The sequence below is a fragment of the Halorhodospira sp. 9628 genome (assembly GCF_022228075.1).
In the GTDB taxonomy this organism is placed as follows: Bacteria; Pseudomonadota; Gammaproteobacteria; order Nitrococcales; family Halorhodospiraceae; genus Halorhodospira; species Halorhodospira halophila_A.
The window spans coordinates 57,672-113,513 of sequence record NZ_JAJNRF010000009.1 but is presented as its reverse complement, the minus strand read 5'-3'; the positions used below and the strand labels follow the sequence as shown (position 1 = coordinate 113,513).

At 67.7% G+C, this 55,842-nt stretch carries 49 protein-coding genes and 1 pseudogene (2 of these 50 running past the window's edge); 31 read left to right on the top strand and 19 right to left on the bottom strand.

All coding sequences use genetic code 11. The features are described from left to right. Nucleotides 1–1,805, bottom strand: the 5' portion of a protein-coding gene (locus LRG10_RS10060) for an MrcB family domain-containing protein (protein ID WP_201173722.1). It extends 49 nt beyond the left edge of the window; the window shows 1,805 of its 1,854 coding nt (coding positions 1–1,805); the start codon lies at nucleotides 1,803–1,805; the stop codon falls past the left edge of the window. A 282-nt stretch (nucleotides 1,806–2,087) separates the two neighbouring features. Between LRG10_RS10060 and LRG10_RS10055 the strand changes: the two genes are divergently transcribed. From LRG10_RS10055 to LRG10_RS10020, 8 genes are all read left to right on the top strand, one after another. Next, nucleotides 2,088–3,311, top strand: coding sequence for a DUF6361 family protein (locus LRG10_RS10055; RefSeq protein WP_238635494.1), 1,224 nt, complete (start codon nucleotides 2,088–2,090; stop codon nucleotides 3,309–3,311). Next, nucleotides 3,311–5,101, top strand: a complete 1,791-nt coding sequence (locus LRG10_RS10050) for a phospholipase D family protein (RefSeq protein WP_201173580.1) — start codon at nucleotides 3,311–3,313, stop codon at nucleotides 5,099–5,101. The genes LRG10_RS10055 and LRG10_RS10050 overlap by 1 nt, the downstream gene beginning before the upstream one ends. Then, nucleotides 5,098–8,238: a helicase-related protein gene (locus tag LRG10_RS10045; protein WP_238635493.1), complete on the top strand. Its 3,141-nt coding sequence runs from the start codon at nucleotides 5,098–5,100 to the stop codon at nucleotides 8,236–8,238. Before LRG10_RS10050 ends, LRG10_RS10045 begins: the two co-directional genes overlap by 4 nt. 261 nt (nucleotides 8,239–8,499) lie before the next feature. Then, nucleotides 8,500–9,261, top strand: a complete 762-nt coding sequence (locus LRG10_RS13270) for a DUF2726 domain-containing protein (RefSeq protein ID WP_338018480.1) — start codon at nucleotides 8,500–8,502, stop codon at nucleotides 9,259–9,261. A gap of 694 nt (nucleotides 9,262–9,955) precedes the next feature. Further along, nucleotides 9,956–10,483: a type 1 glutamine amidotransferase domain-containing protein gene (locus LRG10_RS10035; protein ID WP_201173588.1), complete on the top strand. Its 528-nt coding sequence runs from the start codon at nucleotides 9,956–9,958 to the stop codon at nucleotides 10,481–10,483. Between the two features lie 432 nt (nucleotides 10,484–10,915). Next, entirely contained in the window at nucleotides 10,916–12,103 is a 1,188-nt protein-coding gene (locus tag LRG10_RS10030; protein ID WP_238633115.1) for a GGDEF domain-containing protein, read from the top strand. Between the two features lie 44 nt (nucleotides 12,104–12,147). After that, nucleotides 12,148–12,300: a hypothetical protein gene (locus LRG10_RS10025; RefSeq protein WP_238635492.1), complete on the top strand. Its 153-nt coding sequence runs from the start codon at nucleotides 12,148–12,150 to the stop codon at nucleotides 12,298–12,300. Nucleotides 12,301–12,591: 291 nt separating this feature from the next. Beyond that, nucleotides 12,592–13,560, top strand: coding sequence for an SDR family NAD(P)-dependent oxidoreductase (locus tag LRG10_RS10020; protein WP_238635491.1), 969 nt, complete (start codon nucleotides 12,592–12,594; stop codon nucleotides 13,558–13,560). A gap of 261 nt (nucleotides 13,561–13,821) precedes the next feature. On the opposite strand, the gene LRG10_RS10015 is transcribed toward LRG10_RS10020, so the two are convergent. The 5 genes from LRG10_RS10015 to LRG10_RS09995 all read right to left on the bottom strand — a co-directional run bounded on the left by LRG10_RS10015 (nucleotide 13,822) and on the right by LRG10_RS09995 (nucleotide 17,403). After that, entirely contained in the window at nucleotides 13,822–15,093 is a 1,272-nt protein-coding gene (locus tag LRG10_RS10015; protein WP_238635490.1) for a helix-hairpin-helix domain-containing protein, read from the bottom strand. Nucleotides 15,094–15,211: 118 nt separating this feature from the next. Then, on the bottom strand, nucleotides 15,212–15,880 hold the full coding sequence (locus tag LRG10_RS10010; RefSeq protein ID WP_238635489.1) for an SOS response-associated peptidase: 669 nt from the start codon (nucleotides 15,878–15,880) through the stop codon (nucleotides 15,212–15,214). A gap of 27 nt (nucleotides 15,881–15,907) precedes the next feature. Further along, complete coding sequence (locus LRG10_RS10005) at nucleotides 15,908–16,192, bottom strand: hypothetical protein (RefSeq protein ID WP_201169398.1); 285 nt, start codon at nucleotides 16,190–16,192, stop codon at nucleotides 15,908–15,910. Nucleotides 16,193–16,260: 68 nt separating this feature from the next. Beyond that, a complete protein-coding gene (locus tag LRG10_RS10000) occupies nucleotides 16,261–16,926 on the bottom strand; it encodes a hypothetical protein (RefSeq protein ID WP_238635488.1) in 666 nt (221 codons plus the stop codon). Between the two features lie 72 nt (nucleotides 16,927–16,998). Next, nucleotides 16,999–17,403: an SRPBCC family protein gene (locus tag LRG10_RS09995; RefSeq protein ID WP_201169395.1), complete on the bottom strand. Its 405-nt coding sequence runs from the start codon at nucleotides 17,401–17,403 to the stop codon at nucleotides 16,999–17,001. A gap of 234 nt (nucleotides 17,404–17,637) precedes the next feature. Here LRG10_RS09995 and LRG10_RS09990 point away from each other — a divergent pair, with 234 nt between their 5' ends. The 6 genes and pseudogenes from LRG10_RS09990 (at nucleotide 17,638) to LRG10_RS09965 (ending at nucleotide 23,496) form a co-directional block, all read left to right on the top strand. Continuing rightward, nucleotides 17,638–17,838 (top strand): hypothetical protein, encoded by a 201-nt coding sequence (locus tag LRG10_RS09990; protein WP_201169393.1) that lies wholly within the window; start codon nucleotides 17,638–17,640, stop codon nucleotides 17,836–17,838. 475 nt (nucleotides 17,839–18,313) lie between these two features. Further along, nucleotides 18,314–18,727, top strand: coding sequence for a nucleoside diphosphate kinase regulator (gene rnk / locus LRG10_RS09985; protein ID WP_201169390.1), 414 nt, complete (start codon nucleotides 18,314–18,316; stop codon nucleotides 18,725–18,727). Between the two features lie 308 nt (nucleotides 18,728–19,035). Next, a pseudogene (locus LRG10_RS09980) lies at nucleotides 19,036–20,625 on the top strand (BCCT family transporter); the annotation flags it as partial. Between the two features lie 335 nt (nucleotides 20,626–20,960). Beyond that, nucleotides 20,961–21,941, top strand: a complete 981-nt coding sequence (locus LRG10_RS09975) for a PH domain-containing protein (RefSeq protein ID WP_201169384.1) — start codon at nucleotides 20,961–20,963, stop codon at nucleotides 21,939–21,941. 23 nt (nucleotides 21,942–21,964) lie between these two features. Next, nucleotides 21,965–22,792 carry a universal stress protein gene (locus LRG10_RS09970; protein ID WP_201169382.1) on the top strand — a complete coding sequence of 276 codons (828 nt, stop codon included), beginning with the start codon at nucleotides 21,965–21,967 and terminating at the stop codon, nucleotides 22,790–22,792. 89 nt (nucleotides 22,793–22,881) lie between these two features. Then, the gene (locus LRG10_RS09965; protein WP_201169380.1) at nucleotides 22,882–23,496 is read left to right on the top strand and encodes a heme-binding protein; all 615 of its coding nucleotides are present in this window, start codon (nucleotides 22,882–22,884) and stop codon (nucleotides 23,494–23,496) included. A gap of 7 nt (nucleotides 23,497–23,503) precedes the next feature. Here the strand turns inward: LRG10_RS09965 and LRG10_RS09960 are convergent, their stop codons facing one another. The 4 genes from LRG10_RS09960 to LRG10_RS09945 form a co-directional block, all read right to left on the bottom strand. After that, the gene (locus LRG10_RS09960; protein ID WP_201169378.1) at nucleotides 23,504–23,977 is read right to left on the bottom strand and encodes a hypothetical protein; all 474 of its coding nucleotides are present in this window, start codon (nucleotides 23,975–23,977) and stop codon (nucleotides 23,504–23,506) included. 3 nt (nucleotides 23,978–23,980) lie between these two features. Beyond that, nucleotides 23,981–24,229: a hypothetical protein gene (locus LRG10_RS09955; protein WP_201169376.1), complete on the bottom strand. Its 249-nt coding sequence runs from the start codon at nucleotides 24,227–24,229 to the stop codon at nucleotides 23,981–23,983. 151 nt (nucleotides 24,230–24,380) lie between these two features. After that, entirely contained in the window at nucleotides 24,381–26,477 is a 2,097-nt protein-coding gene (locus LRG10_RS09950; RefSeq protein ID WP_238635487.1) for a TonB-dependent receptor domain-containing protein, read from the bottom strand. Nucleotides 26,478–26,646: 169 nt separating this feature from the next. Beyond that, nucleotides 26,647–26,856: a hemin uptake protein HemP gene (locus tag LRG10_RS09945; RefSeq protein WP_201169372.1), complete on the bottom strand. Its 210-nt coding sequence runs from the start codon at nucleotides 26,854–26,856 to the stop codon at nucleotides 26,647–26,649. Between the two features lie 294 nt (nucleotides 26,857–27,150). Between LRG10_RS09945 and LRG10_RS09940 the strand changes: the two genes are divergently transcribed. The 8 genes from LRG10_RS09940 to LRG10_RS09905 all read left to right on the top strand — a co-directional run bounded on the left by LRG10_RS09940 (nucleotide 27,151) and on the right by LRG10_RS09905 (nucleotide 34,855). Beyond that, nucleotides 27,151–29,313, top strand: a complete 2,163-nt coding sequence (locus tag LRG10_RS09940; RefSeq protein WP_238635486.1) for a TonB-dependent siderophore receptor — start codon at nucleotides 27,151–27,153, stop codon at nucleotides 29,311–29,313. 11 nt (nucleotides 29,314–29,324) lie between these two features. After that, nucleotides 29,325–30,686 carry a heme anaerobic degradation radical SAM methyltransferase ChuW/HutW gene (hutW, locus tag LRG10_RS09935; protein ID WP_238635485.1) on the top strand — a complete coding sequence of 454 codons (1,362 nt, stop codon included), beginning with the start codon at nucleotides 29,325–29,327 and terminating at the stop codon, nucleotides 30,684–30,686. Next, nucleotides 30,673–31,227, top strand: a complete 555-nt coding sequence (gene hutX, locus LRG10_RS09930) for a heme utilization cystosolic carrier protein HutX (protein WP_238635484.1) — start codon at nucleotides 30,673–30,675, stop codon at nucleotides 31,225–31,227. The genes hutW and hutX overlap by 14 nt, the downstream gene beginning before the upstream one ends. After that, nucleotides 31,224–31,907 (top strand): SDR family oxidoreductase, encoded by a 684-nt coding sequence (locus LRG10_RS09925; RefSeq protein WP_238635483.1) that lies wholly within the window; start codon nucleotides 31,224–31,226, stop codon nucleotides 31,905–31,907. Before hutX ends, LRG10_RS09925 begins: the two co-directional genes overlap by 4 nt. Then, nucleotides 31,904–32,503, top strand: coding sequence for an MptD family putative ECF transporter S component (locus LRG10_RS09920; RefSeq protein WP_238635482.1), 600 nt, complete (start codon nucleotides 31,904–31,906; stop codon nucleotides 32,501–32,503). The genes LRG10_RS09925 and LRG10_RS09920 overlap by 4 nt, the downstream gene beginning before the upstream one ends. Continuing rightward, nucleotides 32,481–33,245, top strand: coding sequence for an energy-coupling factor transporter transmembrane protein EcfT (locus LRG10_RS09915; protein WP_238635481.1), 765 nt, complete (start codon nucleotides 32,481–32,483; stop codon nucleotides 33,243–33,245). The genes LRG10_RS09920 and LRG10_RS09915 overlap by 23 nt, the downstream gene beginning before the upstream one ends. Further along, a complete protein-coding gene (locus LRG10_RS09910; protein ID WP_238635480.1) occupies nucleotides 33,242–34,636 on the top strand; it encodes an ABC transporter ATP-binding protein in 1,395 nt (464 codons plus the stop codon). The genes LRG10_RS09915 and LRG10_RS09910 overlap by 4 nt, the downstream gene beginning before the upstream one ends. Before the next feature lie 81 nt (nucleotides 34,637–34,717). Then, nucleotides 34,718–34,855: a hypothetical protein gene (locus LRG10_RS09905; RefSeq protein ID WP_201169367.1), complete on the top strand. Its 138-nt coding sequence runs from the start codon at nucleotides 34,718–34,720 to the stop codon at nucleotides 34,853–34,855. Between the two features lie 190 nt (nucleotides 34,856–35,045). On the opposite strand, the gene LRG10_RS09900 is transcribed toward LRG10_RS09905, so the two are convergent. From LRG10_RS09900 to LRG10_RS09885, 4 genes are all read right to left on the bottom strand, one after another. Beyond that, nucleotides 35,046–35,603 carry a hypothetical protein gene (locus tag LRG10_RS09900; RefSeq protein WP_238635479.1) on the bottom strand — a complete coding sequence of 186 codons (558 nt, stop codon included), beginning with the start codon at nucleotides 35,601–35,603 and terminating at the stop codon, nucleotides 35,046–35,048. Between the two features lie 298 nt (nucleotides 35,604–35,901). After that, entirely contained in the window at nucleotides 35,902–36,402 is a 501-nt protein-coding gene (locus tag LRG10_RS09895; RefSeq protein WP_238635478.1) for a hypothetical protein, read from the bottom strand. Next, entirely contained in the window at nucleotides 36,396–36,923 is a 528-nt protein-coding gene (locus LRG10_RS09890; RefSeq protein ID WP_238633123.1) for a permease, read from the bottom strand. The genes LRG10_RS09895 and LRG10_RS09890 overlap by 7 nt, the downstream gene beginning before the upstream one ends. Nucleotides 36,924–36,958: 35 nt before the next feature. Continuing rightward, a complete protein-coding gene (locus tag LRG10_RS09885) occupies nucleotides 36,959–40,504 on the bottom strand; it encodes an SNF2-related protein (protein WP_238635477.1) in 3,546 nt (1,181 codons plus the stop codon). Nucleotides 40,505–40,690: 186 nt separating this feature from the next. Between LRG10_RS09885 and LRG10_RS09880 the strand changes: the two genes are divergently transcribed. Then, entirely contained in the window at nucleotides 40,691–41,923 is a 1,233-nt protein-coding gene (locus LRG10_RS09880) for an HD-GYP domain-containing protein (RefSeq protein ID WP_238635475.1), read from the top strand. Between the two features lie 29 nt (nucleotides 41,924–41,952). Here the strand turns inward: LRG10_RS09880 and LRG10_RS09875 are convergent, their stop codons facing one another. After that, nucleotides 41,953–42,597 (bottom strand): LysE family translocator, encoded by a 645-nt coding sequence (locus tag LRG10_RS09875; RefSeq protein WP_238635474.1) that lies wholly within the window; start codon nucleotides 42,595–42,597, stop codon nucleotides 41,953–41,955. A 269-nt stretch (nucleotides 42,598–42,866) separates the two neighbouring features. On the opposite strand from LRG10_RS09875, the gene LRG10_RS09870 reads away from it, so the two are divergent. After that, nucleotides 42,867–43,178, top strand: a complete 312-nt coding sequence (locus LRG10_RS09870) for a circadian clock KaiB family protein (protein WP_201169351.1) — start codon at nucleotides 42,867–42,869, stop codon at nucleotides 43,176–43,178. Beyond that, nucleotides 43,175–44,701, top strand: a complete 1,527-nt coding sequence (gene kaiC, locus LRG10_RS09865) for a circadian clock protein KaiC (protein ID WP_238635472.1) — start codon at nucleotides 43,175–43,177, stop codon at nucleotides 44,699–44,701. Before LRG10_RS09870 ends, kaiC begins: the two co-directional genes overlap by 4 nt. Before the next feature lie 239 nt (nucleotides 44,702–44,940). On the opposite strand, the gene LRG10_RS09860 is transcribed toward kaiC, so the two are convergent. Then, nucleotides 44,941–45,345, bottom strand: coding sequence for a hypothetical protein (locus LRG10_RS09860; RefSeq protein ID WP_201242722.1), 405 nt, complete (start codon nucleotides 45,343–45,345; stop codon nucleotides 44,941–44,943). Nucleotides 45,346–45,531: 186 nt separating this feature from the next. Here LRG10_RS09860 and LRG10_RS09855 point away from each other — a divergent pair, with 186 nt between their 5' ends. Continuing rightward, nucleotides 45,532–47,103, top strand: coding sequence for a hybrid sensor histidine kinase/response regulator (locus LRG10_RS09855; RefSeq protein WP_238635470.1), 1,572 nt, complete (start codon nucleotides 45,532–45,534; stop codon nucleotides 47,101–47,103). Nucleotides 47,104–47,140: 37 nt separating this feature from the next. Here LRG10_RS09855 and LRG10_RS09850 read toward each other — a convergent pair whose 3' ends face one another. Together LRG10_RS09850 and LRG10_RS09845 are read right to left on the bottom strand one after the other, a co-directional pair. Next, nucleotides 47,141–50,935: a PAS domain S-box protein gene (locus LRG10_RS09850; RefSeq protein ID WP_238635468.1), complete on the bottom strand. Its 3,795-nt coding sequence runs from the start codon at nucleotides 50,933–50,935 to the stop codon at nucleotides 47,141–47,143. Nucleotides 50,936–51,065: 130 nt separating this feature from the next. Next, complete coding sequence (locus LRG10_RS09845) at nucleotides 51,066–52,013, bottom strand: diguanylate cyclase (RefSeq protein WP_238635467.1); 948 nt, start codon at nucleotides 52,011–52,013, stop codon at nucleotides 51,066–51,068. Between LRG10_RS09845 and LRG10_RS09840 the strand changes: the two genes are divergently transcribed. From LRG10_RS09840 to LRG10_RS09825, 4 genes are all read left to right on the top strand, one after another. After that, entirely contained in the window at nucleotides 51,928–52,170 is a 243-nt protein-coding gene (locus tag LRG10_RS09840; RefSeq protein ID WP_338018479.1) for a Wadjet anti-phage system protein JetD domain-containing protein, read from the top strand. The two genes, LRG10_RS09845 and LRG10_RS09840, sit on opposite strands and share 86 nt — an antisense overlap. Nucleotides 52,171–52,262: 92 nt before the next feature. Then, the gene (locus LRG10_RS09835; protein ID WP_238635463.1) at nucleotides 52,263–53,612 is read left to right on the top strand and encodes an MFS transporter; all 1,350 of its coding nucleotides are present in this window, start codon (nucleotides 52,263–52,265) and stop codon (nucleotides 53,610–53,612) included. Between the two features lie 46 nt (nucleotides 53,613–53,658). Next, complete coding sequence (locus LRG10_RS09830; protein WP_238635456.1) at nucleotides 53,659–54,156, top strand: hypothetical protein; 498 nt, start codon at nucleotides 53,659–53,661, stop codon at nucleotides 54,154–54,156. A 55-nt stretch (nucleotides 54,157–54,211) separates the two neighbouring features. Then, on the top strand, nucleotides 54,212–54,412 hold the full coding sequence (locus LRG10_RS09825) for a CPXCG motif-containing cysteine-rich protein (RefSeq protein ID WP_201242735.1): 201 nt from the start codon (nucleotides 54,212–54,214) through the stop codon (nucleotides 54,410–54,412). Nucleotides 54,413–54,434: 22 nt separating this feature from the next. On the opposite strand, the gene LRG10_RS09820 is transcribed toward LRG10_RS09825, so the two are convergent. Further along, a complete protein-coding gene (locus tag LRG10_RS09820; RefSeq protein ID WP_201242737.1) occupies nucleotides 54,435–54,992 on the bottom strand; it encodes an SRPBCC family protein in 558 nt (185 codons plus the stop codon). Between the two features lie 129 nt (nucleotides 54,993–55,121). Here LRG10_RS09820 and LRG10_RS09815 point away from each other — a divergent pair, with 129 nt between their 5' ends. Then, nucleotides 55,122–55,842, top strand: partial view of a class I SAM-dependent methyltransferase gene (locus tag LRG10_RS09815; RefSeq protein ID WP_238635450.1) — the 5' end (the start) only. The gene runs 836 nt beyond the window's last position; only the first 721 of its 1,557 coding nucleotides appear in the window; its start codon is at nucleotides 55,122–55,124; its stop codon lies beyond the right edge, outside the window.

Here is a 55,842-nt window from a genome sequence, read left to right as displayed (position 1 = left end):
AGGCACGCCCGCGCCGCGAGCCCCGGGTAGCGGGCGCCGGCGATCCGGCCGGGCCGGCCGGTCTCCGCCCAACGCTCCAGGAGGTCGCGGGCGTCCTCCTCCTCGGTCCATGGCGTGCCACGATAAGCCCAGCCGAGGATGCCAATCAGGACCCGCTGGATGCTGGCGCTGCCGCCAACGATGCGCGGCAGGATCTTCATCTGTAGGGCCAAGTCGAGAGGCTCCACCGGCTCGTCCTCTCCGTTGCGGAAGAAGGAGCGGAGGGCCTCGGCGTGCAGGACGAAGAGCGCGAGCTCGTCGCGGGTGCGGTAGCCGACCTGGAGCTGGGCCTGGGCGAGGATGCGGTTGAGCGCGACCAGCTCGTCGATGGCCTCCTGGATCCGGTGCCGCTCCGCCGCGGTCAGGCCATCCAGATCGGCGAGGCGGGCGGCCCGCGGCTGCCAGGCGCTGACCGGCCACGGCTGGGGGTGCGGGGCCTCGCCCTGGGCCTCAGGCGCCCAGCGCTCGAGCGCCACCTCGGAGAGCTCCAGGGTGAAGGCGCGGTCCAGGACTTTGCGGGAGAAGCCGTGCGCGCTCTCGTCCATGTTGACCGTCCCCACCAGGGCCAGGTTGGCCGGCAGGTGGACTTGCTGCCACTCGGCATCGTGTGCCGGAAGCGTCCCCTGAAGGAGCGGGGTGCTGGCGTAGCCACCCCCGGCGGCGGGGCGGCGGTCCTCGATGCGGCTGAGGACCTCCGCGAAGTAGTGCTCCACGCGTGCAAGGTTCATCTCGTCGAGGATCGCGACCTCGTGGGCGTCGTCGGCCCCCATGGCACGGTGGGCGACCTCCAGCAGCGCCCCCGGCCGGAAGGTGCCCTGCAGGTCGGTGTAGCCGAGGACGTCGGCGCTGTCGGTCCAGTCCGGCCGGACGGGGATGAGTTCGGCGCTGCCGCCGGTGTACTCCGCTACCAGGCGGGGCAGCCTGGATTTGCCGGTGCCGGTGATGCCGGCGAGGATGACGAACGGCTTGGTGCGCAGGGCCGTCACGTACTGCGCCAGCTGCCAGTCGGGGAAGATGAAGCCTTCGGCCTGGATCCGGTCGCGCAGCTCCTGGAAACCGGTGGCTAGCTCGAAGTGGGTGCTTGGCTGAGGTGGAGGGTCTGGATCCTCCGTCGTGGCAGGCTCCGCCGGGCTCTCCACCAGGGTGCGGCGCAGGTCGGAGCTCATGTAGGCCTCGTAGGCGTCCAAGAGCGCCTCCAAGTCGGCGAAGAGGACCTCGTCGTCCGGCAGGTCGCCCGCCTCGTAGAGCCTATAGGCGATGGTGGAGTGCTCGTAGGCCTTGCCGAGGTTGCCCTGGGTGCGCAAGTCGATGGTGCTATCGGTCCGGAAAGCCGATGCGGTCTCAGGCAGGAGCTCCGCGAGTTGCCCGGCGCGGCGTCTCAGGACCGAGCGGGCCTCCTGCGTGCCGTGTTGCCGCTGGAGATCGGTCACCCCCTGATTGAAGGTCAGATAGACCCCGCTCATATCCTCCCGGAAGAGGTAGACGACGTAGACACCGTGCTGCGTGGTGTTCGTCTCCCGCTCGTCGAGGAATGCCAGCCACGGCACCCGCGCCCAGTTGCCGCGGCCCACCGACCAAGTGATCTGGACCGAGGGGTGCTGCTGGACGACCGGGTGCGCCTCGAGGAGCCGCTGCAGCTGCTCGAACGCCTGCCAGACCGGATGCTCCTTGCCGAAAGACTCGCTCCTCCGGGCGTTGTTGTAGTTGGCCAGGATGGTGGCGAGAAATTCTTGAAGGCTGGTAGGTGGGTACGGCGGGGTGGCCATGATATCCAAGCTTTTCTGCGTTGTGTGTGTGACCTCTGCTCCTGCGGTCTGATCGTACCAGGAAGGCCAGCTGTAAGCCGTTTTAGGCGTAGAGCCTGGTCTCATAGCGGAAAGCTGGTGGGCTCTTGGACGCTGATGTTCGCGTGTGGCTCGTGACAACGGACGCGAAGACTATAAGATGGCGCCGTGGTCTTCGGCGCACTACTTCCGTTAGGCGGCACCGGAGAGGCAAAGGGATACAATTGCGTTCGATGGTCATAGGATGACCCTGGGGAATTGCTCATGAGTCCAGTTGCGGCCACCCTCACCTGGCTCGACCTCACCAGCACCGACCGTAATCAGGTCCGGCAGATCCTCGACCTCTTTGAGGAGCAAGGCACCGTGGACGAGCTGGGCTTGGGCACCGTCCGGGACTTCTTCTCGGATATGCTGTTCCCCGGCACGTCCACGCTGCACACGCGGCTGCGCTACGTGCTCTTCATCCCGTGGGTCTATCGGCGGCTCGAGGCGCGGCACCGGCAGGTCCAGGACATTGACGCCGAGGCGCGCGAGCAGGAGATCCGCGTCATCGACGCGCTCCGCAGCGGCGGGGAGGAGGAGGGTGTCATCGGCGGCCACGCCCGGGAGCGGCTGGCCCGCCTGCCGAGCCAGGCGTACTGGTCGGCGCTGGCGCGGTGGGGCCTCTTCTGCCCCCGCCAAAGCCAGGGGTGGTACCACCATCACTTCCACAGGCTGGCCGGTCGCCGCGAGCGCACGGCGGACGAGCCCCTGGAGGCGGAGGAGCCGGTCCGCACCTGGCACCCGCAGCTGCCCGAGCCGCCCGAGGACTGGCTCCAGGCCACCACGTTCGCCCTGACCGGCGAGGAGGCGGCGTTCCTGCGGGACCGCATCGAGTGCGCCGTCCCCGATAGCCTGCTGGCCTATCTCGCCCGTGAGGGCAACGCCGGGCTCGTCGACACCCAATTTTTATGGGAAGTGCCAGAGGTGGGCCAGGCGCCCGAGCACCTGCAGCAGCTGGTGGCGGCGGCGCGCCGCTTCTCCCTGCACATGGAGGGGGCCACGCTGCTCTACAACCTCCAGCTCGCCGAGCTCCGGCGGGACCGCCACGGCGATCCCCAGGGCGTGGACCAGGGCCACATCGACACCTACCGCGAACGCTTGGCGGTGTGGGCCGGCCAGGAGGCCGAGGAGACGCCGTTCGACCCCCAGGCGCTGTGGGCGCTGGCCGCCCGGCACCGGGTCGTCCTCCGGCAGCCTCTCAGGCGCTTCGTCGAGAGTTGGTCCGAGGTCATCAACAGCCACGGCGCGGCGGCGGTTGCGGACAGCCAGCGGCTCCGGGAGCTTATCGCCTCGCGCGAGCGGGCGCTCAAGGGGCCACGGGCCCGGGTCGTCAACACCAACCGCCTGGACCAGTGGCGGGGCAGCGCCGGCCTGGGCCGGCTCGATTATCGCTGGCCCGACGTCCGCAGGCTGCTGGCGGATCTCCACGAGGGGCTGGGGCGCTGATGCTCTCGCCCGATGCCCGCCAGGTGGCCACCGAGGTCCTGCGCCCGCCCGCCGGCTACACCCTGGACCGCACGGTGCTGACCAGCTACAGCCTGGACCTGGAGGTGGTCCTGGCGCTGCCGCTGGCCGTGCTGGCGCAGTCCGACCGGGGTGTGGAGGAGCTGCTGGAGGATCCGCTGCTGCTCCTCGAGGCGCTGCGCGAGGCCTCCGGCCGGGTGCAGGTCTTCGTCGACGCGTCCGGCATCGCCCTGCCACGGGTGCAGCGCGAGCTCTACGCCGCCCTGGAGGCCAGCGTCCACCCGGTGCGCGCCCCGGGCCAGGGCGTCTTCCACCCCAAGGTGTGGGTGGCGCGTTTCACCGGGGAGCAGGACGGCCGGGTCCTGCTGCGTGTCGCCGTCGCCTCCCGCAACCTCACCTTCGACCGCTCCTGGGACGTCGCCCTGGTCAGCGAGGCCGAGCCGGGGGCGGAGGCCGAGCCGGGCTCGGAGCCCCTCGCTGCGCTGGTCCGCGATCTGCCAGGGCTGGCGGTCCAGCCGCTCGCGCGCCCGCTGACGGAGGGCCAGGCGAGCCTCGCCGAGGAGCTGGGCCGCACCCGCTTCCCGGCGCCGGAGGGCTTTGATGGCGCCATCAACTTCCATGTCCTCGGCCTCGGGGGCCCGGGTGGGGCGCCGTGGCGGCCGGTCACCGAGGCCGACCGCGTGCTCGCCGTAGCGCCGTTCGTGGACCGGCATGGCCTCGACACCCTGGCGGCGAGCGGCGCCGGCTCGCTGGCCCTGATCGGCTGCGACGAGGCCCTGGACGCGCTGCCCGAGGGCACCCTGGCGCCTTGGGAGGACGTCCAGGTCCTCCAGGAGACGGCCCTGGAGGAGCCGCAGGAGGACACAGGCCGCCGGCCCGCCGGGCTCCACGCCAAGCTCATCGCCGCCGAGCGTGGCGGCCGCGCCCACTGGTGGGTCGGCTCCGCGAACCTCACCCACGCCGCCCTCAGCGGCCGCAATGTCGAGGTCCTGGCCAGCCTGGCCGGGGAGGCCGGCTCCGCCGAGGCCGAGCACGGCGTGGGCATCGACCGCTTCCGCGCGGGCCTCGACAAGCTCTGCACCCCGTACGAGCCCGGGGAGGCGCCGGCGGACGGCGAGGCCGAGGCGCGACGGGCCCTGGAGCGTGCCCGGGATGAGCTGCTCCAGGCGGACCTGGCGGTCCACTGCGAGGCCTATGGTTCTGAGTGGCGCTGGCGGTTGGCCGGGGAGCTGCCCGAGCCAGAGGGTGTGGCCATCGACCTCTGGCCGGTCACGCTGCCCTTGGAGCAGGCCCGCACCTGGCCCGCGGAGCCGGCGTGGACCCTGCCGCTGGAGCGGCTGACCGCCTTCGTCGCCTTCCGGCTGCGGGGCGAAGAGGGCGCCGATCCGGTCACCGGGGTGGCCAAGCTCCCGGCCCACGGCCTGCCGGAGGAGCGTATGCGCCGCATCCTGCGCACCGTGATCAACACCCCGGAGCGCCTCCTCGCCTTCCTCCGCGCCCTGCTCGGCGGCCTGGACGAGCTCATGGAGGGGGTCGGGGAGGGCGCTACGGCGGATCCCGATTCCCTGGGGCGGGGCCGGGCGCTGGAGGCGGAGACCCTGCTGGAGGATCTGCTGCGCACCGCGGCCCGGGATCCGGAGCGGCTGGACGTCGTCCGGCACGTGATCACCGACCTGATGGCGGACGAGGAGGGCCGCGCGGTGGTGCCGGAGCAGGTCCGGGCCATCTGGCGGGCCGTGGATGAGGCGCTGCAGGGGGAGGCCCGGCGATGACCCGCCCGGATCCGGAGGCCATCATCGCGCCCCTCAAGACCTTCCAGCGCCGCACCGTGGAGCACGCCTTCCAGCGGCTGTTCACGGCGCCGGACAGCACCCACCGCTTCCTCGTCGCCGACGAGGTGGGCCTGGGCAAGACGCTGGTGGCGCGCGGCATCGTCGCCCGGGCCCTGGATCATCTGTGGGACCGGCAGGAGCGCATCGATGTCCTCTACATTTGCAGCAACCAGAACATCGGCCGCTCCAATCTCCCCAAGCTCCAGGTGACCGGCGAGGCCGAGGACGCCCAGGCCCGGCCCACGCGGCTGACCATGCTCGCCACCGAGCTGGCCGGCGGCGCGCAGGGCGGGGGGCTGGCGGCCCGCAAGGTCAACTTCATCAGCTTCACGCCGGGGACGTCCTTCAACATGGGCGATGCCGCCGGCAAGGCGGAGGAGCGCAAGGTCCTCTTCCAGCTCCTCGACCGGCTGGTGGCGCGGCGGGAGGGGCTGATGAACCTGCTCCAGGGCTGGATCCAGGATGCGGGGCGCTGGCGGGGGATGCTGGCGGAGCCGCTGCCGCTGGAGCCGGAGATCACCCGGCGCTTCCAGGAGCGCCTGAGGGAGGATCCGGCGCTGCTCGGCGAGCTGGAGGCGGCCATCGAGCGCTGGTTCCTGCAGGCGCTCGACGCCTATCCGCAGGAGGCGCGCCAGGCCCGCAACCGCCTCATCGGGCGCCTGCGCTACCGCCTGGCGGAGGTCTGCATCGAGGCCCTGGAGCCGGACCTGGTCATCCTCGACGAGTTCCAGCGCTTCAAGGACCTGGTCAACCAGGACGAGGCCGGCCGCTCGCAGGCCACCGCGCTCGCCTGGCGGCTGCTGCAGACGCGCCAGGCCTCCGGCCGGCCGGTGCGGACCCTACTCCTGTCGGCCACGCCGTACAAGTTCTACACCCGCGATCCGGAGGCGGAGGGCGAGGACCACTACGCCGACTTCCTGGCCACCACGCGCTTCCTCCTCGACTACGACGAGCGGCGCGTCGTGGCGCTCCGGGAGGCGCTGGGCCGGTTCAGCACCGAGCTGCGCCGCGCCGCCGCCGGTCAGGGCCACGATGTGCCCAGCGCCCGAGCGGCCGTGGAGGGGCATCTGAAGGCGATCATGGCGCGCACCGAGCGGGTGGCCGGCAGCGCCGACGCCGATGCCATGATCGCCTCCTCCGGTGGCGGACAGCTGGAGATCCAGCCTGTGGACGTTCGCCAGTACCTGGCCGCCGAGGCCTGGTTCCGCTCCGCCGGGGCGCGCGATCCCATGACCTACTGGAAGGCGGCCCCCTACCTGCCGCATTTCATGCAGGGCTACCAGGTCAACGAGCAGGTCCGGACCGCCCAGGACCAGGACCCGGAGGCGCTCCGGGAGGTGCTGGCGCGGTACGCCGACGCCTTCCTCGACCGTGAGGACCTGCGCTCCTGGGAGCAGCTGGACCCGGGTCACGCCAAGCTGAGGGAGGTGGTCCGGGAGCAGCTGGATACCGGGCTCTGGCGGCTGCTGTGGATGCCGCCCTCCCTGCCGTACTGGCCGCTGGACGGACCCTTCGCGGGGCAGGAGGAGCGGACCAAGACGCTGCTCTTCTCGGCCTGGCACTTCGTTCCCGATGTGGTCAGCGCCGTGCTCAGCTACGAGGCGGAGCGGCGGATGCTCACCGGGCAGAGCACCGCTTACGAGGACCAGCCCAAGGAGCTCCTGCAGCTGCCGGCGAAGGAGGAGATCCGGCGCCGCCACCGGCTGCTGTTGCTGCTGCTGCCTAGCACGCGGCTGGCAGACGCGGTGCACCCGCTCTCTGCGCTGGCGGGCCGGGATGCACGAGCGTGGGCGCGGGAACGGGTCGCGGAGTTGCTGGCCGAGGTGGCGGACGTGGGGGATCCGGAGGCGCCGGAGGATCCCCGCTGGCAGTACATGGCGCCGCTGCTCCTCGATCCGGGGCTGCGGGCGTTCCTGGAGCACTGGCGCTCGGCCCGGGCGGACGACGTGGCGCGGCCCAAGGCGGAGAGCTTCCCCGACTACCTCGAGGACCTGCTGACGCTCGATACCGCCTCGCTGGGCCGCCAGCCGGAGGGCCTGGTGGACCTGGTCACGGACCTGGCGCTCGGCGCCCCGGGAGTGGTGGCGGCCCGGACGCTAGGCAGCGCCGGGCTGGACGACGTTACCCGCCGCGCCCTGGCGGCCCGGATCGCCATGGCGTTCTGGCGTCTGTTCAACCGGCCCCCGGTCATCGGGCTGCTGCATCAGCTCTACGGCCGCGGGGGCGGTGAGGAGGGTGGCGCCTACTGGCGGCGCGTGATGCAGTACGCCGTGGCCGGCAACCTCCAGGCGGTCCTGGACGAGGCCTGGCACTTGGCCTGGGAGCAGCACGGCTGGGCCGAGGGCGCCTCGGCGGAGGCGGTGGCCCGCAGCTGTGCCGAGGAGCTCGCCGCCCATATCGAGCCGCGTCCGTCGCGCGTTCACGTCCAGTTCCCGGAGTGCGATGGCCGGGGCGGCGTGGCCTGGTCGGAGCTGCGCATCCGCACCGTCTTCGCCCAGCGCTTCGGCGGCCAGCGCACCGAGGAGGGGCGGCTCAGTCAGGACGAGGTCCGGGCCGCCTTCAACAGCCCCTTCCGCCCCTTCGTGCTCACCAGCACCTCCATCGGCCAAGAGGGATTGGACTTTCACCCCTGGTGCCACCGGCTGGTGCACTGGAATTTGCCGAGCAACCCGGTGGACCTGGAGCAGCGTGAGGGCCGCATCCACCGCTACAAGGGCCACGCCGTGCGCCGCAACGTCGCGGCGCGCTTCCGCGAACAGGCCTTGGAAGGCTGGGCGCCCGGCCGGGACCTGTGGATGTTGCTCTTCGCCGTCGCGGACCAGAGGGCCCGCGAGGATGCCGCCGACGACTTGGTGCCGTACTGGATCGCGCCCGGTCCTTATCGGATTCAGCGTCGCGTGCCGACCCTCCCTTACACGAGGGAGGTGGCCGCCTTCGAGCGCCTCAAGCACCAGCTGGCCACGTACCGCCTCGCCTTCGGCCAGCCGCGCCAGGAGGAACTGTTGGTCTTACTGGGGCAGGCGGAGATAAGTCGGGAAGAGCTGGAGCGCTGGACGGTTCGTTTGCGGCCCAGCTGAATCTCGGTAGACCGCGCAGGAATTGCTTAATCACGCCCGGCCGCACACACAGAATCTGTCGATACCACTTTTAGAGGTCATGTGATGAGTCAAGTCTTCTCGAGAGAGAAAATCGAACGAGTATTAGAAAACCGAATCACGGAAGCTCTTTCGGTCCTCGCAGATCCTGCTCAGAGCTCCTTAAATGACCTAAGCATCCGCAAATACCCATGCCGAGTGACTCGGGTGTAAGACGTAGGGGTGGAGCGAAAGGGAATCAGTATGGAGTGGTTTTTGTTTGTTGCTGCGCTCGCGGTGTTGGTTTCCGCGGTAGCCGTATGGTTGAGGTCTCAGGGCGGGCCAAGAGGTGGTGGAGTCGGCTTTCCGTACACCAAAGCATCAGCGCTGTTCTCACCAGCAGAGCGGTCGTTCCTCGGCGTTCTGGACCAAGCTGTCGGGAACGAGTACCGGATCTTCGGGAAGGTACGGGTGGCCGATATCATCAACGTGCGGTCCATGGCTGATCGCAAGGCATGGCAGCGGGCCTTTAATAAGATCAGTAGCAAGCACTTTGACTTTGTCTTATGCGCCAGGGACGACCTTTCGGTAGTTGCGGTCGTCGAGCTTGACGACAAGTCGCACCAAAAAAGTAGACGGGGAGCCCGAGACCATTTTCTGGCGGAGGTTTGTGAGGCGGTGTCACTCCCAATGATCCAAGTTCCGGCGAAGCATGCCTACAGCGTTGAAGGCCTTCGTATGCGACTGGCGTCTCTGCCGGAATTTTCGGCGGCGAAGCAGGCAGAGCCTGCCGGTCAGAGGCAAGCGGACCGGAGTCTGGAAACGGAGCATCAATCCCCTGGAGCCGGGGGCGACGATCAAGAGGCTGCAGGCGCAGTATCCCAGCACGCGGAGTCACCGCCATGTCCGCAATGCGGGGCACGGATGGTGAGGAGGGAGGCAAGGAGTGGGGCGAATGCAGGCAAAGCCTTTTGGGGTTGCAGCTTGTTCCCCAAGTGCAGGGGAACGGCCGAGATTGGCGTTTGATACCAGCATGCAGCGGACGGCGCTTTGCGGTGTCCCTGAGCCCGAGCGATAGGAATTGAAAGAAAATGAACCCAAATGAGTCCTGGATCAACGACTGGCGATGCGGAGTTGCCCCAGCCAAGGAACGTGATTTATCGCGCGATCTCTTGAGGATCTTTCAAGGTTTTTGGGAGTGGTCTGATCTTGATAATAAGTCTAAAACTGCCCGGCAGCGTTACAGAAATTCGCTACACGGGCTCGGTGGATGGGTTGTCAAAAAGGCTGTAGAAGAGGGGGTCGAAAAAAGTGCGCTTCAGATGTTGGTTGACGCAACGTCCGGAGGTGAGGGGCCATTGATTCATTGGGATAGAGAGGAGTGGCAAAAGGAAATGGACACAGTCTGTCGGAAACTTAGAAAATTCCTTTTGTCTCAGTGCTGAGGAATGGTTCATTCGGACGCGGTTCCCGATGGATGTCCGACTCACCCTCCGGGTCAGCGTCCAGAGCACCGGATAGGCCGGAGGCTTTACCGGTGTCGGCCCGAAGCCGTCGGTCATCATCACCAGCAGCGCCGTGGGCGGTGTGTCCTGGAGGTGCTCGAAGGGAGCGCGCAGGGTAGATCGCGCCCCATGCGCTTCTGCCCTAGCCGGAGCGGGTTGTCTGGTGCCCAAGGGGCGGGTTGGCATGTCGCCAATGAACCGCGCAGGAGGCTCCCATGACGCATCACGCGAGCGGCCATGCCCTGATCCTTGTTGATACGGACTACGAGGATCTCGAACTCCAGTACCCGAAGTACCGCCTCATTGAGGCGGGCCTGGGGGTAACGGTTGCCGGGCCCAGGGCTGGGGAGCGTTATCTTGGCAAGCATGGCTATCCGCAGACCGCCGATATCGAGTTGTCGAATGCCGACCCGGGGCAATTCGATGTGCTGGTCATCCCCGGAGGTTGGGCACCCGACAAGCTGCGCCGGTCCGAGATCGTCAGAGCGCTGACGGCTCGCATGTCGGAGGCTGGCAAAGTGGTCGCTTCAATCTGCCACGGACCGTGGGTGACTATCTCGGCGGGCGTGGTGGCGGGGCGAACCTATACCAGCTCACCGGCCTTAATCGATGACTTGCGCAACGCAGGGGCCCACTGGGTCGATCAGGAGGTGGCCGTGGATGGGGGGCACATCAGCAGTCGCCGGCCGGACGACCTGCCCGCGTTCTGTGCTGCTTTACTGAGGGTCGTCGAGGGGCGATAGCACGGTGGCCCGGTGACCTGCGCCGTGGTTCATTGGGCACATCCTGTATTGATCAGGAATCGGACCGGTCCGGTTGACAACCGCGCCGAGTGCAGTAACTGGACGGCGCGCTTCTGCACAAGCGAGCCAGAAAGCCTTTATAACCCTCTGATCAGTGGAGGGATGTTCATAAGGTTCTGATTTGTCGAAGTTTTGCCGCTGGCCAAAGTTTGCCCAAACGACCTCAAAGACGCTTGGCCGGCGGGTTCAGCCGACTTTCTCCACACGGTTTTCCACAGGTTTTGTGGAATCATGCCCCCTTGGCGGTCTGCATGGGCTTGGCACGGCCGAACCGGATCCCGCATGCTGCTCGTCGGAATCCTGTCAATCGCCCAGGGAGCGAGCGATGAGCGTCACCCTCCTATGCCGTGGCGATGCTCAAGAGAAGCACCCATGGAACTCCACTACCCGACACTAGCGCTCGTCCTCTGGACGGCAAGCTTGGTCGCCGGCGCCGTGATGGCGATGGTCTGGCGGATCAATCACCACGAACGGGGGCCAGCGCTGTGGGCTGCCAGCAGCTTGGTGGTGGCGTTCAGTTTTGTGCCGCTGTGGTTTGAGACGGACCTGATCAGCGGGCTGATCTTGGTCAACAATGTCGCAAGCACTGTTGCGGTCCTGCTGCTGCTCGAGGGGATTCTGCGCTTCAAGGGGGTGGGCAACGAGTATCGCAGGCTGCCCTGGTACGGAGTCTATGTGGTGACCTTGGCCAGCCTGCTGTACCTCACGCTGAGTCTCGACAACCACCAACTGCGCTACCTCTTTCTCGATGCCAACCTCTCCGGGTTGTTGCTCCTCACGGCCTTCTTCCTGGTCCGGGGGGTTGATGACCGGCTGGAGCGCCTCATATACGGCGGCACAGCCGCAGTGTTCCTGTTGCTGGCCGCCGCGGTCTTCTACCGCTGGACTCAGGCAGCCACGGGCGTTATCGGCCCCGATGATCGCGTCAACCCGGCCAGCGGTTGGATCATCTTTGCGAGCATCCCGTGGATCCTTGGCTGGACGTACGGGCTGGCCATGGCCGCGAACTTGCGTGCCCAGCGGACCATCGAGGATATGGCGCAGCACGACCCGCTAACCGGTCTGCCGAACCGACGTCTTTTAGCCGACGCCATGGAGCGGATGGCGGAGCGCTCTTCTCCAGGTAGCGGTGCTCCGGGGCAAGGCTTCGGGGTGGTCGCCCTCGACGTCAATGGCTTCAAGGAGATCAATGACCATTACGGGCATGCGTTCGGCGATGCGGCCTTGGTCAAGCTCGCCGAGCTGTTGCTCAGAGGGCTGCGTCCGGAGGATAAGGTCATAAGACTCGGCGGCGACGAGTTTGTGCTCCTGTTGCACGGGGTGACCGACCGGGCGGACCTGGAGCAACTCTGCGGGCGAGTGCTGAAGGTGCTCGAGATGCCCGTATCCGTCAAAGGGCACGTGGTGCGCTTTTCGGTCAGTCTGGGGACCTCCCTTTGCCCGGATGACAGCACCGATGCCGAGCGGTTGCTCGCGCTGGCCGATCAGCGGATGTACGCGAACAAAACCGGCAAAACGAGCGAATCAGCGGTCTGGTGTGCAGCTCCTGCGGACTGCTGAGCCATTGGCTCGACAAACCGCATCGTGGGCTGGATGGAGGTTCGGTGTCTGACGGGGACAAGGAAGGGGGTCAGGCAGATGTGGCTGGTACGGCACTAGTAGCCCCTCTGGAGGGCGTCCGGCTGCCGGCTGCGGTGGCCGGAGGGGCCTCGCTGGTCAGCGCGCGCATGCGGGATCCGCTGCGCAGCGCGGCGTAGGCGGATAGCTAGTTCGGCGTAATCCCAGCGGACCGATCGAGGGGCTCAAGCCATATCAAGACCCTCAAGTGCCAGGCCTACGGCTTCCGAACCCGGATGCTGTTTCCACAGAACTTGTGGAAAAGCCTGTGGAGACCCCGCGCGGGACGCGATGGAGTCTCGTGGAGCGGCGGTTGGCGAGAATGTGCTCACCGCCCAGGGGGTTGACGAGGCCGGTTCCGGTGCATGCAGCCTGAACCGGACGCAGCACTTGCTGAGTGCGTAGACGCGGCCAGCGATGAGGTCCTCTCCATGCGAAAGCAAACCACGCCTCCAGAATCGCGCCAACCCAACCATGAAGCGCAGCCATCGGAGGCCGGACCGCCGGACAGCGCGCGTGGCCACGACCCTGACAGCCCAGGGCGCCGTCGGTTTCTGACCGGCGCCAGCGCAGGGCTCGCCGGCATGGCCGCAGCCGGTGCGGCGCTCGGGGGGTGGCCCGAAGGCATGCGGGAGAGCGAAGGACGGTATGCGGGCGCCGTCGTGCTGATCACGGGTGCCACCTCCGGGATCGGCGAGGCAGCTGCGCATGCGTACGCCCGAGAGTGGGCGAAGGTCTTCTTTTGCGGTCGTCGCGAGGAACTGGGCGAATCCGTGGCTGCATCCATCCGGGACGCCGGCGGCGAGGCGACCTACATGCGCGCCGATGTGCGTGAGCGCGATGAGATGCGTGACTTTGTCGACGCATGCGTGGAGACCTATGGACGCCTGGATATTGCTTTCAACAATGCGGGAATTGAGGGGCCGCTCGGCGATTTCGACGCCATCGACGTGACCGGTGGGAACGGCTATCGGGATGTCATGCGCACCAATGTGGATGGGGTTTACTACGCGATGCGCTACGAGATCCCGGTCATGCGCGAGCAGGGGCATGGCGTGATCGTCAATACGGGTTCCATGCTTTCTCATACGGGGTCGGCACACGCTGGTACCTATGCCGCGACGAAACACGCCGTCATCGGCCTGACCCGCTCAGCCGCGGCCGCGGAGGTTGGCCACGGAGTCCGGGTGGTCAGCCTCTCTCCTGGGGCGACACGAACCGAACTGCTCCGCCGCTTCCGCGGTGGGTCCTTGGAGGGTGCGGACGAAGATCACCCGATGGGACGCATCGCCGAGCCGGAGGATATCGCCGGGGTTCTGCTCCAGATCACGGCACCGGAGGCCACCTACCTGAACGGCGATGACGTGAAAGCAGACGGTGCATCGGCCGCGTCCGGCTAACCTGCGGCCACGGGCGCGAAGGGTGGCGGGGAAGCGTTTTCGTGGTTCATGGAGTCGGTCAGTGGCGGTTTCGATGGGCGGATACCGGTTGACAATCTCACGCGACGCAGAACTGGTACGGTCCAATTCTGCACAGGCAATGGAAGATCCGGCGTAACCCACTGAGTAATGGAAGGGGAAAGTGTAAGCCCCTGATGTGTGGTCGCTTTGACGCTGGCGAGACTTTAGCCAATCGACCTCGAAGGCCCTCGGCCGGCGGGTTCAGCCGACTTTCTCCACACGGTTTTCCACAGGTTTTGTGGAATCGTTCAGCCGCGCATGCGCCGCGATCTCCCGAAGCCTTTGCGGGCCGATGCCGTCAATGGCCTCGAGCTGCTCGATGCGTTGGATGGGGCGCATGGCGGCGATCGCCGCGGCGCGCTCGGGGCCGACGTGCGGGATCGCCTGGAGCTCTTCGATCGAGGCGGTGTTGAGATCGATCGGTCCCTGCGCTGCTGTCTCAGGCGCCTCGCGCGGTTGCCTGCGCTGGCCCTGTTTCCCACCGGCCGGCATGGCCGGCTCCAGGCTCAGTTGGGCGTGGTCCGCGAAGATCTCCAGCAACTCCTCCTGCAGCACGGTCCGCGGCCCCCGCGCCAGCGCCAGATCGTCCACATCGAAAAACAGTGCAGCCCGCCGCTCGCCGTCCATCCCCCGCGCCGCCGCCTCGGCCAGCAAAGCGAGCACGACCCGGTGCGCGTCCTGTGCCGGCTGAACCGCAGCGCGGCAGCGCTCGAGTTCCACGGCAATCGCCTCGAACCGCTCCGGTGACCGGGGCAGGGCCTCCAAGCCCTGATTCTGGGTGATGCGCTGTTGAACCCGGTTCCATCCCTCATCGAGCCTCTCGCCCCGCCCCCAGAGGGCGACGGCCAGGGCGACGGCGGCGCTGAGCCCGTCGGCATCCAGGCGCGCTATAGCCTCGTGCACCGCCGGATCAACTTTTCGGCGCTGGCGCTGCAACCGGGCGTTGCGCCAGCGCCGTGGCAGGGCTCGGGTGTGATCAACGAGCCACTGCCCCAGCGCGACGGCACCGCGCAGCAACCCGCCGATGACCACAAAGAGCAGCTGCACGCCGCCGACGAGCGCGGCGAAGACCATGTAGACCATCTGCAGCTGCGCCGCCTTCTGCCCGCGGACCTGGACACCGAAGACCTTCGCTGAGGAGCGGTTGGGGCGGAACCAGTTGAACGAGCCGAGCCGGTTGCGCGTCGAGACGCTCGCCCCGCTTTTGGACAGATTCAGCTTGGTCGGCCCCTTGCCGTAGCGCCCGCGCAGGATGAACCGGCCGTTTTGCAGCGCCACCTGGGTGTTCTTCGCCGGCGTGACCGAGGCGCGGGCACCGCGCCGGGTGTTCGCCGTCAGATTCACACCGGCCGCCCGCGCCTGGGCGCGCAGCGCTACCCCGCCGGTGCGACTCGCCCGAAGGTACTTGCCGCGGTGCTCGATGCGCCGCTGTTTGCCGTAGGCGTCTTTTTTGCCGAGGTTGAACAGACCCATGGTTGGCTTCGTTGCTACGCCCTGAATCGTGTAGCGGCCGAATCCCCTTTCTACTCCAGTCCTACGACAGGCTGTGACGTCTTTCCCGGCGGATACGAGGATCATTCGGTTGCGTGGCTTACGCGGGAGCGAGCAGCTCGGCGTCGTCGTTATCCGGTTTGTTCACCCGCGCCGAAACCGGCCATAGCGTAAGGCGCGCCGGATCCAGCCGCCGGGCCGCGCTGCGGACCGCCTCGCGCTCGGTCAGGGCTGGATCCAGCCAGTCCCACCGACAGACGGGGTCGAGGATCACGGGCTGCCGGTCGTGGATTGGCCGAAGGAAGGGGGTGGCCGGTTCCGTGAGGATGGCGCAGCACGTCTGGTGCTCATCGATCCACTCCCACAGCCCGGCGAGGAGCATCACGCCATCGGGGTCGTCGTCTCGAAGGGTGATGTAGTAGGGCTGTTTGCCGGCTTGCTCCTGGCGCCATTCGAAGAATCCGCTGGCGGGGATCAGGCAGCGGCGCTGGCTGAATGCACGCTTGAAGTAGGGACTGGTGGCGACCCGTTCAGCGCGGGCATTGATCGGTGCGGGCCCGTCGGTATCCGCCCACCGGGGCTTGAATTCCCAGACGGGCCAATCGAGGACAGCGGCCTCGCCGGGCTCGTCCGCGCTGCGGAAGGCGGGGATGGGGGTTCCGGGCGGGATGTTGTAGCGCGGTGCGTGCGACTCGCCCACGGACGGGATGCCGAAGAGGCTTTCGCCGATGGTCTCGAGGGGCGTGGTCAGGGCAAAGCGTCCGCACATCGACTCGTCTCCGCGTTCGGTTACACCCTATTGCGTCCTGGGGCCGCCGATGAACACGGCGACACTGACCATAGCCGGCCACATCCAGCCGATCAGAAACAGCAGGATGATGACCGCTTCCGCCGGTGCCGCCAGAATGCCCAATATCACCAGAACCACGGGTACGTTGGCGATCAAGCAGCCATTGCCTTCACGGCCATCCGTCAAGACGGTCAGGTAGACGGCAACCAGTAACAGGATCCCGGCCGCGCTCATCGAGAGCAGGGCGATAAGCACCCGATCGGCGGGTGTGTCGGACCACAACCAGATCACGTGGCCTCCGGCCAGGAGATCCAGAAGCGCGGCCAGGTAGACGCTGGCGAACCCAAGGTGCGTTCGGTTCAGCGGGGATCGAGGGAGCATCCTTTGCACTCTCCGGCCATCGGTGCGGCCCAGGGAAGGCTTGCCCCAAGTCCGGTACGATGGCGCCGATCAGCGGTCTCCGTGCCACGGCTAGCCGCCGTGCATGGACAAAGGTGCCCCTGAGTGTAGGCCGGAAGTCCGGGATGTGATACGCCTCTCAGCCGAGCCGCGGGCCAACGGAAGCCGGCAACCAAAGAACCGAGGATGGCGCCTGATGTGTTGGCGGCAACCAGCCCGCCGATGGCCGGGCCCGGCTGTGGATTGGCGGCCTGGACGACGCGCAGTAGATAGGGCAGGACAGCCCCCAGCATGACACCGGGCAGGACCATGACCAGCAGGGCAATGCCGGAGACCGCCGTCAGGTATTCCATCCAGCCCGCGCCGGAGCCGACGTAGGTCAGGCCGGCCGTTGCGCTGTGGAAAGCCCAGGGCGAGACGACCACCACCGTCGCCGCAATGGTGAGCAGGGCAAGCAGCACATGACGGGGGTTAAAGCGAGGGATCCGCGCCAGTCCATGGGAGGCGACGGAGCCCAGGCTCAGCGCCAGGAGGAAGGCGACGAGGACGATCGCATACGTATAGACCGAGTTCTGAAGGACCTGGGCAAAGAGGCGTGTCCAGAGCACTTCAACGGCGAGGGTCACGAACCCCGATGCGAAGGCGTTGGATGGGGCTGTCGGGCGGTCTTGTCGCCGGTGCCCGGGGTCCGGGCGGCGCTATCGGTGGGCGATGTCGATGATCCGTCGGCACGCCTGCCGGCAGATCGGGGCGTATGCAAAGGCCCAACGCGGTAGTTCGAACACCACTCGCGCCCCGCCGTTCGGTAGCGGATCGACGCGGTGCCCAGTGGCGGGAAAACGGGCGACCGACCAGTCCCATCGGTAGGGTGGCTCGAATGTTGTAATCCGGTACCCGACTTGCAATCCAACGCCGGTGATGACAATCCGCCCTGTCGCGCCGGCATGAATGTAGCGCTCGGCCGCTATGACACGACGAACGCTCGGTCCCCAGCGTGGCCACTGATTGGTGTCCGTGAGGATCTCCCACAGGTGTTCGGGGGTGGCTCTGGAGTCGAGACCAACCTCGAGCGGCTTTTCCGGCATGGGGCGGTCGTGGCGCATTGGTATGTTCCCGGGCAGCCTGCTGACTGGCGCTGGTGGCTGAGGTTTAGAACCGACTGAAAGGCGCAGTCACTGCTCACCGCGGGCCGGTAAGCCGGGGGCGCGCAAGTCTGATTATCTTGGACTGCGCGTTGGGCAGGGGGAAGGGGTGCACGCGATGCGTATAAGCTTGCAGATGCGAATGGTTCGCAGTACCATTCTATGTGGCTTTCGTATCGAGAAGAGGTTGGTGTCATGAAGCCGAGGCTGAGGATGTTCGGACGGGCGGCGAGAGAGGTGTTCCGTACGGTGGGGCTGCTGGTCTTTGTCGCCGGCGCCGGCTATTTCCTCATCGCCGGCTACCTCACCGTCCACGAGGGTCTGGCGGGGCAACAGATGGCCGATGACCCGGAGCCGGGCTTGACAGCCGCGCTTGAGCCGGATGGGGAGCGTTGATTCTGCACAGGCGGTCGGGAACTGTTGGGTGACTCCCCGCTCGGGGGTGGTCAGGCGCTCAACCTGCTGATTGTGAAGGGTGTTCTCCTGAGCAGGTTTTGATCAATCGACCTCCGGGCCCCTCGAAATGCGGGCGCCCCCGATTTTCTCCACACGGTTTTCCACAGATTTTGTGGAATTCGCCCGCGATCCGGAACGGACCTTTTCTCCACTGCAAGAGGCGACCGAAGGCTCCGGTGCGTTCAGTGGCGGAAGCGCCTGGACGCAACAGGCAAGCGTGCTATGGTTGGCCGGACAGGCATCCCGCGTGGCCTGTGGGCGGCAGCCCGCGGTCACCGTCCCCCGAAACTTGAGAACGGCCACTCTGGCCCGAACTCCAGGTCGCACGCACCGTGCCGGATCCGGCACGGCTGACCGGGTTGCGCCCGCGAGCAACCGACCTGCCCCCGTCGACATAACCGATTGGCTGGATTGAATGAGTAAAAGACCCGAGATCGTTATTTCATCCCGCGACGCCGAGCGGCTTGAGGACCTCATCGATTCGCTGTCTCGGAACGCCTTCCCGGGCAAACCGGACCTTGAGAACGAACTGGCGAGGGCCCGGATCGTCGAACCGGATGAGGTCCCGCCCGATGTGGTCACCATGAACTCGACCGTCCGGTTCCGTGTGGAAGGGACCGAGGAGGAGTTCACGTTGACGCTGGTCTATCCGAAGGACGCGGATCCGAGCGGGCAGACCATCTCGATACTGGCTCCGGTGGGCAGTGCGCTGCTTGGCCTCTCGCAGGGCGAGGAGATCGATTGGCCCAGGGCCGGTGGCGGTGAGCATCGAGTCCGTATTGAGGAGATCGTCTATCAGCCTGAGCGCTCCGGTGAGCATCATCGGTGATCGGGGGTGAAAAAAAGGGCCGGACCCCTTGTGGTGTCCGGCCCGAAGTACCGCTGACGTGAGCACCCAAGCGACCGTGAAGCCGCTGGATTGAATGTTACTGAAAACGATTCCTATTTGCAAGCCTGTCGCCGTCGCCTCTCCGGGGGCGAAGCTTCGGCGGTGCGTTGTCCGGATCCTTGTCTGAGTCACCACACCGCCCTCGTCGGTTCGGGCGGGACTGCTAGCCTGAGTTAGGGAGCGGCGTGGGGCGTCGTCCGCGCTATGGCGGAGCGCCCCGGCAGGCACCTGCAACCAGAGGGCGTCCCATGAGCCTGACCGAACGCCGAGCACCTGCCCGGCCCCGGTCCCGCTCGGCCGAGCCTGGCTTCGGGCCGGATACCCGGGCGCAGACCACGCACGTGCTTGGACTGGAGCTGCACGCGCCGGTCTTTATCGTCAGTGCCGGTCTCCTGCTGCTGTTCCTCGGGCTGACACTGGCCTTCGCCGAGCCGGCGCGGGATCTTCTGGAGGCGACCCTGGACGGGGTGCGCGGGCGGTTCGCCGGTGTGTTCCTCGGTACCGGGAACCTGCTGGTGCTGCTTTGTTTCGCCCTGATCCTCCTGCCCGCGGGCAACATCCGGCTCGGGGGTGCGGCGGCCCGGCCGGAGTTCGGTCGCCTCTCCTGGCTGACCATGCTCTTTGCCGCGGGCATGGGCGTGGGGCTGATGTTCTGGGCGGTGGCGGAACCGGTGGCCTATTACACCGACTGGCTTGGCACTCCGCGGGGCGTCGAGCCAGGGACCGAAGCCGCAGCCCGGCTGGCGCTGGGCGCGACCCTCTATCACTGGGGGCTGCACCCCTGGGCCATCTACGCCGTGATGGCGTTGGCTCTCGCTTTCTTTGCCTACAACCGCGGTCTGCCGCTGACCGTGCGCTCGGCCTTTTATCCGCTGCTCGGTGAGCGCACCTGGGGGCCGATCGGCCACACCATCGATATCGTCGCGGTGGTTGCGACGGTCTTCGGCCTGGCGACGTCGCTCGGATTCGGGGCCCAGCAGGCGGCCAGCGGTCTGAGCACCATCTTCGCCGGTGTCGAGGACGCGCTGGGTACCCGCCTACTGCTCATCGCGGTGGTTGTTGGTGTCGCCGTGGCGTCGGTACTGCTGGGTATCCAGCGCGGGATCCGCGTGCTGAGCAACCTCAACCTCGGAATGGCCGGGTTTTTGCTACTGTTCATCCTCGTCAGCGGGGGGCTGTTGGCGTCTGCCGTCAGTCTGGCGACCGCCGGGGTCAGCTACCTCGGCCAGCTGGTGCCGATGAGCACGCCGGTGGGCCGCGATGATGCAGGCTTCATGGAGACCTGGACTGTCTTCTACCTGGCCTGGTGGATCAGCTGGTCCCCCTTCGTGGGGATGTTCATCGCCCGTATCTCCTATGGGCGCACCGTCCGCGAGCTGGTTACAGCGGTGCTGCTGGTGCCGACTGCGGTGACGTGGCTCTGGATTAGCGCCCTGGGGGGCGAGGGGCTTCGTCAGGTCCAGGGCGGGCTCGGAGGCCTGGCCGACGGCTTGGGTGAGCGCGAGTCCATGGCACTGTTCCATCTGCTGGAGCAGTTGCCCGGTACCGAGTTCACCGCTGCGCTGGCGGTGCTGTTGGTGGTGATCTTCTTCGTGACCTCGTCGGACTCCGGCTCGCGCGTCCTGGATGCGGTAACAGCCGGCGGCCGCCTGGATACGCCGCGTATGCAACGGGTGCTGTGGGTCGTGTTGACCGGTGTGCTCGCCGCCACGCTGCTGTTCGTCGGCGGCGAGGCGGCCCTGGGTGCACTGCAGGCCGGTGCCGTGGCCAGCGGCTTGCCGTTCGCGATCGTTGTCCTTGCGCTGTCGCTGAGCCTCCTGATCGGTCTCCGGCAGGAAAGGGAGCGTCTGAGCGCGCGGGGGATGGAGCTGCAGCCGCCCCGCGGCGAGCCGACACGCGGGCGCACTGGGTTGTCACGCCCCCAGGCCGCTGGCTGCGCGTATCTGCTTGGCCCGCTCAGCGCACTGCTTCTGTTGATGCTCGAGCGCGCCGACCCGCTGGTCCGGTTCCATGCGGTGCAGTCGCTGGTCTTCTCCGCGGCGGTGCTGCTCCTTGCCGTGGCGATCCTGCTCCTGGCCGTTCCACTGGGCGGGTTGCCCCTGCTAGCGTGGATAGGCGGTGGACTGCTGCTGTTGCGCGCATGCCTGGTGGCGCTGGGCAAGGAGCCGTGGCCATGAAACGAGATCAATTGCGCCGCAAACTCGCGGATCCCAACGCGCCGCCGTTGCTGGTTCAGATCGGGCGGTTTCTGTACGGGCGCGTTACCCGCCTGTTGCTGCTGGCCGCCGCGCTGGCGCTGCTCGGCTCCATCCTGTTGTGGGGAGAGGCGGCGTTCCTGTCGCTGATCGCTTTCACCGTCCTGCTGCCGGCCACGATCATCTCCATCCTGCTGCGCTGGTGGCCAGGAGAGGTGGCCCGTGGCCGCGAACCGGGAACCTCGGCCCCTTGGCGGCGCACCCTCAATCTGCTGGCCGGCGGCATGGTGGTGACCACCCTCGGCTCGCTGATCGCCGGAGTCGGCCTGTTCGGTACGGCCGCTGGCATCATGCTGCTCACCACGGGGCTGCTCCTCCTGCCCCCGGGGATCAGCCTCACCCTGCTCGCGCTGTCCATGCGCTACCGGTTCCGGGTGGGCGGCACCGCCTACGATCCGCGCAAGCAGCTTGGCGAAGAGACCGCCGAGCCGCCCGAGCGCGTGCTGTATCGGGCCGAGGTGCACTGGGGCGTACTCCTGCCGGCCGTGCTTGCCCTGCTCACCAGCGCGCTGCTGGCAGTTGGTCCTTTCGGCGTCGTCGGCCAGGTCATCGCCACGATCCTCTATGTGCTCGTCTTCCCCGGGCTGGCGGCCTACGCTCAGGGGGTGTATTTCGATACCGAGCTGCGCGTCACCGAGAACCACCTCGTCGTCGAGACAGGTCTGATCGTGGTGCACTCGCGGGTCATCCCACTGTCGGACGTTCAGGCCCTGGGGGTCCACTACACCTGGCTCGGCCGCCTTCTTGGGTATGGCCGCGTGGTGATCACCACGCGCGACGGCGTTTGCGTGATCGTCCCCGGGATTGTTGATCCCTTCGGGATCTATCAGGTGGTCATGAGCCGGGTGATGCATGGCGGGCAGCAGGAGCCTGCCCGTCTGGTGGCTCCGGCGTTGTAACGGGCTTGGCCCGGGAGGTTGCTATGGAAGAGATCGTCGTCACCGTCGATGGCTCGGAGTACTCACTCTTCAGTGGCCTGGTGGTGGGCCATGAGCTGCAGGAGCAGAGTGGTCTGCCGTTGAGGTTGCTGTCCGTCGTGGAGCCGGAGGGCTCGGGTCCCGGCCGCCGCAAGGATATCGAGGACATGCTGCCACTGGGCGAGGCGGGAAGCCCCCGGGTCGGTGCTGCGGAGATTGAGGTAACCCCGGCCCAGCGCCCGGCGGAATACCTTGCGCAGCGCATCAGCGAGGACACGCAATCCCTCTACTGCGTGGCCACCCGTGGCCGGGGGACCATGGGCGAGGCGCTGCTCGGCAGCACCGCCGCAACGCTGACCCGACAGGCAAGTCGCCCCCTGTTGCTCAGCGGGCCGGCACTGCCCAGCGGCTGGAGCGGTCCGGTTCTGCGGATTCTGGTTCTGCTGGATGGCTCAAGCTTCGCCGAGCGGATCTTGCCCCGGGCCCTGCAGCTGGCCGAGGCGCTGGACACCGAATTACGCCTGGTCCGGGTGGCCGTCGACACCGCCGGCCAGGATACCTCGGAGGCGGCCAGTTATCTGCAGGCGCTCGCAGCGGCATGGCAGCCGAAGACCCGTCAGAAGATTAGCCACACCGTCCTCGAGTCCGAGCAGGATACCGCGGAGGCGATCACGGATTATGCGGCCAACCGGGGCAGCCTGGTGGCCATGACGACGCAGGGCTGGAGCGGGCTGGCCCAGCTGGCTCTGGGCAGCGTGGCCCATGCGGTGGTCCGCCAGTCGTCCGTACCGGTGATGGTGTTCAATCCAGGGCACGAGGACGACGAGGCTTGAGGTCCGCAGGCTTTTTGTCGGCGGCGTGGGCATCCGCCGTCGGCTGGAAGTGCGTCATAATGGGATAGTCGTGCTGCTCGGAGTGCGTAATGAAGATCGTTTATTGGGGAGTCGGGCTTGCGGTCGTTCTGGTGGTGGGTGTCATCGTTGCCTGGTGGGTCGTGGTCCGCGGCGTCGAGACACCGGAGTACTCGGTGGTCCTGCAGGATGGCGACCGCGAGCTGAGGGATTATCCGGCGCTTCGGGTGGCCGAGGTCGAGCGCAGCGGCAGCCGGGGCGATGCGGTCAGTGCCGGGTTCCGGCCGCTGGCTGGCTACATCTTTGCGCGTGAGCGCGAGGGTGATTCCATCGCCATGACGGCCCCGGTGACCCAGACGCCGGAAGGCGAGGGGCGCTGGTTGGTGCGTTTCATCATGCCGGCAAAGTACTCCCTGGACGACCTGCCCCGGCCGGCGGGCGAGGAGATCACCCTGCGCGAACTCGACCCGCAGCGAATGGCAGCCATTCGCTTCTCGGGCCGTGCCAGCGATTCGATGGTCGAGGAGCACGAGCGCAGGCTCCGCGAGTGGATGACGGATCAGGGGCTGGAGGCCGCCGGCGAGCCGGTTTATGCCTATTACGATGATCCGATGACCCCGGGGTTTCTGCGCCGGAACGAGATCCTGATCCCGGTCGAGGATGCGCCGGCGGAGGCGGCGTCGTAAGCGCCGTCTAGCGCATCCACCGGCAACGGCTCAGCGGGGGCGGGACCCGCCCCCTCCGTCCACTGGCCGAACGCACGATGGCCACGCCCTGCTCGACGCGTAGCACCCAAACCGTGTCGCCGGCAGTCAGCTCCCCGCGATCCTCGAGCATGGCCGGCAGGGGGGTGTCCTCACCCTGAGGCTGGACGCAGGGGATGCCGTCTTCATCGACGTCAACTTCGGCGAGCGTGTAGTCCCGTGCTTCCCGCTTGAGCCGGTGCCTTTCCCGGCGTTGGATGGCTGGCGGCAGAAAGCGGGCAGCAGCGGCCCCGACGAGTAGTGCGATCACGAACTGGTGGGCATCGCCGAGGGCCAGGCTGGCGAGCGCCGCTGCCAGGGCGCCGATGGCCGCGGCCAGCAGATAGCCACCCTGCAGGCTCGACGGGCGGGCGCCGAGGTCGATGGCCGCCAGGACGGCAGCGATCAGCAGCCACAGAAACATGGCTTAGACGCGGTCCCGTTTCAGGCGTTCGGCGGCCCGCCGCCGCGCCTCGGTGCGGGAGAGCTTGCCTGCCGCGCGTTCCTGCTCGGCGGCCTCCAGGCGATCGGCCTGTTCCGTGTCGCCGTGGCAGGCGCGGGTCAGTGGATCGTCGCGGCTGCCCGGGGCGCGCCCGTCGCGACGGCGCTGGATGATGACGGCGACCACCAGCGCCGCCAGTGCCAGCCCAACCAGCATCAAGAATTCAAAAGCCAATGCCCCATGCCTCCACGGCTCACGATTGCACGCGTGGTTCCGAACCCTTGGAGGAATCTAGCCGATTCCCGGGCGGCGAGCAAAGAGCAGGTGGCCCGGAGGGCCCGGGGAGCGCCAGAGGGCGCACTCCCCGGCCTGCCGTGCGGAACGTTTAGAATCGGACCTTGGCACCCAGCCGCATGTCGCGTCCCGGCTCGCGTGCGTAATCGCTATCCTCGACGGTCTCACCGGCTGCGTACCGCGGGATGGCGGTGTGGCTGGCGTACTCTTCGTCGAAGAGGTTGTGCACGACGAAATAGAGGGTGACGTCCTCGTCGCCCCCGGGCTGCCAGCGCATCTGCACATCATGGGTGGTGTAGCCGTCGCGTTCGCCGTCGCCCGGGATCACCCGCTCCAGGTCCGCGACCGCCTTCAGCGTGTAGCCGACCTGGAGAGCCGGGTGGAACTGGTAGACGCTGTCCCAGACCAGGCGATCCCCCTGCGGGCCGACGGCACGGACCAGCTGCTGGCGTCCGGAGGGCTCGCCGGGGGTCAGGGTGTCCCCGTCCCCGAGGCCGCGCACCTTGTCGTGGGTGAAGCTCACGGAGCTGTAAAGGGCTTCCCCGCGCCACGCGGCCTTGAGCGTGTAGCCCTCGGTGGTGATCTGATCGTCGAGGTTATCGATGCTCTGGATCGGTTGCCGTCCGAGACGTGTGGGTTGCTCGAACCCGTAGAGGATCAGGTCGTCGATATCGGTCCGGAACAGGGTGCCGGAAAGCTCCAGTCGGCCGCCGGCCAGCGGCTGCTCGGACCGGACGCCGGCCTCGGTCGTAGCGCTGGTCTGCGGGTCGTCATACTCGATGCGAGTCGCCTCGAACTCGTCGAGGTTGAAATCGTCAGGTACCTCGTTCTCATCGAATTGGTCGCGGCTGCCGATGTTCCGGTCCAGATGCAGCGTCGTGGTCCCCGAGCGGCCCTGGGCGGACTCGCCGTAGCCCACGAAGAGCTCGGTTGACGGGGTGGCCCAGTAGCCGATCCGGGCGTTGGTGGAGACCTCCGAGAAGTCCACTGACTCCCCTAGTTGTTCATAGTCGGTCTCCATCCAGTCGCCCCGAACCCCCAGCGAGAGATCCAGTCGCTCGCTCTCGAGTCGGTTCTGGATAAACGCCCCCTGGGACTCGTAGGTCAGGATGTCGCCGCCCCGGCTCGGATGGTCGCCTTCCCCGGTATCCCGTTCGATATCGCCGCCGACGGTCAGGCGGTTCTCCCCGTGGCCCAACGGCCCCAGGGAGCCCCGCGCGAGGGTGGCGGTGTTGGCCAGGCGGCCGCCGACACCGTCGCTCAGGAAACCAACCTCGGCGTCCCGGTCCTCCCACTCGCTCTGATTGCGGTAGAGGTCGAGTTCCAGGTCCACCCACCGCGTCTCCGGGTGGAACTCGTAGTTGAGGCTGGTCGTCTCCCGCACCATACGCTGATCGGCAAGGTCGTCCTCTTCAAAGGGCGGACGATCGCCGCCGCTGAGGGGCAATTCCCCCAGGTTCTCGTTCTCCTCATAGCCAAGTCGGACCCGCTGCTGTTCGCCATCGGCGTTGAGCCGAAGCAGCAGATTGCGGTCATCGTACGCCGTGTAATCCTTGATCTCGCCACCACCGAGGCGATAGTCCTCGGTGGTCGTGTAACTGCCGCCCACGAGCAGTCCGATCCGTTCGGTGGGGTAGATGGCGCCCGCCGCACTGGTGGCGAGGGAGTCGGCCGCGCTGGCCCGGACGCCCCGCGCGAAGCCGCCGTAGCCGGTCTCGGGGTCGACGAGGTCGCCTGCGTCGATGGTCTCGAAGCGGACCGAGCCGCCGGTGGCGCCGTGGCCGTCGTCCGCCGCCGGCGGTCCGGGTTCGGCCTCGGCGTAGCGGAGGAAGGCGGGATCGATCCCGGCGAGGCCGCCCCGGTGGTTGTGCAGATCCCGGCCCTGCCGGGCGCCGTCGACCGTCACCCGGGTCTGGCTCCCCTCGATACCGCGCAGATAGAGGCGTCGCGCCTGGCGTGGACCGCCCACGTGGGATTCCGAGTCGCCCCGGAACAGGTCCTGCAGACGGTGGGACTGTTGCCGGCTGATCCGCTCGGTGCCGCTGCCCTCGATCTCCTCCGGCGGTTCAACGAGGACTTCGGGGAGCGCGGTCGGGGCCTCATCGGCCCCGGCGGTGGTGCTGAGGGCGCCGAGCACCGCCAGGCTGGTGCAGGTGAGAAGCGGCGTCTGCGTTCTTTTCGGATGCATCGTGCAAAGCCTCCTGATGGCCAGTCCAAAGTGCGATCCCCGGGTAGGCCCCGGGTGGATCACGGTTTACGCAGTGGCTGGCTGGGTGCAGGGGGCAGCACCTGGCTCGCGAAAATGGAATAAAAAACGATGGAATGTAGGGCGTAGAGCCGGGGTGAAACGGCCCGGGTCACTTGGTCAGGATGAGTTTGCCCTGTCTTGTCTCACGGAGCTGGTACGCCTCACCGCGGTGGTGGATGAAGACACGATTCGCGCCGTTGAAGAGGGCAGCGCTGTCCATGTGCGGGGTCCTTGAGGTCTGTTCGCGCTGATGATCGCTCGGAGTGGGAACCTCCTGGCTGTGGGCGGCGGTCGTCGGCTCCTGGTTCCGTTTGGTCATGGCTGCTTCCTCTGATTGCCGTGCCTCTGCCCGTGCCCGGAGCGTCAATCCGCCAGGGCGCGGATGAGAATCATTAGCGAATGCGATTCTAGTCCGGAATGCCCGGCTAGGCAACCGGGGGTCTGTGTTGGTGCCTGGCCGGGCGCGGGGGGTTGACTTACTAATACGAATCGTTATCGTTTGCGAAAGCCTAGCCAGCCTCCGGTCGCGACCGGGCCAGCCAGGTTCAAGAGGGGGTCGAGGCGTGATGGGACTCCCTTCCTGGCTGACGCGTTGACCTGACTGGAGGTGGCAATGGTGCATGGTTCCTTGGAGTGGCCAGGGTGGTGCTCGGGTCTCTGCCTGGCCTGTGTCGGCCTGGGTGCGTGTGCGTGGAGCACAACGGCTCTCGCCGCGGAGGGCGGTGGCGAGGGTGCCGTCGGCGCGGCCCTGGAGGATGTCGTGGTCACCTCCGGCATCGGCGCCGTGCGTCGCGAGGAGGCCCCGGCCGGTTACGGCGAGATCACGCGGGAAGATATCAAGCGCCGCCCGGTGACGACGCTGGATCAGATCCTGCGCGAGACTCCGGGCGTGGATACCACGGCTGTGCGTGGTGGTCGCGATCGGCCCCAGATCCGGGGCCTTGAACCGCGGCACACGCTGATGCTGATCAACGGTCGTCGGCTCAACAACACCGACGAACTTTTCCCCCACAACGACTTCCGCACCGGGGCCATGCCGCCCATCAGCTCCATCGAGCGCATCGAGGTGGTGCGCAATCCCGCCTCGGCCGTCCACGGGGCGGACGCACTCGGAGGCGTCATCAACATCATCACCCGGCCGCCAACCGACGAGTGGCAGGGTACCGCGACGGCCCGCTACGGCACCCTGGATTCCGGCTATGACGGTGAGGAGCAGCACTACTCCCTGTTTGCCGGCGGTCCCCTTGGCGAGCGCTGGGGCGCGATCGCCAGTCTGGAGTTTGTGGACACCGAGCCGTCGCTGCTGCCGGATCATCACTACGCTGGCGAGGAAGACTACTACCAAGAGGGCCGGGAGGCGCTCAGCGGCTACGCGAGCCTCTTCTACGATCCGGCGCCGGGGCACGAGTTCGAGTTCTTCCTGAGCGCCGGGGAGGAAGAGCGGACGGGGCGGAGTCAGCCTCGAGATGAGTTGCCTCCCTGGCAGCAGATGTACAGCGAGATCCGGGGGTTGGATGAGCTCGGTGAGGAGCCGACCCATGTCGATCTGACCCGCTACGCCTTCGGCGCCGCCTACGCGCTCGAGCGCACCGACTGGGACGGAGAAGTCCAGCTCTACCGCTCTCGGGTCGAGGCCGAGGAGCCTGAGCGAGAGCAAATCCGTGAATTTGTTGGTTGGCCCCCTGCGCCCCCGCCGCCAGACCAGGATGAGGTACCGGTCTTCGAGCTGGCCCCCCGTGAAATGGAGCACACCGAGGACGTCGCCCAGGCCCGCGGCGGGGTGTGGTGGAGCGATCGGCAGCGGCTGAGCGCCATCGTGGACTACCGCCGCGAGACCTTCGAGCGCGAGGTCGGTGGCGAGCCCGAGGTGCCCCGGGACCGGGCCCACCACTACGGAGTCGGCCTGGAGAACCGCAGCTATCTGCTCGGGGATCGCCTGCTGGTCACGCTCGGCGCTCGCCTGGATGGCCACAGCGAGTACAGCGGCGAGGTCAGCCCACGGGTCAGCGGCGTCTACGCCGTCAATGACGAGGTGCGGGTTAAGGCTGACTACGCCGAGGGGTTCGCGGCACCCAACCTGCTCCAGCTCTCCGGCGACTACGAGATGGACCACTCGCACATGCCGGTCCCGGAGGCGCAGTTCTACCTCTACGGCAACCCGGACCTCGATCCGGAACGCTCGCGCAGCTACAGCCTGGCCCTGGAGCGTACCGGCCAGCACAGCCGCCAGGCGATCACCCTGTTCCGCACCGAGGTGGAGGACCAGATCGTGGAGCAGCGCACGGGGGAGGAGCGTCCCGACGGCGCCCACGTGCGCCGCTACGACAACATCGAGGAGGCCCGGACCAAGGGCGTGGAGTTGGAGGCTGGCTGGCGCTGGCCGGATGGTAGCCGGATCCGCGGCAGCTACACCTACCTCGCTGCCCACGACCGCGAGACCGGAGACCGGCTCGAGAATCGGCCTCGCCAGCGGGCCAACCTACTCGCCGAGGCGCCGCCTTGGTCCGGCGCCCTGGCCCACACCCGGGTCGAGCACGTCGGTGACCAGGCCGGGGTCGGCGAGCCCTACACGCTGCTCCACCTGGGGCTGCGCCAGCAGCTGCCGGCGGGGATCACCGTGGGGATCGGCGTGGAGAACGCCACCGATGAGCGCCCCTACCGTACGGACCCCGAGCGTGTGGGGCTCGACGCGGATGACGCCGATGATTTCTACGGCACGATGCCGGATCCGTTGCGCGGGCGCTTCTACTACGTCTCGGCCGAGCTTGAGTGGTAGGGGAGGGCGTGATGAATGATCGAATGGGAAGCCTGACGCCGGCGGTCACCAGTGACCCCCTGCGCTACGCGTTCACCGCCCGGCGCCCGGTCATGCCGCGCCAGGACAAACAGGCGGTGTCGGAGACCGAGATCCCCCGCCGGTGGGCGGAACTGGAGCAACAGTCACCGGCAGCCGGCAAGCGACTGGCCTACATCAATATCCCGTTCTGCAGGGCCAACTGCCTGTACTGCGGCTTCTACCGCCATCGCTCGGGCGCGCCCCGGCTGAACCGGTATGTGGACCTGCTGATCGAGGAGATCCGTCGCGACGCGGCCCTGCCGCTGGTCGGGGATCGGCCGATCCACGCGGTCTACCTCGGCGGTGGTACGCCCAGCGATCTGCCGGCGGGAGATCTGCAGCGGCTCCTCGCCGCCGTTCGCGAGTGTCTGCCCTTGGCCGCCGACTGCGAGATCACCCTGGAGGCGCGCATCGCCGGGCTGACCGAGGAGAAGATCCGGGCTGCTTTTGCCGGCGGGGTCAATCGCATCTCGGTCGGTGTGCAGAGCTTCGACACCCGGGTCCGTCGCCGGCAGGGCCGGGTTGCAGCTGCCCAGGAGGTGGTCGAGCGCCTGGTCCTGTTGGCCGGCCATGACCAGGGTGCCGTGATCGCCGATCTCATGTTCGGACTGCCCGACCAGGATCTCGCGAGTTGGCACCGTGACCTGGACAGCTGCCAGGAGCTAGGTCTGGATGGCCTGGATACCTACGCGCTCAAGCTGATCCCGGGCACTCCGCTGCAGAAACTGGTCGAGCGCGGGTGCATCGAACAGCCGGCAGGGCTCCCGGAGCAGGCGGAGTTCTACGCGGAGGCCGTCGAGGCGCTCTCGACGGCGGGTTGGCGGCAGATTAGCAACAGTCACTGGGCGCGAACGCCACGCGAACGCAACCTCTACAACCTGTTGATCAAATCCGGTGCCGAGACGCTCGCCTTCGGTGCCGGCGCCGGCGGCAGCCGCGAGCCTTACACCTTTGCCAACACCCCGGATATGGAAGCCTACGAGCGTGCCGTGGCCGCCGGAGACAAGCCCGTGGCGATGATGCGGGTCTCGGATGCGCTGCAACCCCTCCGGGACACCCTGATGGGTGGTGTTGAGATTGGCCGTCTTGAGCTGCCCGCCCTACGCGCCTGCATGCCGATGTCGGTGCAGGCGGACCCCAGCCCCTGGAGGCTCGTTGACCGCTGGGTCGAGGCAGGGCTGGCGGAGCGCCGCGGGGAGCAAATCCATCTAACGGTGGCGGGACGTTTCTGGGCGCCGAATCTGGTCACCGGCTTTCAGCAGGTCTGTGCGCAAGCTCTGGAATCGGGGAGGAAGGCCCATGCAGACGGATAAACAGGAACAGGGTCATGAGGCCGTCCGGCAGGTGCTCGAGGAGCGTCCGGACGCCGTGATCGAGGACCTGGCCCGGAGTCACGGGCTGACGCCGCTGGAAGCGACCCGCTGCCTGCCGGCCTCGTTCTGGTGCGAAGCGCCGGGCGAGCAGTTCGAGTCGATCCTCAAGGAGGTGAGTGACTGGGGGGAGGTCCTGGTCGTCGTCCACAACCGGGATCTGATTCTGGAGGTACGGGACCGTGTCCCCCCCGGCAGCTCAGCGCACGGTTTCTACAACCTTCACGGTGACAGTGCACTCGGTGGCCATCTGCGGCCGAAGCGTTGTGCGGCGATCCTTTTCGTGGTGCGTCCTTTCATGGGGTTCCGGACTGCCTCACTACAGTTCTTCACCCCCGAGGGCGAAAACCTGTTCAAGATCTTCCTTGGCCGCGACGAACAACGGTGCCTGCGAGCGGATCAGTTCGAGCGTTTCCGGGCCCTTGCTGCAGAGTTGGGCGGCTATCCGGGCTTGCGGATCGGCGAAGGGGAGGAGGAGCGATGAGTGCGCGTACGGTCCTCTTGTTCGGTGCCACGCGCGGGGTCGGGCGGCTCATGGCCGAACGCCTCCGAGAGCGAGGCCGACCGGTGGTGGCCCTTGCTCGGGTCTCGGAGCGGGCCGAGGGGCTTGCCCAACTCGGCGTCCGCGTCATCCACGGCGATGTAACCGATGCGGACTCGGTAACCGCTGCGTTCCGGGCAGCGGGCGAGACCGCCGTAGTGGTCTCCACCGTCTCGGGCGCGCTCGAGAAAAGCCGCTTCGTGGATGAAGTGGGGAATATGCTGGTCACGGATGCCGCTCGCGGCTGGAACCCCTTCCGCGTGGTGCTGGTGACGGCCATCGGCTGCGGTGAGACGCGGCCGTACCGGTCTCCGCAGGCGGTCGAGGCGTTCGGGCAGATTGTCGACGCCAAGACCCGTGCCGAGAACTACCTGCGCGGATCGGGTTTGCCGTATTTGCTGATCCGTCCCGGTGGGTTGCTTGATGGCCCACCCTCCGGAAACGCGGAGCTGACGCGCGCGCCGGATGCCCACGGCAACGTCCGGCGTGCTGACGTCGCTGCGCGGCTTGAGGAGGTTATCGACCGGTGGGATTGCAACGGGCAGGCGTTCTCCGTCATCGACCCCACCCAGCCCTCGGCGGCGCGGCGGCGTCAGCGGCAGGAGCAGAGGGCGTCCCAATGAGCACCATCGAGCCGAGCGCCACGGATCTGGGTGCGGCCACCCGCGAGCGGGCCAGCGGTCGGCACGGCCGCTACTGGTCCGTCTCGGATCTAGTCATGGTAGGCACCTTCGCCGCACTGGCGAAGGTGGCCGGGCTGTTGATCGTGCTCTTCGGTGGCGGGATGAACCCGGTCACGCTCATGGCCAGCAGCATCGTGTCGACGGCGCTGCTGCTGGTGCTGCTCCACAAGGTCCAGCGCCTCGGGACATTGACCATCTTTCTGCTGGTCAGTGCCGTTGTCGACATCCTCGTCCTGGGCGGCAACCCGGTCCGCATCCCCGCCTCGCTGCTCGCCGGCGTGCTGGCCGAGGGGGTGATCTGGCTGCTCGGTGGCTATCGGCGGATGTTCGGGGTGATCATCGGGGTCGCCGTGCACGAATTGCTGGCCCGCGCCATCAGCCTGGGCGTGGGTGCCCTGCTGGTGCGCGAGGAACCGCGTCTGTTGCTGATGGTGGCCGCGGTGGTGGTCGTCAGCTACATCGGCAGCCTGTTGGGTCTGTGGCTGGGTCGACGGTTTATCGAGGAGCTGCGACATGCCGGTATCATCCATCACTAGGACGGCCGGAGATCGGCAGACCCCGCTGCATGGGCTGGCCATGCGCACCAAGATGCTCATCAGCGTAATCGCCGCAGTAGCTGTGGTCGTGCTTGAGTCGCCCGCGGTGCTGTTGGGCCTGCTAGTCATCAGTACCGCCTACGCTGCCCTGAGCCGGCGCTACGGCGTCCTGCTCGGAGCCTACCTCCTGTTCGGGGCCCTGTGGCTGCTGGCCCTGGGGTTTATGCATGTGATGGGCGTGTTTCTGCCGCGGCTGGGTTACGGTGAGTTGGCCGATGTGGTCGTGCCCTTTCTCCGTTCGGCGATCCTGCTCAACGCTGTGCTCGCGATGGCTTTGTCCTCCCGCATCCAGGGGGCGCTGTCGGCGCTCAAGTCGCTCTACCTGCCGTATTGGCTCTACCTGCCGGCAGTTGCCATGGTGCGCTTTGTGCCGGCCTTCCTCTTCGACGTTCAGCAGGTTGGCGAATCCGTGCGGCTTAAGGGCTACAGGCCCGGGCCGTTCCTGCTGGTGCGGCATCCGGTCGCCTCGCTGCGGCTGATCTTCATGCCGCTGCTCTTCCGGGCCCTGCGTACGGCGGACGATCTCTCCGTAGCGGCCGAACTCAAGGGGCTGGGAGCCAACACGCCGGCCTCCCGCTACCGCGAGGATCGTTTCGGTGAGCGGGACTGGGTGTTCATGGTGCTGGCGGCAGTTGCCATCGGGGGCTCGTTGTGGCTTGAACTCGGAGTCGGGTGGTCGTGATCACGCTCGAGGATGTGACCTACACCTATCCGTTTCAGCGTCATTCGGCACTGTCGGAGGTTAACCTCCACGTTGCTCCGGGGGAGGCCATCGCGGTGACCGGTGCCTCGGGCTGCGGGAAGAGTTCGCTGCTGCGGATCATCAATGGCCTCATTCCCCACCATTTTGAGGGCGAATGGGCGGGGCGGGCGCGGGTTGCCGGACGCCTGACCCGTCAGGCCATGCTGGCCGAGATCAGTGCCCGCGTCGGCACGCTGTTCCAGGATCCGGAACAGCAGTTCTTTGCCCTGCACGTCGAGGATGAGCTCGCCTTCACGCACGAGCAGCGCGGTGAGCACCCCGCACGTATTGGCACCCGTGTGCAGTGGGCCATGGAGCGGTTCCGGCTGACCGGGCTGAGCCATGCCAGCGTCTACGATCTCTCGGACGGGCAGAAGCAGAAGGTTGCGCTGGCCGAGGTGATGTCGCGCTCGCCTTCGGTGCTTGTGCTGGATGAGCCTACGGCCAATCTCGATCCCGAGGCAACCCGGGAGCTGGCGCAGCATCTGGCCGAGCTCCGTGCAGAGGGCGTGACGCTGGTGATCGTCGATCACCGCCTCTACTGGCTGACCGGGCTGGTGGATCGCATCCTGGTTATGGAGGCGGGTCGGCTGGTCATGGCGGGGTCGGCGGAAGCAGTCGCCGAGTCACGTCACCGCTTCGGCCTGCGTCAGCTCAGGGTCGAGGACCAGCGCGCGCGTCTGCCCGAGGTCCCGCGGGGCGGCCGTGGACACATCGAGGTTTCCGGACTGTCCTTCGCCTACCGCAATGGCCCCGCGCTGATCGAGGATCTGGATCTGAGCCTGCCGGCCGGGGAAGTCATCGGTGTCCTCGGTCCCAACGGCGCCGGCAAAACGACCCTCGTCCGCCTCCTGACCGGGTTGCTCAAGCCTGATGCTGGGCAGATCCGGGTCCAGGGTCGGTCGCTGAGCGCGCGTGCCCTGATGCGCCGTACGAGTGTGGTGCTGCAGAACACGGATCACCAGCTACACATGCGGACGGTCCGGGAGGAGCTGATCAGCTCCGTGCGTGGCGCGGGATGGGAGGTGGACCCCGCTTGGATCGACGAATTGCTGCACGAGTACGCGCTCAACGGGCTGGAGAAGCGCCATCCGCAGTCCCTCTCCGGTGGTGAGAAGCAGCGGCTGGTGGTGGCCTGTGGCCACGCGCGCAGACCGCAGCTGTTCGTTCTCGATGAGCCGACCAGTGGACTCGACGGCGCGAATCTCACGCTGATCGTGCGGAACCTGCAGCGCTTGGCGGACTCCGGGGCGTGTGTCATTGTAATTAGCCACGATCTGGAGCTGATCGAGCGGGTCTGCACGCTTCGGTTGACCCTACCTGCCCGCTGAGTCCTTCGCGCGGGATCGCTCGGTTGGGAGCAAAACCCGCTGTGCAGCTAGACAGCGGCGGCGGATAAGGGGCGCTATCGGATGAGGATTGACCGACTACGCAGGTTGCTCCGTGAGCTCGCCAGCCCGGGCGGGTTTCGCCGCCACCCCCTGCTGGCGGTGACCTTGGCGCTCATTGTGGCCCTGATCATCTTCGGGTTGGCGCTGCGCCCGGTCTGATCGGCGGAGGATTTGAATCAAATACCAAGGCCTTTGCAATCTCGGTCGTTCTTTGCCAACCGATTGGCACGGCAGTGAGTGTTGCGTGTAGGGTTATCTCTGTAAGCGATGTGACTGTCCCTAGGGTATATTTCTGCTTTAGCGGGGAGTACAAAGGGCTCCTGGGGCAGGGCCCTAGGAGCCCATACGTTTACCGGGTCTCTTGCATGATCCAAGGTGCCCCTTCCAGTTCGGCGGGACGCCCCTCAATATGGGTGATTTCGGCGTCTTCGATATCCTGATCAATAGTCTCAGTCGTTTCCACGGCTATCTGTTCCGCCCACTCGCGCGGGTTGCCGACAATGCTCTCTACACCCTCCGTGACTGCTCCCGCGATGAGCCCTTGGTCTTCATCGAGAACCTGCATGTAAAGATCCAAGTGATAGCCTTCTTCGTACTCCCAGAGGCAGCCGTGGACTTGGGTTTGGGCCCCGGTCACATCCCGCTCAGCTTCCCCGGTCCAGACAGCTCCGTCGCAGCTTACGACCGAGAGTTGAAGTTGTGCAGTATCTCCCGCTAATGCTCCGACTTGTGTGCCCTCGAACGGGTTCGTCACTTCAAATCGTCCAGGCTCACTGGGGGTCTCACTGGGGGGTATGGGCAGTGCCGTTTCCAGCGTGCCTGAAATATTCCTCTGGATGCCGTTGCTCGTTGCTTCCGCGACGGTTTCAATGCCCTCATCGGTTTGAATATCGAACACTTGGTACATTTCGTAGTGTTCCTGCTCCCCGGCAAGCATCTGGTTGATGGTTCCGCATCCGGATAAAGTCATTGAGGAGCAGGCGAGGGCTAGGCTGAGAGGGAGAGAGCGTCTCATCGTCAATCCTCCGCTGATCAATGTTATCCCATCACTCCCGGCCGCGCTGATCGGCGGCGGCATACCCAACCAACTATGAATCGATAGACGCTCCGTGGAAGTAAAGCCAAGCCGCGCCGTCTTCGTCAACCCCGTTTAGATTGCCATTTATCGTTTATGCGGCTGGCAACTGGCATGCGGAAAAGGATGTTTACGTCGCCAGCGCCCCGGTCAGCGCACCGGCCGCTACTCCGGCGAGTACTGGCAGCGGCAGGGAGACCAGCAGGCGGGCCGCGGTGGTGCGGGCGCCGAGCATCGGCAGCTCGAAGGCGGCGACGCGGTGGAAGGCGAGCACCGACCAGGCGGTGATCAGTGCGATGAGCTGAGCCATGCCGGCGCCGGCGTCGCTCAGCACCACGACTAGAGGGAAGGCGACCACCGGTCCGCCGGGCAGGAAGCCGCCGAGCAACGATGCGATCAGGATCCCTGCGCCGCCCGAGTCCTCGCCGAACAGCGAGCCGACCGCCTCGGCCGGAATCAGCACGGCCAGGAAGGCTGCCGCGATGAGCGCTACCGGCAGGCGCGTGAGCAGCGGCTGGAGTTGTCGCCAGCCCTCCCGGGCGGCGGCACGATGGCTGCCGTGGGGCTGGAACTGCGCGATCGCCGCGCAGATCCCCAGCAGGATGAGGATGGTCACAAAAGCACTCAGCATGCCCAGCGCCTCACGCGACGGCCCAACGGGCGGGCCAGGAGTGCGGCCAGAAAGGGCAGGGGCAGGGAGACGAGCATCTTCAGCGCAACGAAGTCGAGCCCGAAGAACGGGATCTCCCAGACCAGGGCGCGGTTCAGGCCGAGGACCGACCAGGCGGTGAGGTAGGCGACGCACACCTCGAACGCGGCCCCCGAGCGCAGGAGGGCCACCACCAGCGGGAAGGCCGCGAACGGGCCGCCCGGAGTGAGGGCGCCGGCAGCCGTGGCCAGGGCGAGGCCACGCACGCCGCTGCGCTCGCCCAGCCAGCGTTCAATGGCGTGGCGCGGGATCAGTGTCTGTACATAGCCGGACATGAGCAGCGCGGCCACCAGGATCGGTGCCACCTGCAGCATCAACTCGCCGGCCCGGCTGAGTGCGTCCCACCAGGCCGCCGGGCCATGGAGCACGTAGACCGCGGCCCCGGCGCCCAGCGCCAGCACCGCGAAGAAGATCGTCATCGGATCCAGGTACCGCGCGGACATGCGCGCGCGCCCCTCGTCACGGTCGTGGGGCGCTGTCACGCCGGCTCGGTGTGGTTCTGACCCAGGCTGAAAACCTGGCTGAGTTGGGCGTCGTCCAGATTGCCGATCCACTGCTCGCCGCTTTCCACCGTCATCTCCGTCAGTGCGCGCTTGGACTGGATCATGTCGTTGATCCGCTCCTCGAAGGTGCCCTGGGTCAGCAGGCGGTGGACCTGAACCGTCTGCGTTTGCCCGATGCGGTAGGCGCGGTCCGTGGCCTGGGCCTCGACGGCCGGGTTCCACCACAGGTCGAAGTGGATGACGTGGGAGGCCGCAGTCAGGTTGAGTCCGGTGCCGGCGGCCTTCAGGGACAGCACCAGTACCCGTTCGGTGCGATCATTCTGGAAGCGGTGGACGACTGCGTCGCGCTGGTTTCTCGAGAGTCCGCCATGCAGGAACGCCGGTGTGCGGCCGGTGGCCTCGGCGACGGCCTCCTGGAGCAAGCTGCCGGCCTCGCGGAACTGCGTGAACACGATCGCCTTCTCGTGCCGGCGCTGGATCGGTTCGAGGAGTTCAAGCAGGCGCTGCATCTTGCCCGACGCCTCGCTCCCGTCTTCGCCCTCCTTAAGGTACTGGCGCGGGTGGTTACAGATCTGCTTGAGCGCCAGGATCATCTGTAGCACCAGACCCTGGCGCCGGAACGTATCGGAAGTTCCCTGGATGACCTCCAGGCCCTCGCGCACCACCGATTCGTACAGCGCACTCTGTTCGGGAGTGAGCTGACAGTACTGATCCTGCTCGATCTTCTCCGGCAGGTCGGTGATGATGCTTCGGTCGGTCTTCAGCCGTCGCAGCAGGAAAGGGGCCGTGACCCGGCGAAAGCGCGTGGCCGTCTCCTGGTCACCGTGGGTCTGGATCGGGGTGACGTACTCGCGCGTGAAGCGCTTCAGGGTGCCGAGCAGGCCCGGATTGCAAAAGTCCATCAGGCTCCAGTACTCGGTGAGTCGGTTCTCCACCGGGGTGCCGCTCATGGCTACCCGGGCGCCGGCGGGGATGGATTTGATCGCCTTGGTCTGGGCCGCCTGGGGGTTCTTGAGGTTGTGTGCCTCGTCGACCACCAGCGCGCGCCAGGACTGCCGCCGCAGCCGGGCGGCGTCGGTTCGCGCCACGCCGTAGGTCGTGAGCACGACGCCGGTTCCCTGCGCATCGTCCGGCAGGGCGCGCCGGCCGCCGTGGTAAGTGGTGGCACCCAGCTCGGGGGCGAATTGCTGGATTTCGCGCATCCAGTTGCTGAGCAGGCTGGTCGGGACCACGACCAGCGCCGGCCGTCCGGCCAGTTCCCCGTCGTCGCGGAGCTGCGCGAGCAGGGCCAGAATCTGCACGGTCTTGCCCAGGCCCATGTCGTCGGCGATCACGCAGCCCAGACCGGCGCGGACATTGCCGTAGAGCCACTGAAAGCCGCGTTGCTGGTAGGGGCGCAGCTGCGCAGCCAGTGATCGGGGGGGCGCGCGCTCAAGGTCCTGGTGCAGAGCTGCGACCCGTTCCCGGGCGCTCTCGTCCAACTGCACTGGCGTCCCAGCGTACTCCCCCGTGAGCGCGACTCGGGTCAGCTCCGCGCCGTCAACCTTCGGCGGGTTGGCCAGGTTGCGGCGGACACGTTCGATCTCCTGCGGGTCGAGGTAAACATATTGTCCGCGGAAGCGGACCAGCCCGGTCGCCCCTTCCACCAAGTCCTCAAAGGTTCCCGGGTCGATCACGTCATCGCCCACTGCCACCTGCCAGTCGAAGCGGAACAGATCGTTGGCGTTGAGGTGGCCGTCGCTGTCGCTACTGCTGGCGGTGAGCCTCATCGTTGCGCTCGGTGGTCGGCCCAGTCGCTCCAGCGACCGGGGCAGCAGCGTGCGGACGCCGAGCAGCTGCAGTGTCGGGAAGACGTTGAAGAGCAGTTCCGGCAGCTCGTCGAGGGTGAGTGACAGCGGTGTGCGGCCCCCGCCACGCAGGTAGTCGCGCAGCGGGTCGTAGGCATCGGCCAGCATCGCCGTGGTGCGCAGCAGCTCGCTGTGCCCGTCGCCGCGCTCGGCGAGGGCGTCGGCGAGCGGGCGATGGGCGCCCGCGCCGTTGCCGCCCGGCTCGTCGCCGACCTCGATGGAGAGTTCGAAGGATTCGGGCTGCGGCTCGTCCACACGCAGGATCAGGGTCTGCGCCGCTTCGGCCAGGTGCAAACGGCGCAGCCAATGGTGCAGGCTGGCGGCGGTGCCGCCCTGGCCGGGATCCGACAGCCAGGCGCAGCCACCGCCGAAAAGCAGGTCGGCCACCGGGTCAACGGCTGCATTGCTGGCAAGCTCGCTCCACTCCCGGATCCAGTAATCGATGAACAGGCCGCAGAGCAGACGGGCCCGGGTCCGGCGGTCGAGGCCCTGGTCGGCCCCGGGCTCGTCCAGGCGGATGACCCCTTCCGGGGTGCCCGCAGCAAGGCTGCGCAGGAGCGTATCGACCTGCGTGTCCAGGCTCGCTGGCATCCACAGGACGCTGGTGCCGCCCCGGTCGATGGTCAGTACCCAGGGTACCGCCGCGCCGGCGGCGGTCAGGTGCAGGGCGGTGCGGTAGGCCGCATGCAGGGCTGCAACCTCCGGCTGCAGGTCGGCCACCTGGTCGGCGTCCAGGGGCGCGAGCAGCTCGACGAGGTCCGCGAGCTCTGCAGCCGCTTCACAGCCGTCGATCTGGACGTCGCCGTCGGCATCCACCCGAATGATGGGGTGGTCGTCCGGGGTCAGGGTGGTGGCTTGGGTCTGCGCCTCCTGGACCTGTGCGTCGCTGCGTGCGGCGTCGCTCAGCGTGCGCTGGGCCTGCCGGGCGACACGCCGTATCTGGGTGCGCCAGAGCTTGCGGTAGCTGTTCAGCCCGCCGATCGGCGGTTCCTGGGGGAGGGCGTCCGGGATCGCCTCGATGCGATCGGGCAGCCGTGAGAAATCTAGCTCGGCGAGCACTGCCGGGTCGGCCGCTGTCTCCTCCGGTGCCGCGCTGCCGGCGCACAGTGCCGCCGCCAGGCTCGGCGGCGCCCCCTGGGCGTCGTTCTCTGGAAGTTCATGGCCCCGCTCGCGCAGCGCGCCGAGTAAGTCGACCCCGCGCAATCGGAAGACCAGGAACGGATCTGTATCGATCTCGCGTGTCAGCAGATAGACCGCCGCCGCTAGGTGCTTGCACGGGACGGCCCAGTCCGGGCACGAGCAGCGCATGCCCAGCTCCTGCCAGCTGCTCGGGAAGACGGGGATGCCCGCCGCCTTGGCGCGCTCCAGTACCGCCGGATCCAGCTGCCTGTTGAGCAGCCCTGCGAGCAGCGCCGGATCATCGGCAATGGCCTCGATCAGCTGCCGGGTCTGATCCGCCGGCAACGCAGGGATCCGCAGGTGCACCTTGTAAGGCTGGCGACGCGACCCCTTCACCCGGGCGGAGACCTCGCCCTGATCGATGGTCAGGGCCTGGACGGACCCGTTGTTGGCGTAACGCCGGCCCCGTGGCAGGCGGTTGGTGTAATCGATTTCGTGCAGGGCGCCAAGCCACTGCTCGCCCCACCAGGTCCGGCCGAAGGTTGCGCGCGTCATGGGGCCCAGCTTAGCGGCTGGCACCGTCCCGGCCAAGCGCGCGGCCGGGTGGCTGAGGGTCCCGGCGGCCCCGAGCGGTTCTCCCGGCGTGCGTTTCCCGATATTCTGGGAGGTGGAAACCAGCCTGCGGCGGTTTGTCGTAGCGGCTCACCGCCTCCTCGGTCCATTTTGCGGTCACCAGCGATCATGAGCGAGCAGTCGAAACGCAGCCCAGAAAGCGGGGAGCCGGAGCGCTTCCTGCCCGTGCGTGGAAAGGATCTCGTCGTGGGTCGCCCGGTGCCGTACTCCATCTACGATACCTACGAACGGCTCCTGCTGCGCTCCGGCCGCGTGCTGAAAAGCGACGCGCAGCGCCAGATGCTGCTGGAGTCGGGGCGCGCTCGTGCCACCTCGTTCCAGGAGGATACGGTTACCCTGGGGGAAGCCAGCCCGTCTTGGGAGAACCACAGTGGCGAACTGAAGTTCGATCCCTTCGTCAGTTTCGACCGATGTGCCGCTTCCCTGCGGCGGGTCCATCACGCCATCGATCTCGGTCGCCACGACTACCTGCTGCGGCTGGAGGGGATGATCAGCCAGCTCGGCAACCTGATCGACCGCGATCCGGATGCTGCACTGGCGGCGGCGCACATCAACCGCGAGTTCCCCAATCGCGTGCTGCACCCCATCCGCAAGGCTGTAGTCGCGGACCTGCTCGCCCGCGCCGCCTCTCTGGACGGTGGTCAGCGCCGGGCGGTGGTCGGTGCGTCGCTGACCGCCAACCTCAGCATGCTCGCCCTGCAGGAACAGCTCGATCAGCAGGAGAGCGCCCTCAGCGCGGCGCAGCGCCGTGAACTCCACAGTCACCCGGAACGGACCGAGGCGTTGCTGACGGCCGCGGGCCTGGAGGATCAACAGTGGCTGCGCGCCGTCCGCGAGCATCACGAACGGATGGACGGCTCCGGCTACCCCCGCGGGCTGACACGGGAGGGGATCAGTACCGAGGCCGCGGTGGTCATGCTCGCCGATGTCTATATGGCCATGGTGACCCCTCGCGCTCACCGCCCGGCGCATGTCATCCGGGATACCCTGCGGGAGCTATACGCGGACGATGGGTGTCGCTTCGACGCCACGCTGACGCGGCTGCTCATTCGCGAGTTGGGGGTTTTCCCACCGGGCACCCTGGTCGATCTGAGCAACGGCGAGACCGCGGTGGTGACCCGTCGCGGCCCGAGTAGCATGGCCCCACAGGTTTTCCTGCTGCGCCGGCCGGACGGCAGCGTCTTCATCCGCCCACGGTTCCGCTCGCTGGTGGAGGAGGAGGGTGTAGAGATCCGTGGCGTGTACCGCCAGGAGGAGCTGCGCGTGCTCTATTCGCCGCACATGGCCTGGGGCTATGACCAGGAGTGGGGCGAGGCGGTGGATCGCGCCGAGCGCGGGTGATTGCGGCCGCCCCGGCTCATCGCGCGGGCTCAGACAGCGCCCACGGCGATGCCGGCGGTGTAGAGCGCGAGCATGGCCAGTGCCACGGCGAAGACCCCTTCGCGCAGCCGCTGGTGGCTTTTTAGCCGCTCACGCCAGGCTGGCAGCGAGAACAGCGCGGCGACCGCCGCATACCACCCGATGTCCACTCCGGCGGCAATGGACACCATCAGCGCCTGCTCCCACGCCGCCTGCCCGGGGCCGGTAAAGGGGCTGAAGATCGCCAGGAAGAACAGGGCAATCTTCGGGTTGAGCAGTGCCATGGCCAGGCCGTCTCCTGCCGCCTGGATCGGTCTGCCCGGTTGCGCCGGCGACCGGTCTTTCTGTGCAGCAGGGGGTTCCGGTCCGATCCGGGCGCTGCGGGCGGACTGCACGGCCAGCCAGCCCAGGTATGCGGCACCCAGGCCCTGGATGGCCGCCAGCAGGGTCGGGTGGGCGGCCAGGATACCGGCCAGCCCGACCACGCTGAGGGCGGCGTAGCCGCCGACGCCGATACCGTGGGTGACGGCCGCGGTGAGCCCGGCCGACCGACCGCCTTCCAGGCTGTGACGCGCCACAACCGCCAGGCTCGGCCCCGGCGACATGGCCCCCAGGGCGCAGACGGTGATCAGCAGTAGCCAGTCGTTTGCTTCCACCGGTCAGAAAGGGTCCTGCATCGTTGCTGGTGCGGATGCGGCGCCTAAGCCGTCGCGGTGAGGGACGCCTTTTCCATGTGCGGGAGTCCTTGTGTCGCCCCGGGGGCCCGGGCGGCGGTCGGTGCCCCGATTAGGGTCGATCCCGGCCACGTCCTGCGGGCATTCTGCCAGCACGCAGGCGGTCGTGCACAAGCACGCCAGCTGGCGTTCGATGGTCTTGTGAGACCGGCGATGCTAGCCTGCCCGGAAGACCTCAGGGCACGCCAGATATGCCAGAAGACACCTCCGCGCCCCGCTATCTGCTGCGGCTTTTCATTGCGGGCGACAGTCCGCACGCCCGCGCAGCCCTGCACAATCTCCAGCGGATCTGCGAGTCACAGTTCCCGGATCAGTACCGCATCGAGGTGGTCGATCTGATGCACGAGCCGCACCGGGGTGACGAAGAGGGGGTGATTGCCACCCCCGCGCTCATCAAGGAGCTACCGCCACCGGTGCGGCGTGTCATCGGTGATCTTTCGGATCGTGAGCAGGTACTCAACGGCCTGCAGTTGATCCCCGAGGCAAAGGATGGAATGCCATGAGTGAACGGAGCATCGAGCCGGTGTGCAAGACCGCCACCGGGATCCCGGGGTTCGACTCCATCGCCCGGGGGGGTGTCCCGGCGGGACGGACCACTCTGGTCGCGGGTACGCCGGGTAGCGGCAAGACGGTCTTTGCGGGGCAGTTCCTGGCTGCGGGGATCCTCGATGAGCAAACCCCGGGCGTTTTTGTCACTTGCGAGGAATCACCGGCCGACCTGCGGCGCAATCTGCAGGCCTTCGGGTGGCCCGTGGAGGAGTGGGAGGCCAGCGGCTGGTGGACGTTCGTGGACGCCTCCCCCGATATCGATCAGGAGCCGCAGGAGACCGGCGCCTACGACCTGGGTGGCCTGATCGCTCGGGTCTTCGGCGCCGTGCAGCGCTCGGGCGCGACCCGCCTGGCCATCGACTCCCTCGGTGCCATGTTCTCGCGCTTCCCGGATGTCCGGCAGGTGCGCTGGGATCTGTTTCGGATTGCCGGCCAGATGAAGCGCCTGGAGATCACCACCGTCATGACCGCCGAGCGCGAGGCCGAGTATGGTTTGGTGGCACGGCACGGGGTGGAAGAGTTCGTTGCGGATAACGTGGTCATCCTGCGGAATATCCTGGAGGCGGAGACACGCCGCCGGACGGTGGAGATCCTCAAATTCCGCGGCACGAACCACCAGAAAGGGGAGTACCCGTTCACGATCCTGCCCGAAAGCGGTGTGGTTGCAATCCCGCTCTCGGCGATGGAACTGACCCAGCGTTCCTCCGAATTGCGTATTACCTCGGGCAACGCCGATCTGGACCGGATGTGCGGCGGTGGCTTTTACAGGGATTCCATCGTGCTCGCTTCCGGGGCCACGGGGACCGGCAAGACCCTGATGGCCACGGAATTCATCGCAGGCGGCCTGGCGGTCGGCGAGCGTTGCCTGCTCTTTGCCTTCGAGGAGAGTCGCGACCAGCTCATCCGCAACGCCCGTGGCTGGGACGTTCAGTACGAGCCCGCCGAAGCGCGGGGTGACCTGCAAATCCACTGCGAGTACCCGGAGTCGGCCGGGCTGGAGGATCACCTCATTCGCATCAAGCAGGCCATCGACACCTTCCGGCCCCACCGGATCGCGCTCGACAGCCTGACCGCGCTGGAGCGCGTGGCCACCCCACGTGGGTTCCGGGAGTTTGTCATCGCTCTGACCTCCTTCACCAAGGATCGGGAGACGGCGGGATTGTTTACGGCCAGTACGCCCTCGCTGATGGGTGGATCCTCCGTCACCGAGGCCCACATCTCCACACTCACCGATTCGATCATCCTGCTGCGCTACGTCGAAATGGCCGGCGAGGTGCGGCGCGGGCTCACCGTGCTCAAGATGCGCGGTGCCGCTCACGAGAAGAGCATTCGGCAGTTCCGGATCGATCACCGGGGCATGCACATCGGCGACCCGTTCCGCGGCATCGAAGGCATCCTGGAGGGGCATCCCAACCGGATCATCGACTCGCCGTCCGCTGCCGGCAGGGATCCCCGATCCTCGCATTACTGTGAGTGAACCCGCGCCGGCGTGGTGGCGCCGTCCAATGCGCCCGACGGCGATCGCCTCGGCAACGCGGAAGCTGGCAATGCGTAGACGCCCAGCACCGGACGGTGGCGGGCGCGTCGGTGTGCTGACCGCCGGGTCTGGCGGCAGAGAAGTCCCTGGCCGGCCCTACTGCAGGGCCGGCCGGGGGGCGATGACCGGTTGCGCCAACCTGCCTTGCTATTCGGGATTTCGCCTGTTCGCTACCCCGGTTAGCTAACGGCCCGGGAGTAGACGATCAAGGCGTGGCCGCAGAGCAGGATCACAAAGCCGAGCTTGATCGCCAGATCGTAGCCGGCGGCGCTGCCACTAGAGCTGAAGAATGCCTCCTGGTCCACCCGCAGCGATGAACTCGGCAGGCTTGCCGCCATACCGCCGCTGCCCGGGAGATTGTCCCCGCGCAGGTCACGGTAGTATTTCTCGGCCCCAAAGGCGCCGCCGATGATCATGAGCAGTCCGGCGAGGCCGTTGAGGCCGATGATGGTTGCGTCGTACTGCTCACGCAGGGTGCCCGCCGTCTCCCACCAGGCCCACGCGTGCACATTCATGCCCGCATAGACGACGGCGATAACGGCGAGGCCAATCAGGACAAGGGTCTTCTGGATCGCACTAAACATTCCCCACCTCCGCAATGTGCTGGAACGCTGCCCATTCAATATTGCCGGGCGCGGTGCACTGCACAACGTGATTTCCCTGCGGGATTCCTCTTCGCCGGCGTTGCAGGCAGCAGGCTATGTCGCGCCGCAAAAAGCGCGTATATTCTGAGGGCAGTCCAATGCACGGAAGGCTAGGGGCGTGCCCGGATGTCCAACCCGTACCACCGCATCATCCATCAGAACGAGCAGCGCTTTCGGGTCGCCACCGAAGCCGCCGGGATCGGGGTCTGGGAACTGGACATGCGCGCCGGCGTGTTCCACTGGAATCAGCCCATGTACGACCTCTACGGGGTGCCCTACGGCGATGCGCCGCTGACCTTCGCGGCCTGGGAGCAGCGCCTGCTGCCGGAAGACCGCCGGGCCGCGCTGGAGCGGATCTGGGCGGCGGTGGAGCAGGGCCAGCCCTGGGAGACGACCTTTCGCATCCGCCGGCCGGACGGCAGCCTGCGGGATATCCGCTCCGCCGGACAGCAGCTCTACGACGAGCAGGGCCAGCCGAGCCGGATGTTCGGGATCAACGAGGACGTCACCGAGCAGCGCCAGGCCGAGCGGGCCCGTGCCCGTGCCGAGCAGGAGCACCGCGCCTCCCTGCGGGCGATCAGCCATGGGCTGAGCAAGCCGCTGCGGACCCTGGGCCGGGCCCATGAGCGTCTCCGGGCCTCCGCCCTGGATGCCGAGCAGCGCTACGACCTCGAGCAGGCGGAAATGGCCGGCGAGACCCTCCTCGCCCAGGTCCACGCCATCCTTGGACTGGCACAGCCCGAGCCCGATGCAGGCCAACTGCGCGCCGAGCCCTTCGACCTGCGCCGCTGCCTGCCGGAGCAGGTGGCGCTGCTGCGCGAACTCGCCGAGCGCAAGGGACTGCAGCTGCACCTGGAGTGGGGCGGCGCGCTGCCGCGCCGGGTGCGCGGCGATCCGGTACGCTTTCTCCAGGTGGTCAACAACCTCACCCACAACGCCATCCACTTCACCGAGCATGGCTCGGTGACGGTACGCGTGCGGCGGCTTGAGGGGGCGCGGATCGAGGTGGCGGTGGCCGACACCGGGCCGGGGATCGCCGAGGCGGATCAGGCGCGCATCTTCGAGGCCTTCACGCGCGCCTGCAACTCACCCACCTGTGAAACCGGCTGTGGCTTCGGCCTCTACATCTGCCAGCAGATCGTCTCGCTGCTCGGTGGGGAAATCCGGGTGGAGAGCACCCCCGGCGCGGGTGCGGTCTTCAGCTTCTCCGCCGTGCTCCCGGAGGCCGACAACGACGGCGAGGCCTCAATGGTTGGCGATCTGCTCGGTGACGAGGTCCCGTCCCCGGGTGCGGTGGAACTCGATGTGCTGGTCGCCGAGGACGATGCGGCCAGTGGCCGGCTGCTCTACGAACTCCTGCTGCGCATCGGCTGCGCACCCCGTCTGGTGGACAACGGCGTGGACGCCTTCGACGAGTGGCAGCGCCGGCCCCCGGACCTGATGCTCCTCGACCTGCACCTGCCCGATCTCGACGGACGCCGGCTGACCCGGCTGGTGCGTCAGGCCGAAGCCGAGGAGGACATGCCGCGCACCCCCATTGCTATCATCACCGCCCATCCTCTGGCCGACGTGCAGCGCGACTGCCTGCAGGCCGGGGCGGACCGGGTGTTCAAGGAGCGGGTCGGACTGGGTGTCCTGCAGCAGCTCATCGATCACATCCGCAGGCTGCGGGAACAGTCCACCGGCTGTCCGGTCTGAGCGCGTCTACGCCGGCGCCAGGCGGTCGTGCCTCCCCTCAGGGCGTTTGCTGGCCTCCATCCAGCGGGGAGGTCTTCGTGGCCAGACGGCTCAGCCGCTCGGCAGCCGCCTCGTAATCGAACTGCTCGATCTCCGCGCGCAGCGCCTCGATCGTCGATGCCTCGGCGAAGGTGGCCAGGTGCTCCAGGGCCGCCTCCAGAAGCGCCTCCTCGACCAGTTCGTGGCTGTCCAGGGCCCTCTGCAGTGCTGCCAGGGCCTTCCCTCCGGCGGCCTTGTCCCGGCTGCTCGGCCGCGCAGGGGGTGGTGGCGCCTTTGCCAGCGCTGCCAGGCCGCCGGCCAGCTCGGCCAGGGCCGCGCGCACGGCCTCGTGCAGCTCCTCGGGCACAGCCTCGTTGGCCTTCAGGCAGCCGTCGACGGCGGTCGCGGCCTCGGCCAGCCGGGTGGCTCCGACGGTGGCGGCGGTGCTCTTGAGCGTGTGCGCCAGCCTCTGCGCGGTCGCGGTCTCGCCCCGGTCCAGGGCCGCGGGGAGCTGGCCGAACTCGCCGTCGAGCTGGTCGGCGAAGCGTTGCAGCAGGCGCCGATAGAAAGCCCGATCTCCCTCCAGGTGGCGCAGCCCGAGGGCTTGATCGATCCCCGGCAGGTGCTCGGGCAGCGTGTCGGCTTCATCCCCTTCGTCGACCGGCGTGGAGGCATCCGCTGCGGCGGACGACGGACGGCTCTCACCGAGCCAGTAGGCCAGGCGCTGGTACAGCAGCTGCCGGTCGATGGGCTTGCCGATGTGATCATCCAGGCCGGCTTCACGGGCGCCTGCGCGGTCGCTGTCGAGCACGGCCGCGGTCAGCGCCAGGATGGGCAGCGAGGGGTGGTCTCGGCGGATCTCGCGGGTGGCCTCGTAGCCGTCCATGATGGGCATCTGCAGGTCCATGAGGATCAGGTCGAAGGGCGCCTCGCGGCAGCGCGCTACCGCCTCGGCGCCGTTGCTGGCCAGGATGATCCGGGCGCCGGTCTGTTCCAGCAGCCGCTGCGCCACCTCCTGATTGATGGCGTTGTCTTCGACCAGGAGCAGCGAGCGGCCGGTCAGATCCGGGATCGTCCCGGTCTCGCAGGCGGTTCCGCCGTCGGCATCGCCGCCCAGGGTGGTCTGGATCATGTCCAGGAGCGTGGAGGCGGTGACCGGCTTGGCCAGGTGGCCGTCGATGTGATCGTCCGCTGCCTCGCCCTCCGGCTGGTAAGCGCTGACCAGGATGATGCGGGCGTCGGTGGCGGGCAGGTCGCCGTGCTCGTGTAGGGTTCGCAGGTGCTGTGCCGTATCCCGGCCATCCGGTCCGCCCGGCAGGTGCACGTCGATCAGCATCAGCTTGAAGGGCCGGCCGCTGCGCTCGGCGCTCCGCGCGGCCTCGATCGCTGCCGGGCCGCTGTCGGCCTCGGTGACCGCGAACCCCCATCCCTCCAGGTGTTCGCGCAGGATCTGCCGGGCGATCCGGTGATCGTCGACCACCAGCACGTGCCCCCCGAACGCCTTCGGTTCAAGCGTGGCCGGCGATCGGGCCCCGGCGGTGGGTAGCCGGAGCTCGAACGAGAAGCGCGTGCCGGCGCCCGGCGTCGAGGACAGTTGGAGTTCACCGCCCATGCGCTCGACCAGCCGCTGGCTGATCACCAGCCCCAGGCCGGTGCCGCCGTAGTTGCGGGTGGTGGAGGTGTCCGCCTGGGAGAAGGCCTGGAAGAGGTGGCGGCGCTGCTCGGCGCTGATGCCGATGCCGGTGTCCTCGACGGTGAAGCGCAGCCGCACGCCCTCGGCGTCCTCATCGATGCGCTCGACGGTGAGCCCGACCTGCCCCTTGCGGGTGAACTTGATGGCGTTGGAGAGCAGGTTGCTCAGGACCTGGCCCAGGCGCAGGGCGTCGCCGGTCAGGGATGAGGGGACGCTCGGCTCCACCCGCAGGAACAGCTCCAGGCCCTTTTTGCCGGCCGTCTCGCCGAACAGGGTCGCCATCTGATCGGTGAGCTCGTGGAGGTCGAACGGGTGCGGGTCGAGGGTGAGCTTGTCCGCCTCGATCTTGGAGTAGTCGAGGATGTCGTTGATGATCCCCAGCAGCATCCGCGAGGCGTTGTGCATCTTCTCCGCGTAGCTGCGCTGGGTGGGCGCGAGATCGGTGTCAAGCAGCAGCTGTCCCAGGCCGATGACGGCGTTCATCGGCGTGCGGATCTCGTGGCTCATGTTGGCCAGGAAGTCGCTCTTGGCCCGGTTCGCGCTCTCCGCCTGCTCCTTGGCCCGGCGCAGGGTCCGTTCCACCGCCTTGCGCTCGGAGATATCCTGGATGACCGACCAGATCACCGTCCGCCCGGTCTGCGGGTCCGTCATGCGGAACCCGTTGAGCAAAACCGGGAAGCGATGCCCGTCGCGGTGGATGAACTCCTTCTCGTACGGCCCATAGTAACCGGTGCCCTCCATAGCCCGGAGTTGCTCCAGCTCTTGCTCTTCGTACTCGCTCGGGGTCAGGTCCCAGTAAGTGAGCCCGGCGAAAGCCTCGCGGGTATAGCCCGCCGATTCGGGCAGCTTGGCGTTGAAGTCGACGAAGGCACCGGTCTCGAAGTCGTTCATCGCCAGCCCCACCGGCGCGAGTTCGAACAGGCCGCGGAAGCGGGCCTCCTGCGCCGCCAGGGCCTCACGGGCCTGGACCCGGTCGGTGATGTCCTCGTTGATCCCCACCACGCGCCGGACCCGGCCCTGTTTGTCGCGGACCGAATGGCCCACGGCGCGGATGTGCCGTACGGTCCCGTCGTCGGGGCGCTCAAAGCGGAATTCTGCCTCGCACGGCTCCTGGGTCCGCAGGGTGCGTTCGACCAGGTCCCGGGTGATCGCCTGACTCTCCGTCGGGAGCAGGGCGCGCCAGCCCGCCAGGCGGTGTTGGAAAACGGTGGGGTCGAAGCCGAAGATGCGGGTCGAGCCGGTATCCCACTCCAGCTGCTCGGTCTCCAGATCCAGTTCCCAAGCGCCGATCCGGGCCGCCGTGGTGGCCAGGCGCAGCCGCTCGTTGAGCCGCCGCTCGTTGCGTTGGGCCTGGCGCTCGGCGGTGATATCGCGCCCGGTGCCCCGGAAGCCGATCAGCGCCCCGTGGTCGTCGAAGATCGGCAGCCCGCTGACCCGCTGCCAGATCCGGGTGCCGTCCGGGTGCAGCGACTCATGTTCCAGGCCCTGCCAGGGGGCCCCGGTCTCGGCCCGCTCGGCGAGCATCGCCTGGATTCGCTGAGCCTCTTCGGCGGGCATGAAATCGACCGGGGAGCGACCGATGATCTCCGCCACCGGTCGGCCGAGAACCGGCTCGATCTGGGCGGTCACCATCTGGTAGATCCCGTTGCGGTCGATCTCCCAGATGTACTCGCCGGCCGCGTTGACCACATCGAGAAAGCGCTGCTCGCTGGCCCGCAGGGCCCGGATGGTCTCCTTGCGCTCGGTGATGTCCCGGAAGACGGCGAGCAGCCGGGGGTGTCCGCCAAAATCGATCTGCGAGACCGTGATCTGGACATCGATCAGCGTTCCGTCGCGGCGGCGGTGCTGGCTCTCGAAGTCGTCGCGCCCGTGGCGCCGGATCCGTTCAACGTGCGCGGCGATCTCCTCCGGGGTTTCGACGGCCTCGAAATCGGGGATGGTCAGACCGCATAGCGCCTCCACCGGGTAGCCGAGGTGCTCGGCCGCGGCCGGGTTGCCCTCGAGCACGCGGCCGGTGCCCGGATCGATGAGCAGGGTGGCGTCGGGGAGGTGGGCGAACAGGGTCTGCCACTCGCCGCACCGGCCGGTTGTGCTACCGGGGTTTGCCTCAGCGCCTGTCATGCTGTCACCCCCGAAGCTGCGGTGCCGTGCGTCCCTCCGCCGTACCCTTGTCGGAAGAGGGGTTAAGGGCAGATTAACACAGCGTCCGACGCGGTGCGTCGCAGGGTGTGGGCGGGGCTGCGGCGCCTGCTCAGGGGGCCGGCGCCTGGTGGGTCCGGTTCCGGCCGGCCTGCTTGGCCGCGTAGAGCGCCCGGTCCGCGGCCTGCTGAAGCTGCTCGGCGCTGGCGGTCCCGTCGCCGGCGTTATGGGTGGCCACGCCCACGCTCAGGGTCACGATTCCGGTGGTGGTGTGGCCGTGGGTTAGCTGGAGTGCAGCCACCGCGGTGCGGAATCGTTCGGCCATCCGCCAGGCATCGGCTTTGTCGGTGTAGGGCAGCAGGGCGATGAACTCCTCGCCGCCGTAGCGGGCCACCAGATCGGTGGTTCGCCCCGGTACGCCGGCCAGGGCACGGGCGACGCGGCGCAAGCAGTCGTCACCGGCGCCGTGGCCGTAGTGGTCGTTGAACGGCTTGAAGTGGTCGATGTCCATCATGACCACTGACAGCGGCGTACCGCCGCGCTGGGAGCGCGTCCACTCCTCCCCGAGGCGCTGGTCCAGCACCCGGCGATTGGGCAGGTCGGTCAGCCCGTCGCGCTGCGAGAGCCGCTCCAGCGCGTCGGTCTTGCGCTTGAGCTCGACGTGGTTGCGCACGCGGGTGCGGGTGATCCGCGGGCTGAACGGCTTGATGATGTAGTCCACGGCGCCGAGTTCCAGCCCGCGCTCTTCATCCGCGGCGCTGTCCCGGCCGGTGACGAAGATCACCGGGATGCCCTGGGTGCGCGGGTCGGCCTTGAGTCTGCGGCAGACCTCGTAGCCGTCGGGCTCGGGCATGACCACGTCGAGCAGGATCAGATCCGGCTGCGGATCCGCGGCGGCGATCGCCAGCGCCTTCTCGCCGGCTGCCGTGACCCGGATGCGGTAGTCGTCCTTGAGCAGGTGGGCCAGCGCCTGGATGTTGGTCGGCTCGTCGTCGACGATGAGGATGGTCGGCGGCGTGCCGTCATGTTCGGGCGCCGTGGGGTGTTCTTCCTTCTCCATAGAACGGCATTATGCAGCCTATCGGCGACCCCGAACAGGCACGGCGGAAGCCGCGCTTTTCGAGGATCTGCGCCGGGGCCGCCTGGGTGAGCGGGTCCGTCTTGAGCAGGAGCGGATCGCCTTCGGGTGGGTCCGGGGGCGGCTGCGCCAGCTGTGAGCACCGCCACGGGCCTCGCCGCGATGCGGTTGTGTTGGTAGGGTTGGGCGGTTCGAGGCGAGATCCCGCAGCCACGGAGCCGACCCGTCACCATGGAGCAGCAGCCGGCCGCCACGCCTGCCGAAGGCGCCCTGGACAAGGCCTACCGAACCCTGGTCAACGAGGAGGACGCCCGCGTCTGCCGCGATATCAGCGCGGACGCCTGCCGGGTCGTCCCGGGCAACTTCTTCCTGCAGATCGCCGCGCAGTTCTTCACCAAGCTCGGCGATGCCATCGCCAACCCCAAGACGGTCCTCGCCTGGGTGCTCAGCGCGCTGTCCGCGCCGGGGCTCTTCACGGCCTTCCTGGTGCCGGTGCGCGAGTCCGGCTCGCTGCTGCCGCAGCTGCTGATCGCCAGCTTCGTCCGGCGCCGGGCGGTGCGCAAGTGGACCTACGTGCTCGGCAACCTCCTGCAGGGCGGGGCGGTGCTGGCCATGGCCGGGGTTGCGCTGACCCTCGAGGGGGCGGCCGCCGGTGCCGGCATCATCGCCGCGCTGGTGCTCTTCAGCCTGGCCCGGGGCCTCTGTTCGGTGGCCTCCAAGGACGTCCTCGGCAAGACCGTGCCCAAGACCCGGCGCGGCCAGGTCAACGGCTGGTCCGCGGCCGCCGCCGGACTGGTGACCGTGGGCGTCGGCCTGGCGCTGTGGCTGGGCATGGGCGAGGCCGGGGGAGCCGTTTTCTACGCCCTGCTGCTCGCCGGTGCCGCGGCGCTGTGGGTACTCGGCGCCGGGTTCTACGCCGCCATCCGCGAGGAGCCCGGCGAGACCGCGGGCGGCGCCAACGCCATCCGCGAGGCGGTGGATCGGCTCAGTCTCCTCGCCGAGGATCCGCCGTTCCGGCGTTTCGTCCTGGCCCGCGCGCTGCTGCTCTGCTCGGCGCTGACCGCCCCGTTCATCGTCATGCTCGCCTACGAGCAGACCGGGGCGGCCGCCCTGGCGCTGGGGCTGTTCGTCATCGCCGACGGCCTGGCGGATCTGCTCTCCGCGCCGTTCTGGGGGCGCTTTGCGGATGCCTCCAGCCGCCGGGTGATGATCCGCGCCGGGCTGGCCGCTGCGCTGGTGGGCATCGCGCTGGTGGCGCTTGTCCATCTGTTGCCGGGGGTCGCCGGCCACGCTGCCGTCTACCCCGTCTTCTTCTTCCTCCTCGCCGTGGCCCACGCCGGGGTGCGCATGGGCCGCAAGACCTACGTGGTCGATCTGGCCGGCGGCAACAAGCGCACCGACTACGTCGCCGTCAGCAACACCGTCATCGGCGTGGTCCTGCTGCTCACCGGTCTGATCGGGGCCCTGACCGCGGTCATGCCGATCACCGGCGTGATCCTCATCCTCTCGGCCATGGGCCTGGCCGGCGCCTGGCTTTCCGCCCGGCTGCCGGAGGTCACCGAGGAGGCAGCAACCGGATAGGCCGGGGCGCCGGGATTGCCACCGGACCGCGCAGCGGAGAGCATCCATGCTGATCAAGTCGCTCAAGATCCTCCATACCCTCGGGGCCATCGGCTTCACCGGGGCCGTGGCCGTGCACCTGATCCTGCTCGGCCTGGCCCCGGAGCCGACGGCCATCGAGGAGTACGCCGTCATCCGCGGCAGCATCGCCGCCATCGGCAATTGGCTGCTGTTGCCCTCGCTGGCGCTGGTCTTCCTCTCCGGGCTGATGAGCATGGCCCTCTACACTGGCTTCCGGCAGGCCGGCTGGGTGTGGATCAAGGGTATCCTCAGCTTCAGCATCTTCTCGGCCACCCTGGCCTTCATCCACGGCAATGCGGTGCAGGTCGCCGCGGCGGCCGATGCGGCCGCCGCTGGTCGCATCGGCGTCGACGAGATCCCGCGCAACGTCCACAACGAGCCGCTGGTGCTCTGGGTGGTGCTGATCATCTGCATCGCCAATGTGGTCCTCGGCGTGTGGCGACCGCGCCGGCTGCCGGGCGTAATGCAGCTGGGGAATCGTTAGGGCTGCCGGCGTGATGCTCGCATCGCCGGGGCGTGCAGTGACGACGAGGTGAGCCATGTATTCCGATTGGCGGCCGGAAAGGAGTGTCTCGTGCCCCTACTGCGGTGAGCCATTCCAGCTGCTCCTCGACACCGATGGAGAGGACACGGATTACGTGGAGGACTGTCCGGTCTGCTGCGCACCGATCCAGGTGGCGGTGCGCTGGTCGATAGGGGGCGACGAGCCGGAGGTGGTCCTGCGTCGGGATGACGACTAAGCGCTGGTGCTAGCGGACCCGTTTATTGCGCGATGCGCTCAACCTGCTCCATCAACTCGGTTAGATCACTGAGGAAGGTGCGCTGCATGTGGCGCGGGCCGATGCCCGGTGGTACCCAGAAGTCGGGCCGGATGTGGCTGTCGACGGTGATGCGGGTCGCCTCGCCGTCGGCCTCGAGCAGCCACTCGGTCACGCCGCGGCGCAGATCGCTGTGTTCCGGCAGGATGCGCGCCCGGATGCGTTCCGGTGGTTCCTCCTCCATGGCCTCGACGCGGCGCACCCGGCGGCAGATCAGCACCAGACACCCCTCGGTGACGGTGGCCACCAGGACGGCCTCGCCGGCGCCGTCCGGTACGATCCGGCTCTCCAGCAGGCCGGGAGAGAGTTCGGAGAGTCGCTCGTAGTCGGTGAGCACCGCCCAGACCGCCTCGCGCGGGGCGTCGATCCGGGCGACGACGCGCAGCTGGTAGTCGGGACGCGCGACCTGGAAATCCCGCTCAAGGATCTCCACGGCGCCGGCCGGGGGGTGGACGGCGCCGATCAGGACCACCAGGGCGATGGCGAATAGTCCACGGCGCATACCGTCACTCTAGTCGCGCGGCGCCGCCCTGGCGAGCGCCGCCCGCGGCACACGGGCTCCCCCTTGTGCCGGTCGGGCAGGCAGGCTGCCCGGAAACTGGTACCGTGGCGCGCCAAAAGGGGAGAGAGCATGGACTGGAGCGGCGGTTACGTCTCGGATATCAACTACATCAGCGGCTTCTACCGCGAGCTCGCGCCGACGTACCTGAGCTTCGTGGCCCGGCTCCAGGGCGAGCCGGCGCCGGATCCAGCCCGGCCGTTCCGCTATGCGGAGCTCGGCTGTGGCCAGGGGCTGGGCACCAACCTGCTCGCCGCCACCAACCCCCACGCCGAGTTCATTGGCATCGATTTCCTGCCCGGGCAGATCGCCAACGCCCGGGACCAGGCCGCGGCGGCCGGGCTGGAGAACGTCACCTTCCACGAGGCGAGCTTCGCCGAGGCGGCGCAGTGGCCCGACACCGCGCTGGCCCCCTTCGACTACATCACCCTGCACGGGATCTACGCCTGGGTCAGCCCGGCCAACCGGGAGGCCATCGTGCGTTTTCTCGAGCGCTGGCTGAAACCCGGCGGCCTGGTCTACATCAGCTACAACGCGATGCCCGGCTGGGCCGGGTTGCTGCCCTTCCAGCGACTGCTGCGTGAGCACGCCGCCCGCCATCCGGGGCGCAGCGACCGGCAGGTCGAGTCCGGCCTGGCCTTCATGCAGGAGCTGCGCGATGCCGGGCTTGCCTACTTCGATCGCCATCCGGCGGCGCCGGCCAAGCTCGACGGGCTCGGCGACACCGCCCGGGAGGCTACCTACCTCGCCCACGAGTATCTGAATACCGCCGCTCAGCCGCTCTATTTCAACG

What these genes read in the sequence shown, in the direction of transcription:
- LRG10_RS09880 (WP_238635475.1), top strand. Translation starts at nt 40,691, where the DNA reads ATGAGCGAGCAGTCGAAACGCAGCCCAGAAAGCGGGGAGCCGGAGCGC.
- LRG10_RS09900 (WP_238635479.1), bottom strand. Translation starts at nt 35,603, where the DNA reads ATGTACCAAGTGTTCGATATTCAAACCGATGAGGGCATTGAAACCGTC.
- LRG10_RS09915 (WP_238635481.1), top strand. Translation starts at nt 32,481, where the DNA reads ATGCCGGTATCATCCATCACTAGGACGGCCGGAGATCGGCAGACCCCG.
- LRG10_RS09965 (WP_201169380.1), top strand. Translation starts at nt 22,882, where the DNA reads ATGAAGATCGTTTATTGGGGAGTCGGGCTTGCGGTCGTTCTGGTGGTG.
- LRG10_RS09860 (WP_201242722.1), bottom strand. Translation starts at nt 45,345, where the DNA reads ATGTTTAGTGCGATCCAGAAGACCCTTGTCCTGATTGGCCTCGCCGTT.
- LRG10_RS10030 (WP_238633115.1), top strand. Translation starts at nt 10,916, where the DNA reads ATGGAACTCCACTACCCGACACTAGCGCTCGTCCTCTGGACGGCAAGC.
- LRG10_RS10050 (WP_201173580.1), top strand. Translation starts at nt 3,311, where the DNA reads ATGCTCTCGCCCGATGCCCGCCAGGTGGCCACCGAGGTCCTGCGCCCG.
- LRG10_RS09920 (WP_238635482.1), top strand. Translation starts at nt 31,904, where the DNA reads ATGAGCACCATCGAGCCGAGCGCCACGGATCTGGGTGCGGCCACCCGC.
- LRG10_RS09925 (WP_238635483.1), top strand. Translation starts at nt 31,224, where the DNA reads ATGAGTGCGCGTACGGTCCTCTTGTTCGGTGCCACGCGCGGGGTCGGG.
- LRG10_RS10010 (WP_238635489.1), bottom strand. Translation starts at nt 15,880, where the DNA reads ATGTGCGGACGCTTTGCCCTGACCACGCCCCTCGAGACCATCGGCGAA.
- LRG10_RS09830 (WP_238635456.1), top strand. Translation starts at nt 53,659, where the DNA reads ATGCTGATCAAGTCGCTCAAGATCCTCCATACCCTCGGGGCCATCGGC.
- rnk (WP_201169390.1), top strand. Translation starts at nt 18,314, where the DNA reads ATGAGTAAAAGACCCGAGATCGTTATTTCATCCCGCGACGCCGAGCGG.
- LRG10_RS09870 (WP_201169351.1), top strand. Translation starts at nt 42,867, where the DNA reads ATGCCAGAAGACACCTCCGCGCCCCGCTATCTGCTGCGGCTTTTCATT.
- LRG10_RS09825 (WP_201242735.1), top strand. Translation starts at nt 54,212, where the DNA reads ATGTATTCCGATTGGCGGCCGGAAAGGAGTGTCTCGTGCCCCTACTGC.
- LRG10_RS09895 (WP_238635478.1), bottom strand. Translation starts at nt 36,402, where the DNA reads ATGCTGAGTGCTTTTGTGACCATCCTCATCCTGCTGGGGATCTGCGCG.
- LRG10_RS10015 (WP_238635490.1), bottom strand. Translation starts at nt 15,093, where the DNA reads ATGGGTCTGTTCAACCTCGGCAAAAAAGACGCCTACGGCAAACAGCGG.
- hutX (WP_238635484.1), top strand. Translation starts at nt 30,673, where the DNA reads ATGCAGACGGATAAACAGGAACAGGGTCATGAGGCCGTCCGGCAGGTG.
- LRG10_RS09950 (WP_238635487.1), bottom strand. Translation starts at nt 26,477, where the DNA reads ATGCATCCGAAAAGAACGCAGACGCCGCTTCTCACCTGCACCAGCCTG.
- hutW (WP_238635485.1), top strand. Translation starts at nt 29,325, where the DNA reads ATGAATGATCGAATGGGAAGCCTGACGCCGGCGGTCACCAGTGACCCC.
- LRG10_RS09885 (WP_238635477.1), bottom strand. Translation starts at nt 40,504, where the DNA reads ATGACGCGCGCAACCTTCGGCCGGACCTGGTGGGGCGAGCAGTGGCTT.
- LRG10_RS10035 (WP_201173588.1), top strand. Translation starts at nt 9,956, where the DNA reads ATGACGCATCACGCGAGCGGCCATGCCCTGATCCTTGTTGATACGGAC.
- LRG10_RS09990 (WP_201169393.1), top strand. Translation starts at nt 17,638, where the DNA reads ATGAAGCCGAGGCTGAGGATGTTCGGACGGGCGGCGAGAGAGGTGTTC.
- LRG10_RS09840 (WP_338018479.1), top strand. Translation starts at nt 51,928, where the DNA reads ATGTTGGTCGGCTCGTCGTCGACGATGAGGATGGTCGGCGGCGTGCCG.
- LRG10_RS09995 (WP_201169395.1), bottom strand. Translation starts at nt 17,403, where the DNA reads ATGCGCCACGACCGCCCCATGCCGGAAAAGCCGCTCGAGGTTGGTCTC.
- LRG10_RS09970 (WP_201169382.1), top strand. Translation starts at nt 21,965, where the DNA reads ATGGAAGAGATCGTCGTCACCGTCGATGGCTCGGAGTACTCACTCTTC.
- LRG10_RS09850 (WP_238635468.1), bottom strand. Translation starts at nt 50,935, where the DNA reads ATGACAGGCGCTGAGGCAAACCCCGGTAGCACAACCGGCCGGTGCGGC.
- LRG10_RS09975 (WP_201169384.1), top strand. Translation starts at nt 20,961, where the DNA reads ATGAAACGAGATCAATTGCGCCGCAAACTCGCGGATCCCAACGCGCCG.
- LRG10_RS09890 (WP_238633123.1), bottom strand. Translation starts at nt 36,923, where the DNA reads ATGTCCGCGCGGTACCTGGATCCGATGACGATCTTCTTCGCGGTGCTG.
- LRG10_RS09960 (WP_201169378.1), bottom strand. Translation starts at nt 23,977, where the DNA reads ATGTTTCTGTGGCTGCTGATCGCTGCCGTCCTGGCGGCCATCGACCTC.
- LRG10_RS09940 (WP_238635486.1), top strand. Translation starts at nt 27,151, where the DNA reads ATGGTGCATGGTTCCTTGGAGTGGCCAGGGTGGTGCTCGGGTCTCTGC.
- LRG10_RS10020 (WP_238635491.1), top strand. Translation starts at nt 12,592, where the DNA reads ATGCGAAAGCAAACCACGCCTCCAGAATCGCGCCAACCCAACCATGAA.
- LRG10_RS09835 (WP_238635463.1), top strand. Translation starts at nt 52,263, where the DNA reads ATGGAGCAGCAGCCGGCCGCCACGCCTGCCGAAGGCGCCCTGGACAAG.
- LRG10_RS09845 (WP_238635467.1), bottom strand. Translation starts at nt 52,013, where the DNA reads ATGGAGAAGGAAGAACACCCCACGGCGCCCGAACATGACGGCACGCCG.
- LRG10_RS09945 (WP_201169372.1), bottom strand. Translation starts at nt 26,856, where the DNA reads ATGACCAAACGGAACCAGGAGCCGACGACCGCCGCCCACAGCCAGGAG.
- LRG10_RS10055 (WP_238635494.1), top strand. Translation starts at nt 2,088, where the DNA reads ATGAGTCCAGTTGCGGCCACCCTCACCTGGCTCGACCTCACCAGCACC.
- LRG10_RS09855 (WP_238635470.1), top strand. Translation starts at nt 45,532, where the DNA reads ATGTCCAACCCGTACCACCGCATCATCCATCAGAACGAGCAGCGCTTT.
- LRG10_RS09820 (WP_201242737.1), bottom strand. Translation starts at nt 54,992, where the DNA reads ATGCGCCGTGGACTATTCGCCATCGCCCTGGTGGTCCTGATCGGCGCC.
- LRG10_RS13270 (WP_338018480.1), top strand. Translation starts at nt 8,500, where the DNA reads ATGGAGTGGTTTTTGTTTGTTGCTGCGCTCGCGGTGTTGGTTTCCGCG.
- LRG10_RS09905 (WP_201169367.1), top strand. Translation starts at nt 34,718, where the DNA reads ATGAGGATTGACCGACTACGCAGGTTGCTCCGTGAGCTCGCCAGCCCG.
- kaiC (WP_238635472.1), top strand. Translation starts at nt 43,175, where the DNA reads ATGAGTGAACGGAGCATCGAGCCGGTGTGCAAGACCGCCACCGGGATC.
- LRG10_RS10045 (WP_238635493.1), top strand. Translation starts at nt 5,098, where the DNA reads ATGACCCGCCCGGATCCGGAGGCCATCATCGCGCCCCTCAAGACCTTC.